The 57,671-nt window shown below is 44.5% G+C and carries 54 protein-coding genes and 1 pseudogene (1 of these 55 running past the window's edge); 34 read left to right on the plus strand and 21 right to left on the minus strand.

The annotated features are described in order from the left end of the window. The coding region (gene queG / locus VX941_12385; GenBank protein MEE2934203.1) for a tRNA epoxyqueuosine(34) reductase QueG at positions 1-545 on the plus strand (545 nt) is incomplete at its 5' end. A gap of 134 nt (positions 546-679) precedes the next feature. Here queG and VX941_12390 read toward each other — a convergent pair. The 4 genes from VX941_12390 to lpxD all read right to left on the minus strand — a co-directional run bounded on the left by VX941_12390 (position 680) and on the right by lpxD (position 4,515). Next, on the minus strand, positions 680-1,561 hold the full coding sequence (locus tag VX941_12390) for a hypothetical protein (protein ID MEE2934204.1): 882 nt from the start codon (positions 1,559-1,561) through the stop codon (positions 680-682). Between the two features lie 202 nt (positions 1,562-1,763). Beyond that, entirely contained in the window at positions 1,764-2,981 is a 1,218-nt protein-coding gene (locus VX941_12395) for a beta-ketoacyl-[acyl-carrier-protein] synthase family protein (protein ID MEE2934205.1), read from the minus strand. Between the two features lie 112 nt (positions 2,982-3,093). Beyond that, complete coding sequence (locus tag VX941_12400; protein MEE2934206.1) at positions 3,094-3,345, minus strand: acyl carrier protein; 252 nt, start codon at positions 3,343-3,345, stop codon at positions 3,094-3,096. A gap of 69 nt (positions 3,346-3,414) precedes the next feature. Next, entirely contained in the window at positions 3,415-4,515 is a 1,101-nt protein-coding gene (gene lpxD, locus VX941_12405; GenBank protein MEE2934207.1) for a UDP-3-O-(3-hydroxymyristoyl)glucosamine N-acyltransferase, read from the minus strand. Positions 4,516-4,606: 91 nt separating this feature from the next. On the opposite strand from lpxD, the gene VX941_12410 reads away from it, so the two are divergent. From VX941_12410 to VX941_12440, 7 genes are all read left to right on the plus strand, one after another. After that, the gene (locus tag VX941_12410; GenBank protein MEE2934208.1) at positions 4,607-5,614 is read left to right on the plus strand and encodes an NAD(P)H-quinone oxidoreductase; all 1,008 of its coding nucleotides are present in this window, start codon (positions 4,607-4,609) and stop codon (positions 5,612-5,614) included. A gap of 11 nt (positions 5,615-5,625) precedes the next feature. After that, positions 5,626-6,417, plus strand: coding sequence for an SDR family oxidoreductase (locus VX941_12415; protein MEE2934209.1), 792 nt, complete (start codon positions 5,626-5,628; stop codon positions 6,415-6,417). 83 nt (positions 6,418-6,500) lie between these two features. After that, positions 6,501-7,865, plus strand: a complete 1,365-nt coding sequence (locus VX941_12420; GenBank protein ID MEE2934210.1) for an MmgE/PrpD family protein — start codon at positions 6,501-6,503, stop codon at positions 7,863-7,865. 78 nt (positions 7,866-7,943) lie between these two features. After that, a complete protein-coding gene (locus tag VX941_12425) occupies positions 7,944-9,311 on the plus strand; it encodes an MmgE/PrpD family protein (protein ID MEE2934211.1) in 1,368 nt (455 codons plus the stop codon). 204 nt (positions 9,312-9,515) lie between these two features. Further along, positions 9,516-10,466: a TauD/TfdA family dioxygenase gene (locus tag VX941_12430; protein MEE2934212.1), complete on the plus strand. Its 951-nt coding sequence runs from the start codon at positions 9,516-9,518 to the stop codon at positions 10,464-10,466. Positions 10,467-10,627: 161 nt separating this feature from the next. Next, entirely contained in the window at positions 10,628-11,863 is a 1,236-nt protein-coding gene (locus VX941_12435; protein MEE2934213.1) for an MFS transporter, read from the plus strand. A gap of 205 nt (positions 11,864-12,068) precedes the next feature. Then, a complete protein-coding gene (locus tag VX941_12440; GenBank protein ID MEE2934214.1) occupies positions 12,069-12,449 on the plus strand; it encodes a hypothetical protein in 381 nt (126 codons plus the stop codon). A gap of 136 nt (positions 12,450-12,585) precedes the next feature. Here VX941_12440 and VX941_12445 read toward each other — a convergent pair. The 3 genes and pseudogenes from VX941_12445 to VX941_12455 all read right to left on the minus strand — a co-directional run bounded on the left by VX941_12445 (position 12,586) and on the right by VX941_12455 (position 14,294). Further along, positions 12,586-12,837: pseudogene (locus VX941_12445) on the minus strand (chloramphenicol acetyltransferase). Between the two features lie 11 nt (positions 12,838-12,848). Continuing rightward, entirely contained in the window at positions 12,849-13,976 is a 1,128-nt protein-coding gene (locus VX941_12450) for an iron-containing alcohol dehydrogenase (protein MEE2934215.1), read from the minus strand. Between the two features lie 96 nt (positions 13,977-14,072). Beyond that, positions 14,073-14,294 (minus strand): hypothetical protein, encoded by a 222-nt coding sequence (locus VX941_12455; protein MEE2934216.1) that lies wholly within the window; start codon positions 14,292-14,294, stop codon positions 14,073-14,075. A 402-nt stretch (positions 14,295-14,696) separates the two neighbouring features. On the opposite strand from VX941_12455, the gene VX941_12460 reads away from it, so the two are divergent. From VX941_12460 to VX941_12470, 3 genes are all read left to right on the plus strand, one after another. Further along, entirely contained in the window at positions 14,697-15,137 is a 441-nt protein-coding gene (locus tag VX941_12460) for an ArsI/CadI family heavy metal resistance metalloenzyme (GenBank protein ID MEE2934217.1), read from the plus strand. Further along, positions 15,134-15,544 (plus strand): arsenate reductase ArsC, encoded by a 411-nt coding sequence (locus VX941_12465; GenBank protein ID MEE2934218.1) that lies wholly within the window; start codon positions 15,134-15,136, stop codon positions 15,542-15,544. The genes VX941_12460 and VX941_12465 overlap by 4 nt, the downstream gene beginning before the upstream one ends. A 462-nt stretch (positions 15,545-16,006) precedes the next feature. Beyond that, positions 16,007-16,981 carry a D-2-hydroxyacid dehydrogenase family protein gene (locus tag VX941_12470; GenBank protein MEE2934219.1) on the plus strand — a complete coding sequence of 325 codons (975 nt, stop codon included), beginning with the start codon at positions 16,007-16,009 and terminating at the stop codon, positions 16,979-16,981. 14 nt (positions 16,982-16,995) lie between these two features. Here the strand turns inward: VX941_12470 and VX941_12475 are convergent, their stop codons facing one another. Next, positions 16,996-17,643 (minus strand): glutathione S-transferase family protein, encoded by a 648-nt coding sequence (locus VX941_12475; protein ID MEE2934220.1) that lies wholly within the window; start codon positions 17,641-17,643, stop codon positions 16,996-16,998. A 205-nt stretch (positions 17,644-17,848) separates the two neighbouring features. Between VX941_12475 and VX941_12480 the strand changes: the two genes are divergently transcribed. The 8 genes from VX941_12480 (at position 17,849) to VX941_12515 (ending at position 29,085) form a co-directional block, all read left to right on the plus strand. After that, on the plus strand, positions 17,849-18,655 hold the full coding sequence (locus VX941_12480) for an aspartate dehydrogenase (protein MEE2934221.1): 807 nt from the start codon (positions 17,849-17,851) through the stop codon (positions 18,653-18,655). Positions 18,656-18,758: 103 nt separating this feature from the next. Continuing rightward, positions 18,759-20,156: an MmgE/PrpD family protein gene (locus VX941_12485; GenBank protein ID MEE2934222.1), complete on the plus strand. Its 1,398-nt coding sequence runs from the start codon at positions 18,759-18,761 to the stop codon at positions 20,154-20,156. Between the two features lie 139 nt (positions 20,157-20,295). Continuing rightward, on the plus strand, positions 20,296-21,507 hold the full coding sequence (locus tag VX941_12490) for a CaiB/BaiF CoA-transferase family protein (protein ID MEE2934223.1): 1,212 nt from the start codon (positions 20,296-20,298) through the stop codon (positions 21,505-21,507). A gap of 149 nt (positions 21,508-21,656) precedes the next feature. Beyond that, complete coding sequence (locus VX941_12495) at positions 21,657-22,769, plus strand: mandelate racemase/muconate lactonizing enzyme family protein (protein MEE2934224.1); 1,113 nt, start codon at positions 21,657-21,659, stop codon at positions 22,767-22,769. Positions 22,770-23,208: 439 nt separating this feature from the next. Further along, positions 23,209-24,621 (plus strand): CoA transferase, encoded by a 1,413-nt coding sequence (locus VX941_12500; GenBank protein MEE2934225.1) that lies wholly within the window; start codon positions 23,209-23,211, stop codon positions 24,619-24,621. A gap of 244 nt (positions 24,622-24,865) precedes the next feature. Further along, a complete protein-coding gene (gene tcuA, locus VX941_12505; protein MEE2934226.1) occupies positions 24,866-26,350 on the plus strand; it encodes an FAD-dependent tricarballylate dehydrogenase TcuA in 1,485 nt (494 codons plus the stop codon). 20 nt (positions 26,351-26,370) lie between these two features. Next, positions 26,371-27,573 (plus strand): PrpF domain-containing protein, encoded by a 1,203-nt coding sequence (locus VX941_12510; GenBank protein ID MEE2934227.1) that lies wholly within the window; start codon positions 26,371-26,373, stop codon positions 27,571-27,573. Positions 27,574-27,591: 18 nt separating this feature from the next. Beyond that, entirely contained in the window at positions 27,592-29,085 is a 1,494-nt protein-coding gene (locus VX941_12515; protein MEE2934228.1) for a tetratricopeptide repeat protein, read from the plus strand. A 16-nt stretch (positions 29,086-29,101) separates the two neighbouring features. Here VX941_12515 and VX941_12520 read toward each other — a convergent pair whose 3' ends face one another. Next, positions 29,102-29,407, minus strand: coding sequence for a carboxymuconolactone decarboxylase family protein (locus VX941_12520; protein ID MEE2934229.1), 306 nt, complete (start codon positions 29,405-29,407; stop codon positions 29,102-29,104). 147 nt (positions 29,408-29,554) lie between these two features. Between VX941_12520 and VX941_12525 the strand changes: the two genes are divergently transcribed. After that, positions 29,555-30,355, plus strand: coding sequence for a tetratricopeptide repeat protein (locus VX941_12525; protein ID MEE2934230.1), 801 nt, complete (start codon positions 29,555-29,557; stop codon positions 30,353-30,355). Positions 30,356-30,373: 18 nt separating this feature from the next. Further along, complete coding sequence (locus tag VX941_12530; protein ID MEE2934231.1) at positions 30,374-30,976, plus strand: 2OG-Fe(II) oxygenase; 603 nt, start codon at positions 30,374-30,376, stop codon at positions 30,974-30,976. Positions 30,977-31,076: 100 nt separating this feature from the next. Here the strand turns inward: VX941_12530 and VX941_12535 are convergent, their stop codons facing one another. Further along, positions 31,077-33,419 carry a xanthine dehydrogenase family protein molybdopterin-binding subunit gene (locus tag VX941_12535; protein ID MEE2934232.1) on the minus strand — a complete coding sequence of 781 codons (2,343 nt, stop codon included), beginning with the start codon at positions 33,417-33,419 and terminating at the stop codon, positions 31,077-31,079. A gap of 144 nt (positions 33,420-33,563) precedes the next feature. Here VX941_12535 and VX941_12540 point away from each other — a divergent pair, with 144 nt between their 5' ends. The 3 genes from VX941_12540 to VX941_12550 are packed head-to-tail and all read left to right on the plus strand — an operon-like array spanning position 33,564 to position 36,776. Then, the gene (locus tag VX941_12540) at positions 33,564-34,913 is read left to right on the plus strand and encodes an MmgE/PrpD family protein (GenBank protein ID MEE2934233.1); all 1,350 of its coding nucleotides are present in this window, start codon (positions 33,564-33,566) and stop codon (positions 34,911-34,913) included. 13 nt (positions 34,914-34,926) lie between these two features. After that, entirely contained in the window at positions 34,927-35,904 is a 978-nt protein-coding gene (locus tag VX941_12545) for a cysteine synthase family protein (protein ID MEE2934234.1), read from the plus strand. After that, positions 35,901-36,776, plus strand: a complete 876-nt coding sequence (locus tag VX941_12550; GenBank protein MEE2934235.1) for a sulfotransferase — start codon at positions 35,901-35,903, stop codon at positions 36,774-36,776. Before VX941_12545 ends, VX941_12550 begins: the two co-directional genes overlap by 4 nt. A gap of 5 nt (positions 36,777-36,781) precedes the next feature. Here VX941_12550 and VX941_12555 read toward each other — a convergent pair whose 3' ends face one another. Further along, on the minus strand, positions 36,782-38,314 hold the full coding sequence (locus VX941_12555) for a DHA2 family efflux MFS transporter permease subunit (protein MEE2934236.1): 1,533 nt from the start codon (positions 38,312-38,314) through the stop codon (positions 36,782-36,784). Positions 38,315-38,897: 583 nt separating this feature from the next. Here VX941_12555 and VX941_12560 point away from each other — a divergent pair. After that, the gene (locus VX941_12560) at positions 38,898-40,082 is read left to right on the plus strand and encodes a type III PLP-dependent enzyme (GenBank protein ID MEE2934237.1); all 1,185 of its coding nucleotides are present in this window, start codon (positions 38,898-38,900) and stop codon (positions 40,080-40,082) included. 45 nt (positions 40,083-40,127) lie between these two features. Here VX941_12560 and VX941_12565 read toward each other — a convergent pair whose 3' ends face one another. From VX941_12565 to VX941_12590, 6 genes are all read right to left on the minus strand, one after another. Continuing rightward, on the minus strand, positions 40,128-40,259 hold the full coding sequence (locus VX941_12565; protein MEE2934238.1) for an SDR family oxidoreductase: 132 nt from the start codon (positions 40,257-40,259) through the stop codon (positions 40,128-40,130). Beyond that, positions 40,256-40,519, minus strand: coding sequence for an SDR family oxidoreductase (locus VX941_12570; GenBank protein ID MEE2934239.1), 264 nt, complete (start codon positions 40,517-40,519; stop codon positions 40,256-40,258). Before VX941_12570 ends, VX941_12565 begins: the two co-directional genes overlap by 4 nt. 18 nt (positions 40,520-40,537) lie before the next feature. Continuing rightward, complete coding sequence (locus tag VX941_12575; protein ID MEE2934240.1) at positions 40,538-40,729, minus strand: hypothetical protein; 192 nt, start codon at positions 40,727-40,729, stop codon at positions 40,538-40,540. 144 nt (positions 40,730-40,873) lie between these two features. Then, positions 40,874-41,293 (minus strand): PaaI family thioesterase, encoded by a 420-nt coding sequence (locus VX941_12580; GenBank protein MEE2934241.1) that lies wholly within the window; start codon positions 41,291-41,293, stop codon positions 40,874-40,876. Further along, positions 41,293-43,428, minus strand: a complete 2,136-nt coding sequence (locus VX941_12585) for an acetate--CoA ligase family protein (protein ID MEE2934242.1) — start codon at positions 43,426-43,428, stop codon at positions 41,293-41,295. Before VX941_12585 ends, VX941_12580 begins: the two co-directional genes overlap by 1 nt. 15 nt (positions 43,429-43,443) lie before the next feature. Further along, positions 43,444-44,637: a CaiB/BaiF CoA-transferase family protein gene (locus VX941_12590; GenBank protein MEE2934243.1), complete on the minus strand. Its 1,194-nt coding sequence runs from the start codon at positions 44,635-44,637 to the stop codon at positions 43,444-43,446. 243 nt (positions 44,638-44,880) lie between these two features. Here VX941_12590 and VX941_12595 point away from each other — a divergent pair, with 243 nt between their 5' ends. From VX941_12595 to VX941_12610, 4 genes are all read left to right on the plus strand, one after another. After that, positions 44,881-45,810 carry a hypothetical protein gene (locus VX941_12595; GenBank protein ID MEE2934244.1) on the plus strand — a complete coding sequence of 310 codons (930 nt, stop codon included), beginning with the start codon at positions 44,881-44,883 and terminating at the stop codon, positions 45,808-45,810. A gap of 146 nt (positions 45,811-45,956) precedes the next feature. Beyond that, positions 45,957-46,832 (plus strand): TauD/TfdA family dioxygenase, encoded by an 876-nt coding sequence (locus VX941_12600; GenBank protein ID MEE2934245.1) that lies wholly within the window; start codon positions 45,957-45,959, stop codon positions 46,830-46,832. Positions 46,833-46,909: 77 nt separating this feature from the next. Further along, complete coding sequence (locus VX941_12605) at positions 46,910-47,509, plus strand: hypothetical protein (protein ID MEE2934246.1); 600 nt, start codon at positions 46,910-46,912, stop codon at positions 47,507-47,509. Positions 47,510-47,549: 40 nt separating this feature from the next. Beyond that, positions 47,550-48,299 (plus strand): SDR family oxidoreductase, encoded by a 750-nt coding sequence (locus VX941_12610; GenBank protein MEE2934247.1) that lies wholly within the window; start codon positions 47,550-47,552, stop codon positions 48,297-48,299. A gap of 186 nt (positions 48,300-48,485) precedes the next feature. On the opposite strand, the gene VX941_12615 is transcribed toward VX941_12610, so the two are convergent. Beyond that, positions 48,486-50,087: a GMC family oxidoreductase N-terminal domain-containing protein gene (locus VX941_12615; GenBank protein ID MEE2934248.1), complete on the minus strand. Its 1,602-nt coding sequence runs from the start codon at positions 50,085-50,087 to the stop codon at positions 48,486-48,488. Positions 50,088-50,260: 173 nt separating this feature from the next. Here VX941_12615 and VX941_12620 point away from each other — a divergent pair, with 173 nt between their 5' ends. The 4 genes from VX941_12620 to VX941_12635 are packed head-to-tail and all read left to right on the plus strand — an operon-like array spanning position 50,261 to position 53,787. Further along, positions 50,261-50,689, plus strand: coding sequence for an FHA domain-containing protein (locus VX941_12620; protein ID MEE2934249.1), 429 nt, complete (start codon positions 50,261-50,263; stop codon positions 50,687-50,689). Beyond that, positions 50,689-51,459 carry a MotA/TolQ/ExbB proton channel family protein gene (locus VX941_12625; protein MEE2934250.1) on the plus strand — a complete coding sequence of 257 codons (771 nt, stop codon included), beginning with the start codon at positions 50,689-50,691 and terminating at the stop codon, positions 51,457-51,459. The genes VX941_12620 and VX941_12625 overlap by 1 nt, the downstream gene beginning before the upstream one ends. Before the next feature lie 26 nt (positions 51,460-51,485). Continuing rightward, a complete protein-coding gene (locus VX941_12630) occupies positions 51,486-52,439 on the plus strand; it encodes a hypothetical protein (protein MEE2934251.1) in 954 nt (317 codons plus the stop codon). A 34-nt stretch (positions 52,440-52,473) separates the two neighbouring features. After that, the gene (locus VX941_12635; GenBank protein ID MEE2934252.1) at positions 52,474-53,787 is read left to right on the plus strand and encodes an FHA domain-containing protein; all 1,314 of its coding nucleotides are present in this window, start codon (positions 52,474-52,476) and stop codon (positions 53,785-53,787) included. Between the two features lie 73 nt (positions 53,788-53,860). On the opposite strand, the gene VX941_12640 is transcribed toward VX941_12635, so the two are convergent. Both VX941_12640 and VX941_12645 read right to left on the minus strand, forming a co-directional pair. Then, the gene (locus VX941_12640) at positions 53,861-54,922 is read right to left on the minus strand and encodes an alcohol dehydrogenase catalytic domain-containing protein (protein ID MEE2934253.1); all 1,062 of its coding nucleotides are present in this window, start codon (positions 54,920-54,922) and stop codon (positions 53,861-53,863) included. Further along, positions 54,919-55,965, minus strand: coding sequence for an alcohol dehydrogenase catalytic domain-containing protein (locus VX941_12645; protein MEE2934254.1), 1,047 nt, complete (start codon positions 55,963-55,965; stop codon positions 54,919-54,921). The genes VX941_12640 and VX941_12645 overlap by 4 nt, the downstream gene beginning before the upstream one ends. A 112-nt stretch (positions 55,966-56,077) precedes the next feature. On the opposite strand from VX941_12645, the gene VX941_12650 reads away from it, so the two are divergent. Continuing rightward, positions 56,078-57,172, plus strand: coding sequence for a mandelate racemase/muconate lactonizing enzyme family protein (locus tag VX941_12650; GenBank protein MEE2934255.1), 1,095 nt, complete (start codon positions 56,078-56,080; stop codon positions 57,170-57,172). An 80-nt stretch (positions 57,173-57,252) separates the two neighbouring features. Here the strand turns inward: VX941_12650 and VX941_12655 are convergent, their stop codons facing one another. After that, a protein-coding gene (locus tag VX941_12655) for a hypothetical protein (GenBank protein ID MEE2934256.1) crosses the window boundary here: on the minus strand, positions 57,253-57,671 show its 3' portion. 403 nt of this gene lie beyond the right edge of the window; the window shows 419 of its 822 coding nt (coding positions 404-822); its start codon lies off the right edge, out of view — the gene reads right to left on this strand; its stop codon occupies positions 57,253-57,255.

Below are 57,671 nucleotides of genomic sequence, written 5' to 3' on the forward strand. Positions count from 1 at the left end.
TATACACAACCTTGAAAATTGAACCGGATCAAGCCGAGAAAAATCACTGCGGCAGTTGTAATGAATGCATAGATATTTGCCCAACACGCGCCATTACCGGGCCACACCAATTAGACGCCCGCCGCTGCATTTCTTATCTTACAATTGAGCATAAAGGCGCTATCCCAAAAGAATTTAGAAAGGCCATAGGCAATCGAATATACGGTTGTGACGATTGTCTGTCTGTTTGCCCTTGGAATAAATTTGCACGAAAGACTAAAGACCCCGCCTTTTTGCCCAGAGAAGAACTTGTGGGCCCAGAACTTGCTAAGCTGGCAAGCCTAAGTGATAACGACTTTAGGAAATTATTTTCCAAAACCTCAATTAAACGAATAGGAAGGGATAGATTCGTTCGTAATGTATTGATTGCAATAGGAAACAGCGGTGATCGAGAGTTGCTTAGCTCTGTGATCCCAAGATTAAGCGATGCATCATACATCGTTCGCGAGGCAGCAAAGTGGGCCTCTCTAGAGCTATCAGAAACAGACCGCACGAAACATGGATGATATAGCGGTTAAAAAACCGCTTAATCTCTGATTGATTGACAAGAAAAAATTGAACATAGACTTTTTTCGTAACAAAAACGTGTATTATATTGAAATCAGACTTGAATCACCACTGCTAAGAAAGATTCCATAGATTAGCGCAGCTCTTCACCCTCCAGCATGAATGCCCTATCCGAATATCCCGCTGCATAATTATTATTATGCTGGTTAGGATTACGATTAATCATTGGTCGGTTGTAGAGCGGATGGGTCATTGAACGTATTTCGTGTTCGAGAGTGTGTAATTTTTTCCCGTTTTTAAGATCTACAATATATTTAAACCGATATTGGTATTGGTTACTTTCTTCGCTTATTAAATCGACCTTCTTCAATGCTCCATAAGGCGCAGAAAAGTTTGCCAGATAAACTTGAATATGATGCCCATCGAAGGGAGGGATCTTAGCATTTGTTTCGCGAAAAATTATCCATTGATGATGCCCCGCATGTACGTGAGCCGCTAGACCTCCTACCCGACGAACAACGGCATTTGCACCCATTACTACATTATAAAAATTGGCTATGCCATCAACGGTGCCGGGTCGGCAATTTAATTCTACATATCTAATGCCGAGCGTTATGCGGCCAAAATTTTTATTTGGTGGAAAAAGGCTATATTTGTTTCCCCAAGGACAAGTCACATCAATTCGGTTTCGCCCAATTTTAAACTCATATTTGGTTCCTTCGAGCTCCTTTTCTACAGCTTTTAACCGTGACTGCAGAGCCTTTATATCCGGGATAACGATTCCTGTGCAGCCGGGTATTACCTGAGCTTTACCAGTTGGCAAATGAATTTGGGTTCTGCCAATGTTCATCCACATATTTTTAACACCCGGCATCATATATGGATCTCTCGTGAAACCCAGACCCTCCACGTAAAAAATTGTTGCTAAACGTTGATCTGGAACCCTTACATTCGTGTGTTCTAAACCAACAAAATTAGCGATGTCTTCTTCGCGGCGATCAAAAACTTTTCCCATTGTTCTCCTCCCCGGTGTTAATGCTGCTTTAATTTTTTTTCTTAATAAAACCCTATAAAATATTTATATTATTTTCATTTTTTATTTTACGGGCCCGTGCAGTATTAAAGACCGAACCACAAAAAACTAATGGCGTCGGCTCAGCAGCAATCCGCTTGCCATTTAAAACTCCATGCCAGATCAAACCGTGCGAATTTTGTGATTAGCCGTTAAACTTTTTAACTGCGAGAACAGCATTTAATCCACCGAATGCAAACGAATTAGATAGTGCTGCGTTGATTTTCATATCACGTGCTTCATTTGGAATATAATCAAGGTCGCAAGCCGGGTCGGGCTCCTCAAAATTTGCTGTAGGGGGAGCAACTCCATTGTTTATTGCCAAAGTCGTAACCGCAAGTTCCATTGCGCCGGCTGCCCCAAGCGCATGACCAAACATCGATTTACTGGCGGAAATCGAAACTTTGCGGGCATGACCATCTCCAAGAGCCAGTTTTATTGATTTTGTCTCAGTTACGTCATTTGCGGCTGTGCCGGTTCCGTGTGCATTTACATAGTCTATGTCAGTCGGATCAAGTCCACCGTCCTTCAACGCAAACTTCATAGCCTTCGACGCGCCTTCGAAACTGGGCATTGTGATATCCATAGCATCGGAGGTCATTCCGAAGCCAACGATTTCTGCATAAATATTAGCACCCCTAGCCTTAGCATGATCAAGGGTTTCAAGCGTCATTATCGACGCGCCTTCTCCCAACGTCATCCCGGTCCGGGTTTTCGAAAATGGCCTACACGTATCCCGCGTCATAACCCTAATCGCCTCCCAACCTCTCATGGTTCCAAGCGCAATACAAGCTTCCGTTCCCCCGGTTACAGCGCGTTCCACCAAGCCACTTCTGACCATGTGGAATGCCTGTCCAATTGCGTGATTTGCAGAAGAACATGCGCTCGCTATAGCGTATGCAGGCCCGGTAATCCCATTCTCCATAGTTATGTGACTGCACGCAGCGTTTAACATAAGACGAGGAATGGTAAACGGGTGAACACCGCGTCTACCCTCCTTGTATATGTGATAGTACGCTTGGTCTATTGTCTCTTGGCCACCAACACCACAGCCAATTATAGTGGCTGTATTATCTCCATCTTCACCTTCGAAAGTAAGCCCGGAGTCTGCAATTGCCTCACGCGCAGCCATAAGCCCTAGCTGAGAGAAACGGTCCAGAAGGCCAAGCTGTTTTTTTGGAAAATGCTCTTTTGGATCAAAATCCTTGATCTCAACACCGATCTTAATCTGCAAGTCATCAGTCGGAATTGTTTCGAGAGGACCTATCACGCAACGACCATTGCTGACTGTTTGCCAGAATTCCTGCGTGGATTTACCGGCGCCGGAAAAGACACCCAATCCGGTTATGACCACTCTATTCATACCAGCGATTCCTAAAATAGCAGCACTAACAACTAATCTGACGCTTATAGGATCATATCATTTATTTAACCAGAAGTTTTGGGCCGAGAAACGCCATCCAAGTATAACCAAATCAACTTTGCTCTTCGATTACTTTCTGTACTGCATCAACCACCTGGCCAACCGTTTCAAATTCCATCTCCGCATCATTAGCATTGTAGGGAATTTGAATTTCGAACTTTTCTTCAATCGCAAAAATTATTTCAACTATGTCCAAAGACTCAATTTCAAGATCATCAAGCCGAGCGTCGCGAACGAGCCTAGCCCTATCTACATCAGCCTTATCCGCAACAATATCGTAAATATCTTCTTCAACCTTCGCCATAGCGTACTCTTTTTCACCTAAAATAATTTCATCGATCGGCCTTGGCCCATGAATAACGCGAGCGACTAATTAGCCTTTTTCTGTCTGGGATTCAAGCGCCTTAAGTCTCGCTTTAAAACGCCGAATATCTTTGAACACACTTCCCAACCGACGAACATTAAGATATTGAGCTGCCATCTCATCTTTTGGAATAGCAGGATATCCGATTACAACCGTTTTATTTGGAATATCTGTTGCTACGCCAGAACCTCCCCCAACGACAACATCATCACCAATTTTTACATGGTCTTTCACGCCTACCTGTCCCGCAAGCACCACACGATCGCCTATAACCACGGAACCCGCAACCCCAACCTGACCACAAATCATACAATGATCACCAATAGTGACGTTATGGCCAATCTGCACTAGATTATCAATTTTGGTATTGTCGCCGATTTTGGTGTCGGTAATCGTACCACTGTCTATAGCGGCACATGCTCCGATCTCTGCGTCGGAGCCTATAGTTACCGATGCCAATGAGTTAATACGGGAAATTGAGACATTTTTCGCACATACCGTGCTATTCGAAATCACACCCTTGGTTTCCTCTACGCTGCCGGCCTCAGGTGTAACAAAGCTAAATCCATCCGATCCAATGCTCGCATTTTGTTGGATAATAACACGATCACCAATATTTACTCGTTCGCCGATCCTAACACCCGAATGAATAATAGCGCCGGAACCAATCTTTGCCCCTGCACCTATCGTAACATGCGACATTATTTGACACCCTTCACCGATAGAGGCTCCGGGACCCACGTAAACAAAAGGATCGATCGCAGGATTTACACCAATATTAGCCGACGGATCCACAATCGCGCTCGGGTGGATGCCACGAGTGATTTGTAATGGTTTCGAAAAAATCTCTGTTAAAAGCCCCAGCGCTACTCTACTTCGTCGCACTTTAATTAAGGCCTCTAGTATTCCATCAGGTACCTCAGCATCAACAGAAACTATAGCAGCTGCAGCATTAGAATGGGTCAGCAAATCCAACATATCTTCATCGGTAGCTATGGCTAAATCACCTCTACCTCTAGCTTCCATCGGATGAGTAATATCAGAAATTTCCAGAGAACCGTTACCGATAAGCTCTCCTTTTAAGGCGTCAGCAATATCAGAAACCTTCATATCTTTTACCTATGATTACCTATACCTTTTCAATTGCATTCGTTAATAGCACATCGCACCGAGGTAAAAAGTATGAACATTGGAAATAAAAATGAATATTCCAAATAAAATGCGATACGTAAGTGTTTCAAAACCTGGTGGTCCAGAAGTACTTGAGATAAGAGAGTGCCCTCTTCCAAGCTGCGGCAAAGAAGAGGTTTTAATAAAAATCGCTGGCGCCGGACTTAATGGGGCAGATTTAACACAACGCAAAGGCAAATATCCATTACCGCCGGGTACCGGGAATATTCTTGGTTTAGAAGCCTCTGGAACTGTTTTGGCTGTTGGACAAAACGTTACGACGCTTAAAGAGGGCGATGAAGTTTGCGCTTTAATTAAGGGTGGAGGCTACGCAGAATATGTCTGCGCCCCAGCACTTCAGTGCCTTAGTATTCCCTCAGGGGTTTCTCTTATGGATGCCGGCGCTTTGCCTGAAACCTTTTGCACAGTTTATACCAACCTAATTGATAGAGGTTCACTCAAAAAAGGAGAATGTGTTCTGATCCAGGGAGGCACGAGTGGCATAGGCTACACCGCGATCCAGATCGCAAAATTTGTAGGTGCAAAAGTTCTAGCAACAGCACGCACAACCGAAAAATGTGATGCGATACGTCGGTTTGGAGCAGACCGTGCAATAAATTATATTGAAGAAGATTTCGAGACCATCGCAACAGATTTCACCGACGGAAATGGTGTTGATGTTATATTGGACATTGTTGGTGGCCCATATATCCCAAAAGAATTAAACATACTTGCTAAAAACGGTCGGCTTGTGTTCGTAAATCTTCGTGCTGGCAGGGTGGTTGAGGCAGACTTTGGTCAGATACATGCCAAGCATTTAACAGTAACCGGCTCACGTTTGCGGCCTCGTTCGGTTGCCGAAAAAGCTGCCATCTGTGGATCTTTAAAAGAACAAATTTGGCCTGCATTTAGCACTGGAGATATTAAAGTTGAGGTCTTCAAGCGCTTTTCTTTCGAAAAAGCGGCGGCGGCTCATACGCTAATGGAGAGTTCGGCGCACATAGGAAAAATACTTCTTTATCCAGGCTTTGAAAACTGAGGGAGAGAGAGATGCATTTTGAGCTCGAAAAAAAGGTGGCATTTGTCACTGGGGGGGGGCGCGGAATTGGCAAAGCAATTTCATTAATTTTAGCTGAGCAAGGGGCGAACATAGCTTTATGCGGACGCACCTTAAGCACACTTGAAGAAACTGCTGACGAAATCAGGGCACTCGGCTCCGAAGCGTGGCCAATCATAGCCGATGTCTCTGAATTGGATAACATTAAGAACTTTGTATCGACAGCCATGAAAGCTACAGGCCGCATCGACATACTAGTAAATAATGCAGTGACCTCCCTTCAGGCTCCGTTCGAAGAGCAGACCGATGAACACTGGCGTAATCACATCGATGTGAAACTAATGGCGTATATCCGTTCTGCCCGTGAAGTCCTTCCTTATATGAAGGAACAACGTTGGGGAAGGATTGTTAACATAGGTGGAATGACAGCACGAATAGCTGCACCACTTCGTATGACTAATGGAATTACAAATGCTGGAGTTTCAAATTTTACAAAACAGTTTTCGGATTATGCTGGCAAATATAATGTGACTGTAAATTGTGTTCACCCCGGGCCAACTGTTACTGAACGGCTCCGCGCCGGACTTGAAAGGAGGGCAAAAGACGCAGGCTTGGAATTATCAGATATTGAGCGCGAGGAAATTAAAAGCATCCCCATGGGAAGATTGATACTACCGCAAGACATAGCCAAAGCGGTGCTTTTCTTTTGCTCTCCTCTTGCAGATATCATTACAGGCCAATGTATAGCAGTTGAGGGAGGATCAAGCCCGGCCATAAATTACTAGGACCCTGCACTTTCGCCCCCACCCTATTGACCTCTCAACTTTACTAGGGATCATATACACAAAGCTTAATGGGAGGAAAATTCATGGAAGGTTTCACAAAAAAAATTAGTGAAAAAATAGTCCAAACTACTTCTGCAGCTATGACTACCGAAGCAATACAAAAAGCGCGTCAACTTTTTCTCGACGGTATTGCAGTAGCCGTAGCCGGTTCAATCAAAGAAGCACCACCGGCGATTTTAGCCAATCATATCAGGAGCAAGGGGTCCCGCGAGCAAGCATCGGTTATTGGATTCGATTTTAAAACTCATGTAGTAGATGCAGCTTATATCAATGGCGCCTCAATGCATGTCCTTGACTATGAGCCGATGTGGTCACCGGCAAATCATGCAGTTTCGACAAATTTACCGGCTATTCTTTCGTTGATAGAAACCCATGAAGTTAACGGCCTTGAAGCTGCTACCGCGCTTGTGAAAGGCACTGAAACACAGGGGTGGCTTCGACAATGCTCAGGCGATTTTGATGCCAAAAAAGTTAAAAATCACCCGCCAGGTCTAGTTGGACCTATTTCTTCGTGCGTAGCAGCAGGGCATATCCTTCAATTTGACACAGAAACGCAGCGGCACGCTTTCGGAATTGCCGCATCACGGTGCGGTGCCTTAAATGCTAATGCAGGCACAATGGTTAAGATGACACATTGCGGCCTAGCAGTCTCTCTTGGCCTAGATGCAGCGTTACTTGCATCCAAAAAATTCACCGCAAATCCAGATATTTTTGAAGTAGATAATGGATACGTCCAACTCTATATGCCTAACTTTGACTATGAGAAAATGTTAAATTTTGGGGCGCCATTCCGTCTCGTGGACCCAGGTTACTCAATCAAGATGTTTCCAAGCCAATTTGGTACCCACTTTGCAATAACAGCAGCTCTAGATGCCAGGAAAAAAATAGATGATGTTTCAAAAATCAAACAAATAAAGTTAACAACTCCGGTCATGACATACGTCGACCGGCCAAAACCCCACCAAGGATTAGCAGGTAAATTTAGCTTTCAATACACTTGCTGTGCAGCACTCCTGGACGGTGTCGTTAATATGGCAACTTTTGAAGATAGCCGTCGTTTTGCCCCTGATATGGAAGCGATGCTTGAGAAAGTAAAAGTTGTTCAAGATCCCAACCGGCCAGCACGGTTTGAAGAAGAGGTAGTCGATCTTGAAGTTTTATTAGAAGACGGCACAACTGTTGTCTCGCGATGCGATGGGCCTAGAGGATCATGGCATGGTAAACCTCTCGAACCCGGAGAGCACGAGGCGAAAGCGCGAATGTGTTTAGGTTGCCGTCTCAACGATCGTGACACTGATCGCGTCGTAGATCTGGCTTACAATTTAGAGTGCCTTGAAAACACAGATCTTTGCGAAATGTTGTCAATTATCTCAAAGACTAAAAGCTGAGTTTACTCAGGCCGCAGGGCCTTAGCATACAAACGATCATTTCGAAACAATGACAGACAAGACATATTTACCAGTCCCATGAAGCATTTAACCAAAAAACTTTCCAAACTCATTACGTCAATATCATCCAAAGATATTACAGAGGCATCTATTATCAAAGCCAGACAATTACTACTTGATGGTATCTCAGTAGCAATAGCTGGGACAATCCAAGAAACAGCCCCTTCGATCCTTGCAGATCATATCAGAGAACAAGGAGCAAAACCTTTGTCGTCTGTGATTGGATTTGGTTTCAAAACAACTCCAGTAAATGCGGCGTATATAAATGGATCATCAATGCACGTCTTAGATTACGAGCCAATGTGGGCACCTGCTAACCACGCGCTTTCTACTAATTTACCGACAGTCCTAGCTTTAGTAGAAACCACCGATGTAAATGGCCTCGATGCTTTAACGGCATTAATTAAGGGGATTGAGATCCAAGGCTGGATCCGCGAAGCATCACGGCAATATGATCCCGGAAAACTCAAAATGCATCCGCCTGGGCTTACGGCACCGTTGTCATCGGCAGTTGCCGCTTCGCATATACTCGGGCTTGACGCGGAAACGCTTCAACACGCGATTGGGCTGGCAGTTTCTCGGGCCGGAACATCACTTGCCAATGTTGGAACCATGGCAAAAATGACACATTGCGGTTTATCTGGAGCTATGGGCTTAGATGCAGCACAGATGGCTCAACGTGGTTTTACCTCCAATCCTGAAGCGATAGAGGCTCAGCGCGGATACATCGATATGTTTTTCAAGGATGAGTTTCATGGCAGTGAACTTTTAAATTTTGGACCACCCTTCCGCATAGTAGAACCCGGCTATGCACTGAAGATGTTTCCTAGCCAGTACGCGACGCATTTTGTAATCAGTGCCGGCTTGGCGCTTCATCCAAAAGTCGTTGATTCAGACAAGATTGATAAGGTTAAGCTCACCAGTCCTGAAATGGGATACATAGATCGATCTCATCCAGAGAGCGGGTTAGCAGGTAAATTTAGCTTTCAATACACTTGCTGTGCAGCACTCCTGGACGGTGTCGTTAATATGGCAACTTTTGAAGATAGCCGCCGCTTCGCTCCTGATATGGAAAAAATGCTCGATAAAATCGAACTCTGTATGTCGCAAACTATTCCCGGAAAATTTCAGGATATGTATGTGGATTTAGAAGTAAGAATGAAGGACGGCACAAAGCATACGACACGGTGCCGTGGCCCTAAGGGAAGTTGGAATGGTGATCCTGTGAGCGTTGAGGAACATCTACAGAAAGTCAGAAGTTGTCTTGACACAAGGCTCAATCAAAGCGCACGCGAACGAATCATTGAATTAGGTAATAATTTTGAAATGCTCACTAACACTGAATTGCGTGAGCTCCTTTCAATTGCATCAAACAGCAGTCTCTAAAGTTTGACATTTTTGCTTTGGTTTCAAAACTCGCGTTAAATCTCTAGAGCCGCAGCACAATTCGGCGAAGCGCCAAATCTCTAAGGGTAAAAATAATCTAATTGTCCTATTAATCTCTCTCATAGACACTCCCTATGTTACAAAATTTTTTAGTATGATAATTATCTATTTGCTTTCAAAATCAACATAGAGGAACCCCTTATTATGGCCATAGAAAAGGCTGAAGTTGTTACATCCAATACACCTAACTCAATTGGAATAAAGCCACTAGCGATGACCATAGGTGCAGAGATCACTGGGATCGATATTTCGAGCCCACTGTCAGGCGAAGTAATAAAAGAAATACGTAATGCATTCTTAAAATGGAAAGTTCTGTTTTTCAGAGATCAAAAACTGAACCACGATCAGCACATAGCCTTTTCAAAGCAATTCGGTGAATGCACTCCGGCGCATGCTGTTTATGGGCACCAAGACGATCGCTGGCCCGAGATCTACACGGTCGACCGTGACCGCCGCGATAAACGTTATAAGGGAGCTGATTTGCTGTTTCCCTGGTCTGGCTGGCACGCAGACGTGACCCCCGCGATAAATCCACCTGCTATTTCAATATTGCGAGGAGATAAAATGCCACCTTATGGAGGAGACACTCAGTTTGCTGACATGGTAGCGGCATACGAAGCGCTTTCCAAAACCATGCAAGAATTTTTAGACGGCCTTCGAGGGATACATCGATATCGAGGAAATGCGGGAGTAAACACGTCTGAAGAATATAAGAAAACACTCCAGAAAAATCTTCTGATCAGCGAACATCCGTTAGTACGTGTCCATCCTGAAACGGGTGAAAAAGCAATTTACTGCGCTCCCTCGTTTATTGAAAGTATCGTAGATTTAACACCAACCGAAAGTGAAGCCTTATTGGTTATGCTTAAGACCCATGTGGCACGACCTGAATTTAATGTTCGTTTTAAATGGACTGATCATTCGCTCACAATGTGGGACAATCGCCAAGTGCTGCATATGGGACCGAAAGATATAATTAACTCGGAGTTCCCGAGAGAAATCCATCGTACTACTCTAATGGGCGATATACCGGTGGGGCCCGACGGTCGCACATCAACGTCAATAGAAGGAAATCCTATTGAACCTCAGAAATGAATTATTACGCTTTTAGCAATCAACAAGCTCGTTTACCTTTGTTCGGTCGCTACTTTCAAATGGTAAAGAAGCAGCGGGAATAACAAGGCCGAGGATTGAGAATTTAAGGAACTATACTTTGGTAAAATTTATATACCTAATAACCGTCCTATAGCCCCACTATGATAAGTCGCAGCCAGCTCATTGCCGTGTTCATTGCAAGGGTATTTTTATTCCTTCCCTTCATGGTCGTAGCGGGCTGTATACCTCTCCTAATTGAGGATTGGAAAATTGGTGCGGTCCGCGTAGGAACGATAGTGAGCGGCTTTTTCGTAGCCTACGCTATTTCTCTAACATTTTTTTCTTATTTAGGTGGGCTTATTGGGGCAAAAAAAGCGGCACAGATTTCAGCCATGTCAACCGCAATAATCAGCACTGCGTTCGGGGTTTTTTCTAGGGATTTTACCTCAACGTTAGCTCTCTACTCTTTAATCGGACTAAGCCAAGGTGGCGTGTATACTCCCTTAATAGCATTATTCCGAGACAATGTGCCCCCTCAAAATTTGGGAAGCGCGATTGGATGGCTAATCTCCTCCACATCCATAGGGTATGCTGCATCTATTAGCCTAACGGGAATTGCGATAGGGATCGATAGTTGGCGTTTAGCATTTTTAGTAACGGGTTCACTCACAACGATCGGCGCGGTAATTTTATTGATAAGCATCAATGGTCTAGATAATGTTATTCATGTTAAATCTAAAGATTATGGTATTTTTCGCGAAGCCCTTAAAAGTCGCACAACAAAAATACTTCTAGCTGGTTATTGCGCCCATAATTGGGAATTGATCGGCATGTGGAGTTGGGGGCCAGCCTTGATCGCTGCCAGCTTTTTACTTTCTGGAATTAATACCGCAGAAGCTGCCCAATGGAGTGCCCAATTTGTTATGGTGCTTCATTTAGGTGGGGCAATCGCAGCTTCAACCATGGGAACACTCTCTGATCGAATTGGTCGTCGCAAGATTTTAATATTCACAGCTGTAATCGGGGCGATTTTCTCTTTTACCATTGGATGGTCAGTAACATTACCGGCCACGATAGTTGCAGGCTTAATGATCATATACGCATTTTTTGCATTGGGTGACTCGCCGGTTCTTTCGACAGCTTTGGCCGAAGTGGCAGAACCTGCGTCCCTTGGTGACCTGCTCGCGTTGCGTTCCTTACTCGGATTCATTGTTGCAGCAATAGCGCCCATCGCCGTTGGGTGGGTGATAGACATATTAAGTGCCTCGAACTGCAGCCCCACTATCGTTTGGGGAGCTGCTTTTGCAACCTTAGGACTAGGTGGAATACTAGCAGTTTGTTTTGCGATGAAGCTGCCAAAAGAAAACCAGCAAATACAGCCAACCGCAAAAGGTTAGTTACACCCCTCAGCCGAGTAAAACTGATCGACTTAACGTTACTGCATTTCTTGGTGTAAAGTAGATCACAGATTCAGCATGTATAGTACAAACTCCTCTAGCAAAAAATGGAACTAATTTTTGTAGAGCGGATACTAATAACATGACTACTAGCGAAGCGATCCCTCACCTACACAAATACAGTCTGATTAGGCAGAATATTAAAATGAAAAAACGCGCCACAACACTCTGCCTGACGATTGCCGTGCTATTTGGATTTGTAAAGGCGAGTTGGGGCGCGGGGGAATTCCCATATTCTCTGAATGGTCTTTGTTTAGACAACCTTGAAGAAGGTTGTCTGCCACGTTACTTACCACTCAAAGGTCACAAGATATCATATTGCGAAGCATCGTGTGACCTTACAAACCCGATAAAAATAAGAGGCATGGATGGCGTGCTTTACGATCTTTCGTGTTCCACCGATGGTAGTGAACAACATCCTACTAATGTAATTTTACTAAAACAAAAACTAAAAAATGGTAAAGAAGGTTCAATGTCGTGGATTGACTCAGCAGGTACATTTAAGATAGTTCGCTGTCCAGAATGATTTCATAATACAGCCAAAGTCATCGAAAAATAATGTGGTTTTTGTCGAACTGGAATTCATTAGGCGAAATTTATTAGTGAAAACAAAATTAGACCTGGTGAGTTGGCAACTTGAAAAGCTTGCAACCTGATCGTTAAAGGAAATGGTGAAGACTAGCCAAATGTTTCGGATGATCAGTGGGCCCTATACGAACAAAACTAGCAATATTTGCAAATTTACCAACGTTTGCATTTGCAATATCGGTGTAGCGATCACAATAAGAATAATCGTCGATAATGCTATTTAACAAGCGAGTGCCTTTACCAATTTCAACATACCTTCCAAATTGAGTGTTGGTAATCTCACATTCGGGGTGAATATACGGCTCTGTCGCACTCAGTTTTGGCAAGCTACTCTCACTTAATTCGGACAAAATCGCTCAAGACTGCGACGGGCCAAGCTTTGGGCTATTCTACCGTTTACGTCTCGTAGGTTATTGGCGGCACGCGCCGGAGTAATCAGACTGTCGCCGAACTGGTCTGTCACGTCTGGCGATACGTAGCCTGCCAAATAGTGTCCAAGGTTTAGTTCATCAAACCACGATTCCAAAGCACCGGGGATATCCGAAATCGCGCATGACAAACCTGCTGCTATTGGTGCCAGGCGTTCCGGGTGAACCGCGGAGTTATAACGGGCGACTTCCGGCAATGTGAAACTACAGGCAAATCCATGCGGCATACCGAACTGCGCAGTAAAGGGATAAGAAATCGAATGCGCTAATGCCGTTTGGGTCGTGCCCATTGCGTATCCGGCGAATAACGCGGCCATCTGCAAGCGCCTGCGGGTCTCAACCCTTTGCGGATCGGATTGAACCAGATCCAAATTCTCACGCAATATTGAAATTGCCACGTTAGCAAAATGATCAGACAACGGTGTATTGTTTTGATTCCAAACGGCTTCCATAGCATGGGACAACGCGTCCAAACCGCTTGAAAGCGTCACATCATGTGGCATGGATGTGCACAACGCCGGGTCTATTACAGCGTCACTTGGATATAGGGCAGGATTATGGAGCGAAAACTTTTCGTTTTCATCACCCCAAATCGTTCCCCAGCGCGTGACCTCTGACCCAGTTCCCGATGTCGTGGGAACCGCAATAATCGGGATTGGCGCAAATGTATTTGACAACTCCAGGCCGTTTTTCAGATGCGCAAAAAGCGGAGTAATATCTTTTCCGAGTGCAGTCAGCGAGACAATCCCTTTGGTTGCATCGATAACGCTCCCGCCACCAAGAGCAACAGCAACATCTACACTCGGCATGCCGGCAGAAAATTTTTTAATATCGGAAATGCGCGGGTTAGCGGGAACAGAAGCGATAGTCGCAACCGGCTGTCCGGCCGCCGCGGTTAAGACTTCAATCGCCCCGCGTTTTGACCAACCCTCACTTGTGACCAATAGCCATTTACGATCCGCTAACAACCCGGCGACAGCGGTTTCAAAGGAGGAACCCGAATGAATACGGGTAGGACAGTGAAACGGGCGGCTCAAAACCCGTGCCCCTTATCAGCCGCGGCCCGATTTCGGCCCGCAGTTACGAAACTCGCGCACTCGTCCAGAGTTTGATCGGTGAGTTGGCCGGGAGCGTTAATCACCACCCGTTTCCATCTTGTGCGCTGTCAAGTTGATCGAGATGAAGACACACCATAAAAAATTCATCAATATTACTGGCAGAAATAGATAAAATCCAAGCCTCTTGAGGAGTGGGTTACTTGTATTGATGGCTTCTTCCAAAACATGCTCATTAAATGCCAGCCAAGACAGCTCTTTATCAATAAAGCCGTCCCTAACCCGTTTCCCACTATTCATTTTTAGCGTACATTCCGCCGACACTTTTAAAAATCCGCCCTAGTTTTCTGTGGTTCAAATACAAACTAACAGCAAATTCTTACTAAAATGTTAAATTTTTATTACAATGGTGCATTTTGTTCTGCCTCGCCTTCGATGCACGAGGTTTTTTTATTTGACTTCCGTCCCAGGCATGATCGCCATGTGTTCAGATATTGGAACAGTAACAATTCTGCAACAAATCCACGTTAGTAATTTAATCTTAATTGAGCTCTAAGACCTGCGAGATAATGTGGAAAATATGGATCGAATAAATTCTTTTTCAAACAGCATATGGCGGATAGAAAAATTCTTTTGCGACCGTGCTACGTTATTAGTCGTGTCACACTAAACGTTTTAAAAACCTAAAAAGTGAGGATGAAAATGGCAAGGATGCATATTCATATTTCGGTGGACGATTTGGAGAAATCTACCGATTTTTACTCCAAGTTATTCGGTAAAAAACCAACAAAACAAAAAGAGGACTATGCAAAATGGATGCTTAGTGACCCCCGAGTTAATTTTGCAATATCCGCGCGCGGCGCGAAGACCGGACTAGATCATCTTGGGATGCAAGCTGAAGAAGAAGATGAGATGGATGGGTTGCGCGAACGTCTGGAACGAGCGGGCATCTCTACCTTTAATGACGGTGAAACTACGTGCTGTTACGCTAAGTCGGATAAAACCTGGGTGCAGGATCCGGCCGGCATAGCATGGGAAGTGTATCGTAACATGAAGGATGTAGAATATTTTAATGACACAGCCATGGGCGAAAATACTTGTTCCGATACCGCAAGACGACCCGGAAATGAGTGCTGTGAATGAAACGTGTGCTAGTTCTTTGCACGGGCAATTCATGCCGTTCTATAATGGCGGAGGCACTAATAAACGCCCTCGCAGAGGGGCGTTATCAAGCGGTAAGTGCGGGGAGTAATCCGACCGGTGAGATACATGAAAAATCTTTTCAAACATTAAGACGCCACGGACTGAGCGTGGATGGATTTTACAGCAAATCTTGGGATGTGTTTGAGGGGCAGCATTTCGATTACGTAATTACAGTCTGTGACTCTGCAGCAGCAGAGACCTGTCCATTATTTACAGGAAACTATTCAAAACTTCACTGGAGCATTCCTGATCCCGCAAAAGCAACTGGGGATGATGAAGCGATTTGCACAGCATTTAACGATGCCTTTTATTTGATAAAACAACGGATCCAAGCCGAGTTACTATGAACTGTCGGTTATTTTTATGATCCCTTCATTTCATGTCATAAGAAGGTACGCTGGAAATGGGCGGATATTGACGGAACTTATCGGAGAAAACCTTTAATTCGTATGAAAGTCAGAAAATAAGACGTAATAACCAGAGCGAAAAGCCCTAATCTATGACAACTAAGGTTTAAAGCCTTCGAGTTAGGATTTATGTGGGCGCCTATCTTAAATTGGAAAAGTATTTTACTAACTTTTTTCTGTTTTGCGGGCTTCGTGACTGCGTCTTTGCTGGCAATCCCTAAAATGTTTTTATCAATGGGCACACCAGAAAACAAATCATACGCCCATGTTGACACAGTCTAAGCAAATCCCCACTCTATTGAGCTTGATGCTTTAATAACCATCTCCGAGGATATTGAGGCTCGCTGTTGGTATGCGGCCAACAAGAGTGTTGCTGAAAAACGGAATTGAAGGGTTTTTATAATGAAGATTACAATCCTTGACGATTATTTTGATACTATTCGAACCCTAGACTGCTTTTCAAAACTAGATGGCCACGAAGTAACAATCTGGAACGATCATGTCCAGGATACTCAAGCTTTGGCCGACCGTTTAAAGGAAACGGAAATACTAGTATTGATCCGTGAGCGAACGCACATCAGAAAAGAACTACTTGACCAACTGCCCAAACTGAAATTTATCAGCCAGAGAAGCGTGTATCCTCATATCGACGTAAATAGCTGTACTGATAATGGGGTTCTACTCTCCTCCGACCTTCACATGGATATGCCCTCGCACTCAACCGCAGAACTTACCTGGGGTTTGATATTATGCGCCATGCGAGATATTCCCAACCAAATGGCATCTCTAAGGGCTGGGAATTGGCAGACCGGGGTGGGCCATTCGCTTGGTTTCAAAACAATAGGTCTTTATGGATATGGCCGTATCTCAAGAGCGGTAGCCGAGTATGCAAAAGCATTTCGGATGAATGTGTTAATTTGGGCACGGCCAGAAAGTCGAAAGCAGGCCGAGGTCGATGGACTAGAGACCGCAAAAACAAAACAAGATTTTTTTATGCGCTCAGATATCCTGTCTTTGCACATGCGCCTCAAAGAGGCTACACGTGGAATAGTGACCGCGGAAGATCTTGCTCTGATGAAAACAAACGCGTTAATTGTCAATACAAGTCGCTCTGGACTTATCGAGGACGGCGCATTGGTCTCAGCATTGAAGGCAGGTCGTCCGGGAATGGCTGCACTTGATGTGTATGAAGAAGAACCAGCCCGGACACACCCTTTATTCGAAATGCCTAATGTTGTTTGTACACCCCATATCGGATATGTGACCAAAGATGAATACGAAATTCAATTCACCGATGTTTTCAATCAAATTGAAGCGTATTTGAGAGAGGACCCAATTAATGTCATCAACCCAGAAGTGCTGACCTTAAAAGCATAGCTGACAATTCCTCATTACGTTGTAGCCACCCCACCTCGCTGATCTGGAAAATATTTACCAAGCGTTGTGATCAATGATTGACGTGTTTCATAGCGCATTCTAATTCCTGACAGGTGGGGGTATTGACTGATATCAATCACCTCACGACCTACCAGCGCATCGGTGGCACAAATCATTGCTGCTTCTGCAAGACCAAATGTGGTTGGCTCTACGAACCAGCCTTGCGATGCCATCTCGTCTAGCGCCTTTAAACAACGACCCCAACGATCCAAGCTTCGATACAAATAGGGGTGTTCTGAAATAGGCGGGTCCTCTTCCATTCCTCTCACCACCATCATTGCGCCCATCATTTCATAGATGAGTGTAAGAATATTTGCTTCACGCCAGTAGTGCGGGCCCTGCATAACACGCACAGACTCATGGGCATTAGAGTCTTCTAGTGTTTCAATGTAAGACCAAATCTGACGAGAGTCCCAAAGCGTCACTTCTTCATGTACTAAAACAGGCACCCTGCCCCCCGGATTCAGGGAGAATAATTCATCCGGTGTATCGCGCCACGCCATAGGGCATAGCTCTACCTCGTGACCAAATTCTATTCCTGCAACTCTGGCTATTCGTGTTGGCGGAGATGTCGAAGTGCCAAAAATCTTTAATTTTGCCATGAATCCTCCAAAAAATTTACTCTATACTCTCTAAGGTAAGTTACACAATGTTTCAGAGATCAAAGACCGTCCTCTTAATTTAATGAGAGGACCAAAAGGATATAAATATGCTGAAAATTCACATTCGCCCCTATTCAAGTATAGTCGCCGTCATACTCGGCGACGAATTTAATTATCTGACCCTGGTGCAGAAAGATACCGCTGAATGTCACGGCCTCTAAAAATAGGTCAAATTGGTTTCGGTGGGATTGGATCAACAGTTGCTGAGATGTTATCAGAAGATGATGACATAGAGTATGTTGCTGTTGCCACCCGCCGACCTCATGACGGAGCAATAAAAAAATGCCTGCCCGAAACTAAAGTTGTTGAGAGTCCAGAAGCACTAATAGCAACACAGCCGGATTTAGTTATTGAGTGTGGCAGCCACTCGGCTTTACATAGCTATGGCCCACCAATTTTGAAGGCCGGTATTGACCTGTTAGCCATATCTGTTGGAGTTCTCGCTGATCAAAATGAACGTCTTTTACTTATGGCCGCCGCAGAAGAAGGTGAATCATCAATCGAGATACCCGCTGGTGCTGTTGGCGGTATAGATGTTGTCAGCGCCGCCCGTCATTCCGGAATAAAACAAATAACATACGTAACAAGAAAGGCACCTTCATTGTGGGCTAAAACTCCAGCAGTAGAAATGTTGGACCTTTCAAAGGTGTCTGAACCTGTGATGTTTTTTAAAGGAACTGCAGGTGAAGGAGCTAAAATTTTTGAAGAAAAATTAAATGTTGCTGCCACAATCGCAATGGCTGGGATAGGCTTTGAACGAACAACCGTAGAGCTTTGGGCGGACCCTAAATACCCACAAAGTACCCATTTCATAGAAATGGAAGCAGAAAGCGGTACAATGAATATCGAACTCACCAACACCGTCACTCCGGCAAATGAAAAATCCTCATTACTTACCGCTGCCGCAATTGCACAGGCAGTAAAGCGTAGGAATGCACGAATTAAGATTTAGTTTTGTAGCGAGCAAGAACATACGAAAGAATTGATATCTCTTACAAAAGATGAAACCTGTCTTTATAACTAAAGTTGGGCCAACTATTTTGAAAGGTGTTAACATGAGTGCGAAAGTTCGATCATCCGGGGAAACAATGCAATTAGCCGAATTTTTCTCCAAACTCACATACAATGATATCCCGGAGAGTTCTCGCCGCGCAATCCGCCATTTTGTTCTCGATACTGTGGCCTGTGCACTCCACGGGAGGAAGACCGAGTGGGCCGGCATAGTTGAGAAATGGGCCCGAGATAACGGATCAGGAAATAAGCAAGCAACTGTATGGGGCGATAATGGCCCGTCATTGCGAGCATCCGATGCTGCCCTTTTGAATGGGACGGCGGCACACGCTTTCGAACTCGACGATTATCACCCCGTCAAGCACCACCCGGGAGCTGTTGTCATTCCTGCGGCTTTAGCCGTTGGTGAAAAACTAGGATCTTCTGGAGAAGAGATAGTGACTGCTATTGCTGCCGGCTATGAACTAATGATCCGAACCTCTTACGCGATGGACCCCGCCCCAACAATGTTACGTGGATGGCATATAACCGGCATTACTGGTGCTTTTGGATCCGCTGCCGCCGCAGCAAAATTATTAAACCTAAATGTAGAAGAAACTGCTTGGGCATACGGAATAGCCGGAACTCAATCCAGTGGTCTATTTGCATGGTTATATGATGGCGCAATGACCAAAAGGTTTCATGCAGGCGATGCGGCACGAGCGGGTATTGTTGCATCTGAATTGGCAGGCTTTGGCTATACTGGAAGCAAAGCAATATTCGAATTTGAAAACGGAGGGTTTCTTAAGGCGCATTCAGACCATGCGGTACCCGCTAAATTAGTAGAAGACCTCGGCACAACTTGGATGCTTGAGGGTACTTCCTTTAAACCTTATTCCTGCTGCGGCTCAACACATGCCTACGTAGACGCGGCAAAAATATTGCGGACTCGTTATGGAAATTTAGTAGAATCCAATGATGGACGTAAAGTCCGAATGGGATTACCGCATCTTCTAACCGTTCAATGTGGATTTGATTACGAACCGGGGACAATCCTAAATGGGCAAATGTCAATGCGATACTGTGTTACGGCAGGATTTAGATATGGCAATGCACTTCCAAATGAATTTACACCGGAAAAACTTTCTGATGCCAAAAATGTAGCTTTTGCCCAGGCTATAGAAATAGAGCATGACCCGGAATTGGATAATATATATCCTGCCAATTTCTGCGGATGGGTTGAAGTAGAAACTGGCGTCGGCACAAATCAGTATGATCGTGAATATCTGCTCAATGCCTCTGGATCATGTCATAACCCCGACAAGGAAAAAGCGATGGCTGCAAAATTCCATTCTTTGCTGGAAGATATTGTGCCAGAGGAACAACGAGCAAAAGTCGAAAAGTGTGTGCTTAACATCGAAAGTTCTGCTGCAAATGAGCTCATTAAGGAATTTCATTTGTAAAAGTATATGACTGAGAAGACGGAATAGAGGTTCTTATATCTGTTGCCAATATTTTTCATAGTTTAAGCTTTCTGGGCGCACTTTGAACTTGTATTAATTCCAAATTCTTTAATTGTCACCAACCTGAAGCAAACACATAATGATAATGGCCAGAAAAACAAAAGAGATCGACCCTCAATCGCTACCTTTAAATGGTATACGCGTTATCGAATTTTGCCATGTTGTTATGGGACCTAGTTGCGGATTAGTGTTGTCAGAACTCGGCGCTGATGTCATTAAAATCGAGCCTTTGCCATCCGGAGACAGAACCCGGCAGCTTAAGGGACATATCGCTGGCTCATTCGTTTATTTCAATCGTTCCAAACGTTCGGTGGGGCTGGACCTCAAGACGGATGGAGGAAAAGCAATAGCGCATAAGTTGCTCAAGACAGCAGATGTAATGATTGAAAATTTTGGTCCTGGCACAGCCGAAAAACTAAATGTCGGATGGGAAGAGGTCTCAAAAGTCAATCCTAGATTGATTTTTTGTGCTCTCAAGGGATACCTTCCCGGCCCTTATGAAAAATGGGCTGCACTAGATGAACTCGTGCAATTCTCGACCGGCCTCGCATACATGACCGGACCACCGGGCAACCCGTTACGAGCTGGCTCCTCTGTAATTGATATAATGGGCGGCACTTTTGGCGCCGTAGGTATCCTTGCAGCTCTGCACAAACGTAATCAGACAGGCAAAGGCGAGAAGATTGTCTCTTCGCTGTATGAAAGCTCGGCCTATCTTGTTGGGCAACACATGGCAGGAGAGGTGCAGATGAAAAGAAAAGCCGAGCCAATGCCTGTGCGGCCCCGCAGCTGGGGTATCTATGACGTTTTCAAAACTAAAAATGGAGAAGAAATCTTTATCGGTGTCACTTCAGACAAACAATGGAAGTCATTCTGCCAGTTATATGAACGCCCAGATTTGTTGGAAACTAAAGAGTTCGACACAAATGAGAAGCGTCGAGAAAATCACGATGAACTTTATATGATTTTGCAGGAAATTTTTATCAAATTTGAATACGATGAATTAATGACCATGCTTGTTAATAATTCCATTCCCGCTGCACCGGTTGCAACACCAAGTGATTTATTCAATGACCCACAAATGAATGTGAGAGGCCGAATGTCAGCAACAGAATTTGCAGACGGCACTGTCGCCAAGTTGCCCCGCCTGCCGATAGCAATTGGCAGAGGGGTAGCGCAAATGTCGGGACAGGTACCAGAATTTGCTGAGGATACTGATGATGTGCTTGATGAACTAGGAGTGTCTAAAGAGGACATAAAGTCCCTCAAAAAGAACGGCCATATCGCTTGATAGTGTGGGGAGGGATGCAAGCGACCTCATCAGGAATAGGCTTTAATAAATTTAACGATTATAGAATTATGATTAAAATATGAGACTCAACTGTTACTGATAAGTTACATTATCGAGCTCATAGATAAATTTTGCTGGGGATGCACCACATGGGTACAACAATTAAAAAAATAGAAGTTTTTGGTATAGGAATGCCGCTTGTGGGGACCTTCACTAGCGGCGGACAATCGAAAAGTATTACCAAGTGCCTTGTTATACGCGTCACAGATAGCGATGGGACGATAGGAGTAAACAGTATTGATCCCTCCACGAGGGCTGAATCTCCGAACACGGCTGCTGAACTTGCGGTTGCCATTCGCGACAAACTAACCCCTGCCCTCATCGGTGAAGATCCCACTAATGTAAATCGAATTTATGATATTTGCTCTAAAATAGCTCCACAGCAGCCAGGTGCAGCTGCTGGTGTAGAATTAGCTTGTATTGAACTCGCCTGCCAACGGCATGGTATAGCATTTCATGAATATGTGGGTGGAGCAGTCATGGACACCGTTTTGTTCAACGCATGGGTTGGTGAGTTACCACCTGATGAGGCAGCTAACGAAGCCCTAAAATGGAAAAATGATGGCTTTAAGTCTATGAAAATAAAAGTCGGAAATGATGCAAATGTGGATGGTGCCCGAGTGATGGCTGTACGCGATGCGGTTGGGTCTGACATAAAACTTCGTATGGATGCCAATCAGCAGTGTAGCGTAGACCAGGCATTAGCACTTTGTGATGCAGTGAAAAATTGTGATATGCAGCTGTTCGAGCAACCGGTGGCAAAAGATGATTTAGACGGTTTAAGAAAAGTGAGGCGGGAAGGTGGCATCCCAATTATGGCCGATGAGGCAATAAGCGACCATGCTAGCTTAATACGAGCGATAAAAGCCGATTGTGCCGACTATATAAAATTCGGGATCAAACAGGCAGGCGGGATGTTACCTGCAGCTAAAATGATGGCTACCGCCGAAGCTGCTGGGTTACCAATCGTGCTTGGCCATGGCTTTGGCCTTGATCTGAGTACAACAGCAGAAATCATGCTTGGTGCATCATCCCACAATGTTTTACCGGGCTTGGAGTGCGTAGGCCCTCTGAAAGTAACGGACACAGTTTGCACAACTAAGCTCGATATCAGTAAGGGATATATAAGTCTTCCAACGGGGCCAGGGCTTGGACTTAAACTCGATGAAAATAAACTTGAAAAATATGGATTTGACGTTTAGAGCCCAGCGTCAAGAAAATTGGCGCCAGCAGAATTCGCACCATAACTTGATTCTTGAATAATCGTTTCATTCTACGTATCGGTAGTACTGTCTGTTGGGCAAAACAAAGGCATCAAGCTGGCAATAACAAGCGGTGGAAGTCTATCGTGAAGATACAATTTTGAGCGACCTCCTGCCCTCGCAAGAGTTCCGTCAGTTATACCCTTGTTTTATTCCTAAAATCTTTCATCAATCTTCCACATCATTACCCATAAATTGAGAACTCTATACCGGTCAAACTCTTCTACAGAATTCGAGTGTGTGCTGATTTCTTCGTGAAAAGGATTGCTTAAGACGCTTTTCATACAAAACTACTAGCCCTAATCAAAGGAAGATTCCGTGTCCCCACTAGACATCAATAGAGAAACGAGCTCATATGGAAAGATAGGGAGATACACAAATGACTCAATCGTTCGATGAAGTAATGGCTATTCGCAAGCTGCCAAACCCGGAAGACGGTGAGGTAACAATCACGGGTGAGGACCCTGTATTTACATCACGGTTTAAGCTTGGCGAGGCAACCGCTAGTATTCTATCGGGGGTCGGCGTTGCCGTCACCGACATACATGAACTTAAAACTGGGCGACGGCAAAAAATAAACATTGATGTTAAGCATGCGGCTGCAACATGCAGAAGTTCGCTGTACTTACGTCAGCCAAATATTAATGGAGAGTTTGAGCCTATTTCAGCCTCCCCATCTATGGCTCACATGCGTTCGATTACGCAACCTTGGCAATGCAAAGACGGACGCTGGTACCTACCACACTTCAATCTTCCACATCTGCATGACCGAGTGATAAGCGTGCTTCAATGTGAGTCAAATGCAAACGCAGTTGCGAAAGCTGTCTCCAGATGGGACTCGCACGAGCTCGAGGAAGCTGTTGCTACAGCGCGTGCATGCGGGTCTATCGTACGATCTAATAGCGAATGGTTACGGCATCCCCACGGCGCCATGTTGTCTTTAAAGCCGTTAGTAGAAATTGAAAAAATTGGAGAAACGGACCCCATTCCATTTCCTAAAGGAAAGCGCCCTCTCGATGGCATCAGAGTTCTAGACTTGACCCGTATCCTAGCTGGCCCGATAGCAGCTCGCACACTTGCGGAAAATGGTGCCAATGTTTTAATGGTGACTGCTGAACATTTGCCTCAAGTACCTGAGCATGTAATGGATACAAGCCATGGCAAACGGAGCTGTTTTTTAAATCTTAATAAAGAAAAAGAATTGGAGACCCTTAAGAAGTTATCAATGCAGGCAGATGTTTTTAGTCAGGGCTACCGACCCGGGATAATGGAAAAACACGGGTTAAGTCCTGAACAATTAGCATCCGAGCGCCCAGGAATAATTTATCTTTCTATTAGTTGTTATGGTCACGGAGGTCCCTTTTCAGATAGAGGCGGCTGGGAGCAAATAGCGCAATCCGCGACAGGAATATGTTTGGATAACGGAGTAAATGTTGGTGATGGCCGACCAAAGCTTCTGCCCGCATCAGCATGTGATTACACGACCGGGTATAATGGGGCCTATGGAGTATTACTAGCGCTAGCGCGCCGAGCACGCGAGGGCGGTTCCTATCATGTAAGAGTTTCCCTTTGTCGTTCGGGGATGTTCATATACCAGCAAGGCCACGTGGAACCTACTAAACCCGACATGGATCTTTCCACACAGGAGCTTGATGAAATTATGCTCGAAAGTGATTGTGCCTTCGGAAAAATAAAACACCTAGGACCTGTGCTTACAATGTCTGAAACACGTCCATTTTGGGATAAACCATCCCCTAAATTGGGATCGAATCGTGCCGATTGGCTCAATTGATACACATGCAATGATGAAATCCGTGCAATAGCATGAAACCACCTTTGGGGGTCGAACCAGTTATCGGTTAGCTAACTCGAGGCACAATTTGTGTGCGTAGGGCCGGTCGGGTAGCCCTCGGTTGATATGCTTGAACACAACCTCCAGAAAAGCACAAATGGGGGTATACCGTTGAAAAACCGCTAAAAATAAAGTACAGAGCAATTAAATATTTTCACATAAAGTTTGATAGGAGGAAATTCTCATGCCGGATTATGACGTAATCGTAGTGGGCGCTGGAAATGCAGCTTTTGCCGCAGCGTTGTCGGCTAAGGAAAATGGCGCAGAGAAGGTAGTGGTCCTAGAAAAGGCGCACAAGGAAATGCGCGGCGGTAACACACATTGGTCGGGTTCAATATTTCGAATTGCTTTCGATGAACCCCGCGACTTAGAACCATTTCTTCCTGGAGTCGAAGACGAATATTTGAACTTTTACGAAGGCATTACCCCATATACGAAGGAACGGTTTTGGAATGACCTTGACCGCGTCACTCAAGGGCGCACCGACAGAGAACTTGCAGCAGTAATGATTGATAATTCTTATGACACCGTTAAGTGGGCAGTCGAAACGGCAAAAATACCGTGTGAACCGGCAACCTCAGTATGCGGGATAATGGTTAATGGGCAGTGGACATTTCCGGGCGGCGTCGTTATTCGAGCAGTCCATGAAGGTGTAGGGCTTTCGAGCTGCTGGTTCAAAGCAGCAGAAGAGGCAGGTATCGAAATTCGATATGGTTCTGGTGCAACGGAATTAATTCAAAACGATGCAGGTAAAGTCCATGGAGTAATCACGAAAGAAAGCGGCGGGTCAAAGACAATTACGGCCAATGCCGTTGTCCTAGCTTGTGGCGGCTTTGAGGCTAATGCACAGTGGAGGGCACAATATTTGGGGGCTCCCTGGGATCATGCCAAAGTACGAGGAACATCCTTTAACCAAGGAGATGGATTGCGCATGGCCTTAGCAATAGGAGCTATGCCCTGGGGACAATGGTCAGGTCGGCACTCAACACCAATTGATGCTGATTGGAGTGATTTTGCCGATCGCAAATTGACAGACAAATCTAATCGACTTTCCTATCTATTTGGTATCATGATAAATCGTAAGGGACTTCGCTTTGTAGATGAAGGCGAAGATACCAATATGTATACCTATGCCAAATTCGGTGCAGCAATTCTCGACGAACCAGGATCAAAAGCGTATCAAATTTTTGATCAAAAAACAGTTCAACATTTAGAGCCACGATACGAAACAGCGAAGCCATTGATAGCAGATAATTTTGAAGAACTGGTTGAGATGATGGACATCGATGATAAAGTTCAAGCACTAAAAACCATCAATGAGTATAATAATTGTGCACAATCTGCAGATAGGTTTGATCCAACACAAAAGGATGGCTTAGCCACTGAAGGGCTCGCGCTACCAAAAAGCAATTGGGCAACCAAGATTGATGAGCCGCCGTACCACGCTTACCCGGCAACCGGCGGTATTACCTTTACCTTTGGAGGATTAAAGGTAAACCCCGAGGCCCAAGTTATAGGCACAGACTGGCGTCCTATCCCAGGTCTTTACACAGCTGGCGAAATGGTTGGTGGCTTATTTCATTATAATTATCCTGGTGGTTCAGGTTTGGTTTCTGGCCAGGTTTTTGGACGCATTGCAGGTAGGAATGCTGCTCAGGAAAAGGCATAGACATAAGAACGGAGTTTATAATGAAGCAACTTTCAATCCCCGCAGCGTTTATTCGTGGTGGTACTTCAAATGCTATAGTATTTAAAGACTTTGACCTTCCTGAAAGAGCTTATTGGGACGAATTTTTTCTGGCGGCCATGGGCACTCCGGACCCTAATGGCCGCCAACTAAATGGCATGGGCGGCGGCATATCCTCTCTTTCAAAGGTTTGTGTGGTCGGAATATCGGACCATCCAGATGCCGATATTGATTATACCTTTGCGCAAATCGGCGTCCGTGATGCAACGGTGGGCTACAATGCTAACTGCGGCAACATGTCGGCCGCGATGGGCCCTTTCGCGGTTGATGAAGGATTGGTCTCACCGCAGCTAGTGGATGGGCAGGCGATGGTTCGTGTTTTAAACACCAATACCAACAAGATCCTACATGCTTATTTCGATCTTGATGAGGGCCTCTCTGCTGTCGATGGGGATTATGAACTTAAGGGCGTTGCAGGCACGGGATCTCCTGTTCGGATGGCATTTCAAACACCCGGAGGAGCGAGTACGGGCAAATTACTCCCTACCGGCAACACAAAGGATACGCTTAACATACCTGGCTTGGGCAAAATCGAGGTGTCAATCGTTGATGCTGCAAATACCGTTGTGACAGTGCATGCAGAGAGTGTTGGTATGAAAGGAACTGAGTTGCCCGATGAGATCGATGCTAATGCAGAATTAATGGAAAAGCTTGAGTTAATTAGATCTCATGCGGGTGCAATGATTGGTTTTGGAGCAACCTCGGAGGAGGTCAGCCGAAACTCGCCTGTGACGCCCTTCATTGGTTTCGTAAGCCCTCCGCAAGATGCAGTACTCATGTCAGGTGAAGCATTACCAGCGGAAACCGGTCATTTAACAGCTCGAATTTTGTCTTCAGGTAATTGCCATCGTGCTCTTCCACTTACGTGCACCATGTGCACAGCCACCGCAAGTCGCATAACGGGCACCATTCAGCACGAAGTATCGCGTAAAACAAAGACCGACGAAGATGACATTATTGTCATGCATGGTTCTGGATTTATAGATATAAATGCTAGCGTGCATCAAAAAAGTAATGGTGAGTGGTTCGTAGAGCAAACCTCTGCCTACAGAACCCAACGCCGACTTTTTGATGGCAAGGTTTATGTGTCAGCCTCAAGCGTCCCTTCATATGCTAAAGTTAAAATTGCCAACGCTGCTGAGTAACTAATATTGGAGTACGCCATGCCGCATGGCGACGAAGCAGAAGTCACCATAGAAGAAGCCATTGATGTTGGCTTAAAAACCCATGAACAAGGAGACTTAGCTGCCGCAGAATCTATCTATTCTCAAATCCTTGAAGTAGACCCTAAAAATTCCAAGGTGTACCACCTCATGGGCGTTCTGCAGATACAGACGGGCAAGATATTAGATTCTCTTTCTTCTTTTGATCATGCAATTGATTATGAACCTGGAATGGCGGAAGCCTATTGTAATAAGGGCCTTGCTCTTCAGAAACTCGGACGCAGCGCTGAAGCCGTAGAATATTTTCAAGGGGCAATTAACCATAATCCAGAAATTGCTGACTTTTATGTAGGCCTTGGTAGCGCACTTGATGACGAACAGAGATTTGATGAGGCAGTAAAGGTATTTAACAAGGCCCTTACCCTCGATCCACAACATGCGGATTGTTACAATAATTTGGGATTGGTGCTTCACAAACTTGTTGAATTCGATAAAGCTATATTGAATTTCAATAAGGCCCTTGCGATATCCCCTGAGTTTGGTGAAGCACATACAAACCTCGGGAATTCCTTAATGGTGTTAGGCCGTGCAGAAGAAGCTTTATCAGCGTTTCAAACAGCAACTAAATATTTGCCAGAAACTGCGCGTACGCAGTTCAATATTGGTAATGCACTACAAAAGCTTGGTCGACTTGAGGAGGCTATGAAAGCTTTCGAACATGCTAATCAACGTAAATCTAATTATAGAGTTCTTCATTGCCTCTACTCGCTTAATAAAAAGCATGCCTTCACCACGAAAATTAATCATGTACTAAAAGAAGATCCAAATGATCGGGCCGTGGCTGCGGTTAGCGCATTTGCATCTAACCAGTGGCAAATTGAGGATCCCTACCCTTTCTGCAAAAATCCAATTGACTTGATACACGTATCAAATGTCATGGATACAAAATATGGACGAGAAACTATTCAGGCATTAAAGGATTATTTTACCGAAGGGCACTATCGTGAGCTTCCCGATCAGGGACATATCTCAAACGGCAAAACATCACTAGGCAACCTTTTCGATAAATCTCACCCGTCACTTAGCGGTTTATATGCCCTTATTAAAAAGCATGTCTGTGCATTCCAATCGAAACATTCAGAGTTAGATGCAGGCATCATTACACATTGGCCGGAAAATTGGCGTCTTGAAGCTTGGTACCTAAAGATAAGCAGTGGCGGAAAAGTTGAGCCCCACATTCATGATCCAGGTTGGCTTTCTGGCACCCTATATCTCAATATACCGGATAGAATTACGGGCAACGAAGGCGCCATAGCATTCGGCCTGAACGGAGACCAAATGCCAATATTGAATAGCGACTATCCACGAAAAATCTGTCGAGTACGAACAGGTGACCTAGTGCTGTTTCCGGCGTCTTTGTTCCATAGCGTTCTACCATTCAATAGCAAAGAAGAACGCCTTTGCGTTGCCTATGACGTAATTCCAACTCTTTAAAAAATTATTTTCTAATTTAGTCTTCATCTCCAAAAATTTCACTAGCCACGCGACCGGCATTAACTGCGCATGGCCATCCAGCATAGAATGCAACGTGAGTAATTAAGCCGCGAAGTTCATCATGTGTAACGCCATTTTCAAGTGCTCGCTCCATATGGCCTCTCATTTCCGGTGTTCTATATAACGCGGCAAGCATTGTTACAGTTATCAAGCTGCGGTCACGTTTGCTGAGTTCCGGTTGCTCCCAAACATCGCCGAAGAGAACATCATCGCGCAAGCGGCCGAGCTGCGGAACTAATTCGTAAGGGGTTTTCTTAGCCATTGGTATCTCCTAATTAGTGAAAATTGAACTTGCTCAAAAAGATCTATATGAAAATCTTCATTGAGGGATTACGATGATCGCATATAAAATTCTCATGTTCGAGCATGATTTATTTTATCTAACTAGGTTAAGTATCTAAGGTGCTGAATGTCACGTCGAAAACGAAACCAAAACAAAAATCCCGATGCTTCTAATATAAATCAAGCACTGATGGTGAAAGCAGTAGATCTACACGGCACCGGAGATCTAGACGGGGCAGAGGAGATATACCTCGAAATACTCAACAAGGACCCCGGGAATCCAATCGCATTACATTATCACGGTGTCCTGCAGTTTCAGCGAGGGAAACATGGAGAGGCTAAAGCGCTAATCTCAAAGGCACTTGAAATCGCTCCTGATTATGCAGACGCACACTATAACCTCGGCAAAGTACACCATGAAAGCGACGAAATTGATACAGCAATCTCTTACTATGAAACGGCCATATCGTACGATTCCGAAAGCCCTGAGACTTACAATCGATTAGGGTTAGCACAAGAGCAAAAAGGATTGTTGTCGGCAGCTGAGAAAAGTTACGAAACTGCGCTGGAGCAGCAACCAGAATTTTTAGATGCACTTAACAATTTAGGTAATGTGTTGCGTTCACTGGAGCGTCCGGAAGATGCAATAAAACAATTCCTACGAGCAATAGAGATAAACTCAAATTTTATGGAAGCACACCATAATCTTGGAAATGCGTATCAGGATCTATCCTTGTTTGAAAAAGCAACCGATAGTTACCTGATGGCTCTTTCAATTAACCCTGATTTTACAGAAAGTCAGAAAAATCTTGGAACCTGCCTTTTAGGATGCGGTCAATATCGAGAGGGGCTAAATTACTTGCGAAAGTCATGTGGAGTTATTGAGTTCACATTAGGTGAATATCCTCAGTATCAGTTAGCACGATAGAAATAGCACAAACCACTTATGAAACAGCTCCCAATTAAAGCAACGCAAACGCCAAATTTTATAGGCGCCTGGCAACTCGATGACTTGGAACTATGTGACGAGATAATGGCTTTATTTGAGGCAAACAAAGCACTTCAGCAAGAGGGTGGGACAGGCCTCGGCAGTGTGGATAAAAAGATCAAAAATTCAACCGATCTTATTATTGAGCCGAAGGATTTGGAGCGAGCCGACTACGCCCCGCTGACAAACTTTATGGAAAAGCTGCATAGCTGTTATGTTGCCTACACAAATAAATGGGACATAATTCCAACTTTTATGCCCAGAATTCACATAGGAAGGTTCAATATTCAACGCTATACCTCAGGGGGACATTTTAATAAATTACACTCCGAGCGGATGAGCTTTAGTACTATGCATAGGCTTCTTGTTTGGATGACTTATCTCAATGATGTTACCGATGGTGGCGAGACTGAATTTCCATATTACGACTTAAAGATAAAACCTGAGAAGGGTAAAACACTAATTTGGCCGGCGGAGTGGACACATGCACATCGTGGATGCCCTGTTGGATCAGGTGCTAAATATATAGTCACCGGTTGGATGCATTTTCCCGGCGATTAGCACACGAACCATTTCTGCACGAAAAATCGCACGGTAGTGATTAAAGTACGTTTGTGTTTCCACAAAAAATGCATCCCTCCTGACGGTGAATTCTATGGAGTTAGGCTATAATTTTCTCATTATCTAATATTTTTTGCTGCTGAAGGATACGCCACGTATCCTCTGATGAAACTGGCATGTCTACATGGGTAATATTTAAGGCGTTGGAGATTGCACCAATGATAGCCGGTGGAGCACCGCAAGCGCCGCCTTCTCCAATCCCTTTAACACCAAGATCGTTACTCGGGTTAGGCACCACATTAAAGCCGACCGAAATATCGGGAAAATCGTCTGCCCTTGGCATTCCATAATCCATATAGGATGCGGTAACAAGTTGACCAGTAGTATCATATGCAGTCCGTTCAGTAAGTGCTTGGCCAAGCCCCATAGCCACACCACCATGCACCTGCCCTGCAACTATGAGGGGATTAATAATAACCCCACAATCATCAACAGCAGTGTATGAAACTACCTTAATAACACCGGTATCTGAATCAATCTCAACTTCACAAATATGACAACCATTAGGGAAATTACACTCGGTATCTCGTTCGTAAGAAATATCTTCGTCAAGCCCTAACTCCTCCCCTTGCGGTATTTGGGCTGGGTCATAAGCTGCTCTAGCCACTTCACTAATTGACAAACGTAAATCTGTACCGGCTACAGAAAAAATACCATTTTTAAATTCGACGTCTTCGATAGCCGCTTCGATTTTATGAGCTGCGATTTTTTTTGCTTTTTGAACTACAAGATCTGCCGCTCGTGATACTGCAACACCTCCCATCTGCGAAGAACGAGAGCCACCAGTACCATTGCCCTCAGGAATTACAGAGGTATCTCCCTGATTGAATGAAATGCTATCAAAATCTATCCCTAATTTTTCTGAAAGAATTTGACTAAAGGCTGTCTCGTGACCCTGACCGTGACTATAAGTGCCAACATAAAGTTCTGCATTCCCGTCCGGATCAAGCGCCACCCTCGCCCATTCGCTGGGTTTGCCACCAGATGCTTCAACATAGTACCCTATTCCGATACCTCGATGTTTACCGCGTATTGCAGAAGCGGACCGCCTCTCTTCAAAACCATACCAGTCAGCAGCCTCCAATGCCTTATCCATGGTCTCTTCGAATCGTCCAGAATCGATGACCATGCCCATTTGATTTGTATACGGCAATTGATCGGGCTTAATGAAATTAAGCCTTCTAATTTCTTCTCGACCAATATCAAAAGCTTCGGCCCCAGCATCAAGTAACCTTTCCATCTGATAACACAACTCAGGCCTGCCTGCGCCGCGGTATGCATCGGTTGGATGCATATTGGAAAAGCAAGCCTTTACAGAATGCTGCATCGCCGGCACATCATATACTGTCCCCGCAACACGAGCACCAGCAACAGTAGAAATACGTGGTCCATTATCAGACAGATAGGCACCAACATTTGCAATTGTTTCGGCTTTCATACCTAGAATTTTTGCCTCTTCATCGAAAGCCATCTCTAGGATAGATACTTGATCGCGGCCGTGTGTATCTGCCAGAAACGTCTCGGTTCTATCCGCTCTCCATTTCACAGGCCGGTTTAACTTTTCTGCTGCCCACAAACATAGGATACTCTCAAGGTACATTTTTGATCTCACGCCAAATCCGCCACCTGTATCAGTGGAAATCACCCGAATCCTCTCTGGATCTATCCTGTAGAACGTTTTTGCGAGTGCATCCCTTATCTTATGGACGCCCTGTGTTGGTGACCGTAGGATCTTCGTATCGGTATCTGCGTCATACTCGCCGATGGCCACGCGAGGTTCCATCGGTGAGCCAACGACCCGATTATTAACGACCTCAATTCTAACAGTTTTGTATGCCTTGTTGAAAGCCTCAGTAACTTTTCCACTTTCGTGACTGATCCAATGTGCGCAGAAGTTCTCAGGTCGCTCAGGCCAAATTGGCACCACGTCGGGAGCGCCTGAGGCAGAAGTTGATGTTATGGCAGGAAGTTCTTCATACTCTATTACGACAGCCTCTGCTGCATCGATCGCCTGAGACCGGCTCTCTGCTATAACAAAAGCAATAGGTTCCCCAGCGAAGCGCACCCTATCCTTCGCAAGAACATACCGTGGCGGCGTGTACATTTCTTGCCCTGTGGCGCACTTTATTGAGACCTGACACGGAATCGTCGGGATGGAATCGGCCTCCGCATCATCGTAAGTAAGAACGGCAAGAACACCGGGCATGGATTTAGCGGAAGCTATATCTTTTATTGTAAAGTCCGCGTGAGCCAATGGTGATCTTAAAATCGCACCATGAGCCTGGCCATCGAGGTTTATGTCATCGGTATATTGGCCTTTTCCAGTAATAAATCGAACATCCTCCTTGCGCATTACTGGTTGTCCGATACCGTATTTTTCCATCAACAAACTCCTCTGACAATTTCTTTAGTACAAGGGTATACAGTATTAATTATGTAAATAAAATCATGCTGGCCTATCAATTCAACCGGCCTGATAAAAATACCCGAAGTGCCATTTCCTCAAATTTTATATGGAAAGAATAAAATGATTTCTGAAATATTTTCAGCTTATGCAGTAAATGAAAGAAATAGCGCAATTCAACCGGAGGTGCTTCATGCAGCAAAACGGTGCTTTATTGATTGGTTTTCTACAACAACTGCAGGCGGAGTGAAGATGCCTGCGATTGGCTTCCAAACAGCTTTTGCGGAAGATATGGATAGAGGAATGGCTCGTATTGTCCCAACGGGGCGCAAGGCCACAATGCGCACAGCAACTTTAATAAATGCTGCGGCATCTCACACCGTCGAATTCGATGATGTATTTGGCCCAGCAGCATATCATCCCGGCACGCCGACAACCTCAACTGCCTTTTCAGTGGCAGATCATTTGGGGGCTGATGGGCTGACATTTATGCGGTCTATCATTATTGGATATGAGATTAGTACCCGAATAGCAGAGGCAATGGGACGGCCTCACTATGAATATTGGCATACCACAGCAACAAATGGATCGTTTGGATCGTTATTTAGTGCGGGGACGTTATTAGAACTCAATGAAGAACAATTTGTGAATGGATTAGGCAGTGCTGGCACGATGGCGGCGGGCTTACAACAAGCATTCAGGGAGGATTGCCACGGCAAACCGATACACGGCGCCCATGCGGCTGTAGTCGGATTGATGGCAGCGCAGCTAGCTAAAAATGGTGTTACAGGAGCAAAAAATATACTTGACGGACCTGTGGGCTTTGGAAGGGCTATGAGCAGCGAGGTAGATTGGGCAAAATCTACAGAAGGTCTTGGAACGACCTATAACATAACAAAAATCACCGTCAAAAATCATGGATGTTGTGGACACACATTTCCTGCAATTGACGCCGCGCTCACAATAAAAAAGAAATATAATATTTCACACAGAGATATAATGTCCGTGAAAATTGGGATGGCAAAATCTACAGTTGCCATTTGTGGGGGTAAATCTCATCAAACTTTTTTTGAGGGTCAATTTAGCTTAGGATTCGTAGTAGCAACAGCATTTGTCAAAGGACGAGTGCGATTAAACGCGTTTGAACCTGAAGCTCTTACCGATCCATTAATTTCAAATCTCGCCAAAAAATGTGAGGTATATATTGACGATCAGGTTGATGAGGCGTTTCCATTGAAAAGAATGGCCCATTTGACCGTTAAACTGCGTGGTACCGAGACCATAGACTTCATGCAAGAAACAAGAAAAGGCGCCCCAGATGATCCTATGAGCGATGAAGAACTCGAGGATAAGTATTTTGAACTTGTCTCACCGGAAGTAGACTTGGATGTTGCTCAGAAATTATTAGATGATATCTGGCGCATCGAAAAATGCGATAATATTCAGGACTTATGCATTGCACCCAACCGCTAAAACGGATTTTGACATGCTTATAGCTAATGACCTTACCGAGCTTATAGGAAAAACTCCTCTACTGAGATTGGAAAGACTCTTCCCAAACTGCTCAGCTAATATCCTCGCCAAACTTGAGGCCATGAATCCCACATCGATTAAGGATCGGCCAGCGCTTTTTATGATTAAAAATGCAATTGACGCTGGTGATATAAAACCGGGAACTGAAGTAGTGGAAGCAACAAGCGGGAATACCGGCATAGGCATCGCTTGTCTTTCAGCAATACTCGGGTTTAAAGCGCGTTTTTATATGATTGATACGAGCTCTATCGAACGCCAGAAGTTATTAGCAGCATATGGTGCGACTGTGGTCCTCACACCTGCCGCAAAGCTTACGACGGGTGCACGCGAACTAGCGCTAGCTTATTGTGCAAATAATCCCGATACGACATTTTTTGCTAATCAACACGGGAACCCTAATAATTCAGCGGCTCATTTCGAAACCACTGGCCCCGAACTTTGGGAACAAACAGGTGGTGAAATTGGTGCTGTAGTAATAGGAATGGGCACCAGCGGAACTATTGAAGGTATCTCAAAATATCTCAAAGCGAAGGACCCCTCAATTCGCATAGTTGGAGTTGAACCGGCAGCAAGCCCAGTCAACGCCGGTGGCGCTCCAGGGCCCCACAGAATAAGTGGTATAGGCCCCGGTTTCGTTGCTGAAAACTTCGAACGTGCTCGCCATCGGGTAGATGAAATTTTACTTGTCGAAGACGAAGTTGCATTTGAATGGGCTAGAAAGACCACAAAGGCAGAGGGATTTATAATTGGACCTACTTCAGGCGCGACTATTTGGGGCGCCGGTGAATTAGCCAAGAGACCGGAGTTTGCAGGGAAAAATATAATCTGTTTTTTCTGTGATACGGGTGAACGTTATTTGTCGATGGATGATTTGTTCGACCCTGGGACGGTATTATATGAGGGTTATGAAAACGGGATTGATGATCAATGAATAAATACCAGCGCCTTCAAAAGTTATTCGATAAAAAAATCTTTTTTATTGTGGGAGCTTCAAAGTCGGGGACTACGTGGTTGCAACGTTTACTTGACGGACACCCAGCCATACGCTCCGCCGGCGAAGGGCACTTTATGAACCATCTCGCTCCAAATCTTACCAAAACTCTACTAGCTTATAACAAACAATCGGAAATACGAAAGGAGCGTGCCTCCTCACTTGGATTAAATGGAGACTTCCCTGTTTTCGACGCAGATGGTCTTACGCTGCTCCTACGAACCGCTATTTTAACAATATTTGACCAATGGGTTAACGATATTGATGCCATAGAAGCCATCGGTGAAAAAACCCCGGAGCACGCTATTGCTCTGAATGAGTTAGCTAAATTATTCCCGGAAAGTCGCTTTATTCATGTTTTGCGCGATGGACGCGATGTTTGCCTATCGGGCTGGCACTTTTCACAGAAGTGGAGTCCTGAAGCTCTTAAAGATACTACTTTAGCAGAATTTGTTTCAGATTATGCGGGTGCGTGGCGTAGCCGCGTCACTCAGGCCCGTGAATTTGGAGACGCCCATCCGGGTCGTTTATTGGAGATACGATATGAGGCGTTACACGCCAATCCTGAGACCGAGATCAAACGTCTTTTGGAGTTTATTCAGGTTGCTAGCGCGCCTGATATCATTGACTCATGTCTTGAGGCGGGCTCCTTTGAGGCCTTATCGGGAGGACGAATTCGTGGCGATGAAGACCAAAATTCATTCTTCCGCAAAGGAATTGTTGGGGATCATAAAGAATACTTTGATAACGACGCTTTTGCCGCGTTCGAGAAAGCAGCAGGCCCGTTACTAAGAGAACTTGACTACGATTGAGCTGACTATTCGTTTACTTTTTTGATCCTTACCAAAAGCAATAGAGGAAGCATAAGAACAGTAACTAGGGTCATTATCTGAAAATCGATGATGTAGCCCATAAATTCTGCTTGCTTTTCGATTAATTTATCAAGTGCCATTACTCCCGGCAAACTCTCCATGTCCCATTTTTCTGGCAAAACAAGGTGCTGAAACCGTTCGTTATATTCGCTCACATTTTGTGCCAGATTGGACCGTGCGCGCTGCGTGCTACTAACTAATATGGCAATTAGTACCGATATACCTATACCGGATGCGATGCGTTGTGCTGTAGATAATATAGAGGTTCCATCAGGTCGCATTGACGACTCAAGTGTCATAAAGGTTAGCGATAAGATAGGCGTCTTGACAAACCCAAGTCCAAAACCTTGTAAAAAAACTGCAAAAATAATGTGCATAGCCGTTGCGTTTGGTGCCAATGCTGCCAACGACCATGTTGAGAATGCTATACCCAGCATACCCAAAATGATTAAATACTTGGGACTGTAGCGAAGCACTAAGAACCCGGCAATAAATGAAGCAAGCATAGAGCCTATGCCACGATAAGCTATAATAAATCCAGCTTCGTAGACGGGCATGCCAAGTTGATCCTGAAGAATTGGGGGCAACAGACCGATATACCCATAGATCATAAATTGGGTAAAGACGACCAGTATCATTCCAATTAGGAATTCCCTATTTTTGAAAACCCTGAGATTTAAATAAGGTTGCCTACAAGTGAGCGCATGGAAGAGAAATACATAAGAAAAACATGCCGCGATAAATATGTAGATGACGATAAGATTGGAATTGAACCAGTCCATTTTACCACCCTGCGAGAGCAGTAATTGCGTTGCACAAAGTGCAATACTGAGTGTAACGAATCCAAAAAAGTCGAAAGCTTTGGCACCCTGTGGTTTATCTTTGGGAAGTAAACGCCATATTAAAAACGAACCCAAAAGACCGAGGGGAACATTCATAAGATAGATAAACCGCCAATCGAAAAGTTCGGTAAGAAGCCCCCCTACAATGGGACCAATTACTATAGAGCTATTCCGTCCCATCTGGAGCCAGCCAAAAGCGATGCCATGTAACTTTCGAGGAAAAGCAGCAAGAATTATCTGGATTGTAAGAGGATTAAAGCCGGCGCCGCAGGCACCTTGGAAAAACCTAAAAACTACCACCTCAATCAAGCTATCAGATTGCGCAACGAGAATTGAGAAGCAAACAAACCCAAAAGCGACTGAAATAAAGAGGTTTTTACAACCAATTTTCCGACTAAGCCACGCATAGAATGGGGTGAACATTGCAGATGCTACAAGGTAGGAAATCAAAACCCATGAAATTTCAACAAGAGTGACTGAAAAAGATCCCATCATACGCGGTATCGCAACACCGGTAGCAAAGGTATCCATACCTTGCATAGCGCCAGCCGGGAGTACTGCTAAAGCGACCAAGATGCGTTGCCGAGGGGGCAAGCCTTCTTCTTCGGACTGTTTTTCAGGAGACGGTGCGCTCATAGATCTAATAAATAAAATTTAATCCTATAGTTTTTCTTAAGCGCGCGGTGCGGGCGATATTACCAAACCGAAATTGTAGCATCTGTCACAATCATTATTCCTAAAGCCAATGGCAACGGTAATAATTACTTATAATTATCATGATATTCATCTGCATAATACCGTTTGCGATTCGAGGATACCATTTATCTCGTTATCTCAAAAACCAACATATTTCTCGTGAAACGCATGTCCGAAAAACATCGTGGTTTTCCGATAAGTTATCTTTTGGAAAATTTTAAGAAAATCTTTGTCACTCTGCTGTCTATTTCCCATGGCCAAAGGTGACAAAATTATTGATTGTAGCTAGGCTCTTTACTCGCGAACTATAACACTTCGCATTTATCTATTTACAGCTCCTCGGTTCTAAAAATCATCTCAAAGGGCTTGATTCTTGAATTTTGCATCTCTTTTATGACCAATTTCTAAATTTGCGCACAAAAAAGCAATCCTTTACAAAATCATAATAGAGGACTAAACCGGCGCACATCGGCTATGTTTGTTTAGCTCCATTCAACGAAACTATTAAAGAGTGCTCCATGTGATGGACCGCTATATTTCTGCTGAGTCACTGGTATTCACTCTCAATCCGCAAAGGCCAGTAAGCTGCATTCGACCTAAAGCTGCACATAATGCAGCCGAATATTTCTTAAAAAATTTTCCGGGGAATACTCTCTATGCTGTTAAAACCAATCCACACCCTTACATACTTAAGACATTGTATAAATCTGGAATACGTCAGTTCGATGTTGCGTCATTATCCGAGGCCGCGCTGGTTAGAGAGATCCTTCCCAAGGCTGAAATAAATTTCCTCCACCCAGTTAAAAATAGAGCTGCTATTGAAAGCGCGTATTATGAATATGATGTCCGATCTTTTGCCTTTGATAGCGTAACAGAATTAGAAAAAATTTCTGCGTCCACAAATCACTCTAAGGATCTGACTTTACTGATGCGTCTATCAGTTTCCAACCGCTATGCGGCGCACTCGCTTACTAGAAAATTTGGTGTAACTACTGCCACTGCGGTCACTTTATTAAAAGATGCAGCTAAAAGATGCGAAAGACTTGGTCTCTGTTTCCATGTTGGATCCCAATGCCTAGACCCCACGGCATATAAACTTGCACTGCAACAAATAAAAAAAATCACGTGTACAGCAAATATACCAATTGACATAATTGATGTTGGCGGCGGATTTCCATCTTTATATCCCGGACAAGACCCTGCACCATTAGTGGACTATTTTTCTGAGATCAAAACTGCTCTAACCGAGCTCTCTATTCCTAATAATTTTGAAGTATGGTGCGAGCCCGGGCGAGCGTTAGTGGCCGAATCAGGGTCAGTAATTGTGCATGTAGACGCACGCAAGAATAATTTTTTGTACATAAATGATGGTACTTATGGAGGACTCTTCGATGCAGGCTTGCTTGGTTTTCGTTACCCGGTTAAGTGCCTAGGGAAAAACGGTTCCACAGATCTAAAGCCATTTATATTTTATGGACCAACGTGTGATAGCCTTGATGTAATGCCAGGGCCTTTTATGCTACCTGCCAATATCACCGAAGGTGATTATATTGAGATCGGCCTAACGGGAGCGTACAGCTCAGCTCTGAGGACACCTTTTAATGGTTTCGACAAGTTACAAGAGGTAATTCTTGAGGATGCGCCGATGACGAGCATGTATAGCTCAGCGGTAAATACCACCGCAGCACTAAATGCCGGCGAATTATAGGATATTTGATTGAAAGCAATGTATTTAAAATTGAACGCGCGTTGTTTACCCGCCATCAACTATAATGTTGGTGCCAGTGTTAAAACTTGCCGCTAGACTAACCAAAAAAGCTACTGCACTAGCAACTTCATCTAGCGTACAAGCGACCAGCTGGAGCAGCTTTAATGGCCGCTTCATACATTTTCAGCATATTTTTTCCGCAAATCCCAAACATCACCCGGAAAATAAACAGGACGTGGCGACACTGTGTTCGCACAAATACCCTTCCGTGCCAGATTGGTGCTTAAACCGGAGATATAGTTAATTAACGCCGCTTTGGCACCACTATATGTTCGGACACGACCTGCCGTATTTATGCTTGCCGTGCTTGAGATAGCACAGTTAGCGCCTGCATCAGATCCCTCAAGGTATACCTGTGTCGCTTCAACAGCACGCACAGTGCCAAGAATGTGACCTTAGAAGCTAGTCCGCCACGCCTCTTCATCCGCGCCGACGCTCAATGCACTTGCGTTAGCGATCAAAATATCCAACCCACGTAATTCTTCTGCGCTTTCAACTATCCAATTTCTGAAGAAAATGCTTTGCGTACCATATACCGCCCCAGAAATAATTCTAGTACCACGTTTACTCAATATTTCGTGTTTCAAGTACTTCTTCGCCGTTTCGCGCACAGAAGGCTATATCGCAACCTCCATCTGTTAAAAGTTCGACTATTGCTCAACCTATTCCGCGCGCTCCACCAGTAACAATGGCAAGGTTCCCTTTAAGGCCTAAATCCATTTCTGAATCCTTTATCCCTTAGGCGGTATCATCCCACCCGGGTCGGTTGCATGGACACGGCGTGTCATAAAAGTGCCAAGACCAGTAGCACAGATATCTCCCTCATCGGTCCGAACATCACACCTTACTACAGCAGTTCGAGAGCCCAATTTTAGGACGTCAGCTACGGCTTCAAGGCGATCACCAGTAGCACCCGATAGATAATTAACCTTTAGCTCCAATGTTGCCATTGGGCGAAGACGGGTATCGTAATTACCTCCCGCTGCTGCCGTAGCCATTGCAACGTCAATCAGCGACGCCACAATGCCACCCTGACACATGTTACGGAGATTCTGCATTTCTGGCCGAACGTTCATGTGCACAACCGCATGCCCATCCTCCATAACAGTATACTCAACACCAAGCCATTTGCGAAAACCATCATCTGGCATCAGCCTGCTCCTCCTTTTAAAACTGCCATAGCATCCAGTGCAATAACACCTCGATTTTTTGGCATCACCATTAACGGATTTATATCCAACTCCTTCAGGGAACCCGCGAGCCCCGCAGCCATTTGAGATATACTCACCATTGTTGCAACAAGAGCATCCACATCACATGGTTCGCTACCCCTGAACCCAGCCAAAAGCTTAGCACCGATTACCTCATTGATCATCTCGTGCGCTTCATGCGGCAAAATGGGACAATGCCGTAATGCCACATCATTATAAACTTCCACCATAACTCCACCTAAACCAAACAGGAGTATTGGCCCCATTAACGGATCATCGAAGACGCCAAGAATAGTCTCAACCCCTTCAGTCACCATTTCTTGAACCGCAACTCCCTTTAGTGGCAGCTCGGAGTCATAAGCATTCACAGCCTGAATAATCTCGTCATAAGCGGCAGCACCCGTTTTACCATCGAGGATTCCGATTTTTATTATGCCTGCCTCTGTTTTATGAGCAATATCTGGACAAACACCTTTCATGACAACGGGACCGTCAAAATTTTCAACAGCAGCAGCCGCTTCTTGTGATGAGTTTACAATTACTTCGGTCGTTACCCTGACATTCCAGGCAGAGATTAATTGTTTCGCCTCAGTTTCGCTGAGTTGCGCTCGGCCTAAGCTTTCAAGGCCCTTAAAAACTTGTTTTTGGTCTTCGCTATTCATTTGAGTTTTAGCAAACCCATTTTTATTTCGACCCTCTAACCAACAATAATAATCTTTCAAATGCCGAAGGGCCCTAGCAAGAGAATCAGACGTATAGAAAATAGGAATACCAGCGGCTTTTAATTCATTAAGACCTTCTTTCTGATCTCTACGACCGGTCCACATGTACGCCACATTATGGGTTCCCGTATCGCGGACGGAGATTAATTTATCAACGTGAGCACCTTTACCTGCACTTGCTACCACCAAAGTCCCAGAGCTTGGCTCCTTTACCAAATAATCAATAATCTCAGAAAAAGCCTCGCGATGAGCAAAACCCGTTATGTCAGCGGGGTTTGATGCCCAACCAAAACCTGAAAGGATTTTATTGATGCCAGTTCGGGCATTATCGCTTAGGTCGGGTAAATGGAGTCCTTCAGTCCCTATCATATCGGCGAGCAGTGAACTGATACCGCCAGAATGAGATACCGCCACAATACCATCCGCACGAGGTTTCTTTCCACCAGCCATAATTTGTGCAATCTCAAGACAATCATCATAGCCACTGGCCCTAATTACTCCATACTGTTTAAAAGCTGCATCTATCACTTCATCAGCACCGGTAAGAGCGGCAGTATGTGAATTTGCAGATCGCGCTCCGTAGTCGGACCGCCCGATTTTAATAATCACCATTGGCTTTGCATATTCAGCAGCAAGCTTGGCAACTTCAAGAAATTTTGCTGGGTTTTTAATTCCCTCTATAAATCCAGCAATAACTTGTGTGCTATCGTCATCTAACAAAAATCGAGCGAAGTCAGCAAAGTCTAAATCGGCTTCATTGCCAGTTGAAATGGCATAGGATAGTCCCACTCCACATTCATCCGCACGCACCAAAATCGGGCCAAATAGTGTCGCGCCAGATTGGCATATTAAGCCTATCGGCCCTGCCTCACCCATCATTGGCCGAGAAGACGCGTTGAGCCAACGTTTGTCTTTTATGCTTGCTAGACCAAGACAGTTTGGGCCGGTAATTCTAACGCCTGTACGTTCACTGAAACCTGTAAGTTCTTTCTGTAGATTTTCCCGTTCCTCATTTCCTCGTTCAGCAAACCCTGCCGATATTACAATTACTGACTTAATCCCTTTTTCATGACATTGTTCGAGGGTTGGAAGGACGAAATTCCACGGCACCAAAATTGCCGCCGCATCTGGAACTTCCGGCAAATCTAAAACACTTTTGTACGCCTTTAGGCCCTGAATCTCATTTCTGTTCGGATTGACAGGATAGACTGTTAATGCACCTTCACTAGATAGGGCCTTAGCCATAAATCGGCCGCCGTAGGATTTATTCTCGGACGCGCCAATAATCGCAACCGATTTCGGATTTAGCATGCTGTCAATTGCTGAGAGCGTTTCTTTATTCCAGTAATCCATAGTGGGCATTCCTGACTAAATTACATTTCGTTTTTTTAAATCAGTTATAACCACATTATCGTATCCCAATTCTCTAAGAATCTGTTCTGTATGCTCGCCGAGTTCGGGCGTGGGCAGTCGTACGGTATCACCAACATTTGTTCGACTCATCTCCAATGGTGTTCGAACAACCGGAAACTCACCAGAAGCATTAGCCATTGGCCATGCCATCTTAAGGTGCTTTACTTGTGGATCGTTAAAAACCTCCCCCATATCGTAGATGGGACCACAGGGCACACCAACATCTTGCATCATTTCAACCCAATACTCAGAAGACTGTGTCGCAGTAACCTTTGAGATTTCTGCATTGAGTTCCGCACGGTTACTCGAACGCCCCTCATAAGTGTCGAAGCGAGTGTCTTGGTACAACTTAGATAAACCAACTGCATCACAAAACCTTCGAAAAAGGACTTCGCCGGCCGCCGCAATATTTATGTGACCGTCAGCTGTGGGAAATACTCCAGTAGGAACCCCTGTGGGATGGTCATTACCAGCCTGCTTTGGAACCTCGCCATCTTTGAGAAATCTAGCAGCTTGAAAGTCCATCATAGCAATAATGGCCTGTAAAAGTGACGTCTGAACCCACTGCCCTTTCCCCGAGGCCTCGCGCTCAAACAATGCAGCCGCAAGCCCAAATCCCAAAAACATTCCAGATGTTAAGTCACAAATGGGAATGCCTACACGAACGGGACCTTGCCCCGGCAAACCAGTGACAGACATTAAACCACCCATACCCTGTAATATCTGGTCGACACCAGGACGGTTGTCATAAGGACCATCCTGCCCAAAACCAGAAAGGCTGCCATAGATAATACGCGGATTAATATCTGCACAGCTCTTATAATCCACACCAAGCCGATTTTTTGTTTGTGACCGGAAATTTTCCACGATCACATCTGAACGTTTAACAAGATCGAAAAAAATCTTTTTACCTTCTGCAGATTTAAGATTAATCGTCAGACTTTTTTTATTGCGATGAAGATTTTGCAAATCAAACCCATTGCGGGCCCCCAAAATGCTTCCTTTATCTGTGCTCGTGGCTGCTGGCTGCTCAATTTTAATTGTATCTGCACCCCAATCGGATAACAGACGCACAGCCGTTGGCCCGGCACGCGCGTGTGTAAGATCCAATACTTTAACCCCACTGAATGGTAATTTTTGATCCGGCACGAATGATCCTCCAATTAGAAACTCGACTCGTATACGTATCCTCTAAATTCTATCCCATAGCAAGATAGCGCAAGGTCAGTCGATAATATTGCCACCATAAATTAAGAATTTTTTCTTGCTTTGTGACTGTATCGATGATGACTTTGCAGATCATCGAATAACGGCTATTTTTATATTGAAATTTTTTCCAACAAAAAGTTGCTAGAGCTATATGAATGTCACAAACGCGATACGGGTAATTTTATGAATGTAACTCATCCATCAGACGCAGCAATTCAACAAAAATTAAAGTTTGCATGGCACACCTTCCAAATGTTGTGCTCAGTTGTCGTTATTACTACCACTTGCAGCGTTTCGAGCGCCGTTGGTTTTAATCTTGAAAATTCTTCCAATCTTCCATGGGCCACGGCATCCAAGTCTAACCATGTATTCCCCTCTGAGACGCAATCTTTTAAATTAGCGCAATCCACTTCATCAGAAAATGTTTTGAGAGCGCTTGATTTGTTTCTTGGCCTAATACAACGAAAGAGTAATCTGAATCCTCTGCCCAGTAGCAGGTGCAGCAATACGCTTAACACAGAGGGATTGTTGCAACGTTCATGGATTAATGAAGCCAAGCAATTTTTACGCGGTAGGCAAAATTTATTTTACTATTTTAACAAATCGACGAATAGATTTGTTTTCAGACATGAAGGCCAAAATTACGCACTTAATCCTCGACGCATAACCGAAGCGGATGCTAGAGATGCACAAAAACTCCTATATAGATTAGATCAGCTAATTAGTTTAGATTTTCGACGAACATATTATAAAAGTAACGCCGATTTATTGGTGTACCTAATTTGCGTGCCAGATGCGCATTATGGAGAAGTTATCGACGACTCTAGCGGTACTAAGCAGATTATGTTTTTAAACGAATGCGCAGAGGGAGCCGGCAAACATAATCGGATGGACTACAAATTTCTTCACGAAATGGGCCATGTGTTGGGTTTGGAACATCCATTTGATGGTGATGACGGAGATTGTCTTTTCACAACTGCAAAGTTTTCTTCGGATAGCGCCCATTTAGGACAGACCCTGATGGCCTACAGAGAGCCTCCTTTCGGAACGATTCCGGGCTTTTATACTTCATTAGACATTAGAGCTTTAATCGAAGCTTGGGGGCCTGAATAGGTTGTCAGCATTATAAGACGCATAACCCAAACTGAATTTCGCATAAATTTTTTTACCGTTTAAACAAAATGGCTTCAGTTATTCTCAAACCTTCTTCCTTGAATGCGGTTCTAAGTTTAAAATGCTCGTACAAGGAAGGGTAAGTCATGGCAATTAAAATTGAGCCTACCGGAAAAGCGTTGGGAGCTATGGTAAGCGGCATTGATCTGTCGGAAGATATATCTTTGGAAGACCAAGAGGTAATATTTTCTGGGTGGATCGAGCATATGGTCCTAGTTTTCCGAAACCAAACATTACAGTTTGACGATCTGCTTAGATTGCGGCACGTTTTTGGGCCCGCAGGGAAAACAGCGAACCAGCTTCTGGGCCTGGGTCGCAAAACGTATTACAGCGATGAAGTACCGGACGATATTACGATTATCTCAAATATTACCGATGCTAACGGACATCCAAAGGGGTCATTGGGAAACGGTGAAGCTTTTTGGCATACTGATAGCTCCTTCACTGAGGAACCCATTTCTGCGAGCTTACTCCACGCAGTAGAGGTGAGCGATCAAGGCGGACAAACGTCTTTTCTCAATATGTATATGGCCTACGAAACACTGCCGGAGGAACTGCGCAAGGTTGTGGACGGCTCATATTCAAACCATTCGAAAAGCCACAGTTCGGATGGCACTCCACGCCAGGCCTATGGGGAAATAACAGATGTTTCCAAAGCTCCGGGCGTTAGGCATCCATTGGTCCGCCTACACCCGGTTACTAGAAAGAAATGCCTGTTTCTCGGTAGACGCTTAAACTCTTTCATATTTGATTATACTGTAAAAGAAAGCGAGGAATTGTTGGACAAAATCTGGTCACACTCATGTGACCCAAAGTTTATTTGGGAGCACGAATGGGCAGTCGGCGATTTGCTTGTATGGGACAATCGGTGCACAATGCACCATCGAAAACCATTCCCCGCACACGAAAGACGCCTTATGCATAAATCAATAACTGCCGGCGAATCTGTCATACCAGGCTAGACGGATCGTTTTGTATAAGCGTTCAAAAAATATTCATAACAACATAGAAAATTTTTGCACATGGACCGGGGATACACATGAGTGACGCTATTTGGATGTTGCTATACGACGTAATGCCAGAAAACGAAACAAAATATCTTTCATGGTTCCACAAAACGCATATCCCGGAAAAACTTGCCCGACCAGGCTATAAGTGGGCAGGTCATTACAAAAACGGAACGCGTTATGCTGCATTTTTTGGCGGCACCAATAGTAGAGTTTTTTTCGATCCTAATCCCACTCAATTAAAACTTCAGCAAGACGATTTAACACGCCAAATGATCGCATTACGAAATAAACCATTGAGCTTAATTTTTTGTCACGAATGGAGTTGCGAAGGTACCGCGATCACAAAACGGCCAGGTCACGCATGTGAAATTTTAATCGGAAACGCAGAACAAGATGAAATGTATAACACTTGGCTAACCCAAAACTTCCTACCCGCCTTTAGCATTGCAAATGGCGCAGTGCGAGCAAGAAAACTACTCTGCACATCCGGCCCAGTAAGGCATGGCCTTGTGACTCAATTCGACACATTGCAATCTCTAAAAGCCTTTGACATCACCTGTCCTTGCCCCCTTTCTAGCACACTTTATTCCTCTCTCACTGCCAAACGCCTCTGGCCTGAGTCAAGCTAAGGTTGTAAGCTGGGAGTATTTTTTGGTTGAGAGGTTAGTGATGGAAAACGAAAGACGGACCGCTTTAATTACAGGTTCTGGACAAATGATAGGACGGGGAATTGCACTTCGGTTAGCCGAAGCGGGTTTTAATATCATTTTGAACGGGTCCAAGAATAAAGGTGCTTGTGAGGCGGTGGCAAAGGAATTGGCTGCATTTGGTGTCGATACACTTATTGCTATGGGTAATGTGGGCATAAAAGAGGATACGAGCCAAATAATAAAGGCAGGCATAGATAAGTTTGGCTCTATAGATGTTCTCGTAAACAATGCTGCAATACGGCCTCATACCGCGTTTCTAGACGTCACCGATGCCGAGTGGGATGAAGTCCATAATATAAATCTTAAGGGGCCACTCTGGATGATTAAAGCCTGCTTACCTGGCATGATGGAAAGAAAATGGGGCCGCATAATTAATTTCACTGGCATGATGGCTCAGCAGGGTTATCAGGGTGCGGCTGCAGTTGCATCATCTAAGCATGCAAATTGGGGGTTGATAAAATCGTTGTCCGACGAATTTGGCAAATACGGCATAACAGCAAATATAATATCGCCAGGGACTTTTCCTGGAGATGATTTCGATGTCGAAACGGATGAACGTCGTAAAAAGTTACGAGATGAAAATCCGTTACGCCGCCTTGGGCGAACAACTGAAATAGGTGGTCTAATAGCCTACCTATGCTCCGAAGATGGAGCGTTTATGAATGGCCAGATGCTGCAAATAAATGGCGGGGTCGTAGTTCAGTTTTAAGAGAAAATTTTTAATTGGTGACTATAGCCACATCAGCGACAAGGGCGGCCTTAACACTCCTGAGTGTTCGAAAACAGGGGAAGTTTCTTTTTAAGGGCATGCGGTTTATTCATACTTTGCCAAGAAGGTGGCCGCGCCGTGATGTGAACAAAGTTTAACTTCCGACACCGTTATGAGAGTAGTTTGCTACTTTTTAGCATCCGCCAAAATCATAGCCGCCCCTTTTTCACCAATCATAATAGCGGGAGCGTTTGTATTACCCGATGTGACGCTTGGCATTATAGATGCGTCTACCACTCTTAAACCCTCAACGCCCCGCACTTTTAAGCACGGATCCACAACCGACATCGTATCGTTACCCATCTTGCAAGTGCCCACCGGATGATAAATTGTGACACCCCTCGCCTTGGCAAACTCGACGCAATCTTCAACTGTTTGTACAGGTTTACCAGGTATATCCTCACCAAGGGAGTGTTGGCGGAGCGCATCTTGTTCAAAAATTTTCTGCCCTTGTTTGATGCCCGATAACATCACTTGGATATCGTCATCAACACCGAGATAATTTGGGCGTATAACGGCTTTCTTGAATGGGTCGGGAGATCCCGCCATAACGGTACCTCTGCTTTGTGGACGAACGGGACATATAGAAAGTGTCATTCCGGGCGATTTATCTAACTTTCCTACAATTTTTATTGAAGAACTGGCAGGAGCGAATAGCAACTGCAGATCAGGACTAGCTAACCCTTCACGACTATCGCAAAAAACCATCGCGCTAGTAACACCAAATGTTAATGCACCATCCCCGCGAATTATGTATTTTAATACCTCTGGAAGCACACGAATAGAATCTGCGATTTGATTTAAGGTCAAAGCTTCCTTTACTTTATGCACTAGGCGTACAACAAAATGATCGCTGAGGTTCTCGCCAACCCCGGCACAGTCATGCAGCACTTCAATACCAAGGCTACGCAGGTGCCGTGCTGGTCCAATACCGGAAAGCTGAAGAATGTGAGGGGAGTTGATCGATCCACCACAACAAATTACCTCTTTATTTGCCCGTATCTCCATATCTTTATTGCCAACTTGGTATGAGACACCCACACATTTCTTCTCATCAAAGATTAATTTTTTCACATAAGCTTCTGTAATAATTTGTAAATTTTTTCTGTTCTTGGCTGCCTTTAAAAAACTTTGTGATGTGGAAGCTCTGAAGCGGTTATCGCGAGTATTTTGGGAATATGTCACTCCCGCTTGCCGCCTTCCATTGTAGTCTTCGTTGAAAATATGTCCCGCTTGTTGCGATGCTTCTACAAATTTATGTGTTAGTGGAAGTATATTTTTGTAGGGTTCAACTGCAAGCAAACCGCCTTTAGAACGAAATTCATTTTCTCCATTCCCCCTAAAATCCTCAGATTTTTTGAAAAATGGTAGAACATCCTCAAAACTCCAGCCGGTGCAGCCCGCCTGAGCCCAAGTGTCGTAATCATTTGAGTTGCCTCTGACATACAACATTCCATTTATCGAACTTGATCCACCCAAAACCTTACCGCGAGGCCAATAGACTTTCCGACCTCCCGTCATTTCCTCTGGCTCTGTTTCATAATTCCAGTTTAATACCGGATGATGTTGCAAGGAACGTAGCCCGGCTGGAATATGAATCATCGGATGGTTGTCTTTTGGTCCTGCTTCTAACAGTGCAACAGTGGCTTTGGTTTCTGTCAAGCGGCTGGCAACAACGCAGCCAGCAGACCCTGCTCCGACGATAACATAGTCAGCAACTCTGATCATAGCCCCCCCCAATGAAGTCATTTTCTCCACATAATACATAAAGTAGAGGTAAAAGCGCTAGATGACCAATAAAAGCATCATTAAAAGCGCCATGTAGTTGTGAGTAGTGATTATGCTATTAGAAAATGATGCTATAAATACGTATCAACAACTTTATCTTTGGATTACCGGATATGTCCCCATACCTTACCTTTACTATTGGCTCCGCAATGAACTGCGATGTTCATTTAAATCATTCTAGTGTTTCTGACATTCATGCTGAGCTTGTTGTGTCATCTAGTGGAAAACTATTCTTGACAGATAGAGCGAGCGAGGCGGGCAGTTTCAAAAAAGAAAAGCAAAAGTGGGTCAACTTCAAGCAAACTTACGTAGGTAAAAATACCGAAATTCGGTTTGGTAAATACAAAACCAAAGGTCAATCAGTGTTAGCCATGATTGCGCCCAATGGGATATGTGCTAAATTCGAGGAATACGAAAATTCTATTCTTACTTCTTTATCGCCTAGCAACAAAAATCACTACGACCCAAAAAATAACCTTCCCACCGGTCAAGTGAGGCGCTCTATTCATACCGGAGAAATTATTTCAGCGAAGGAGAAATAATGCGAAAGCTAGATCTTGAGAGAGATAGCGAAACCCGTATCATCGGGGCATTAATAGGCGTTTTTTTCTCGATTGCATTGCTATTGGTATTTCATTTTTTGCTCGAAGGGATTGCAGAACGTCTGCTAATTGACCGAAATTTCGCGACCTACCCTTTTACGGTTCAAAATGTCATGTGGGTTGTTTTTGCAATAGGCTTTTCGGAGCTTTGGGTGCGGCATACTGTCAGCAATCGAGAAATGAGTGTCCTGCGACGGCAGTTCCTACCAGAGGACCGGGAAACAGTGCTTAGATCAGAAGATTTAGGCCACTACTATCAGCTCTCCATCCGCGATGAGGCTACCCAAGACTGCTTCCTTACACGTCTCATTGCAAGAGTGATACTTCAGTTTCAATCAAGTCGCTCGGTTGACCAATCGAATGCATTATTAAATTCTAGCATTGAGCTATACCACCACGAGGTCGATCTCCGTTATAATATGTTGAGGTATATAGTATGGCTCATTCCAACATTGGGCTTTTTAGGTACTGTTATTGGCATTGCCATCGCGCTAGAGGGAATTGCTAATATGCGGCCAGATGATGCAACGCTATTACGAGTTTTAACGACCAAACTTGGTACCGCTTTTTTTACCACATTACTTGCATTAGCAATGTCAGGAATACTCGTATTCCTGATGCATATTGTACAAGGCCGTGAGGAACGGGCTTTAAACCTCTCTGGTCAATATTGTCTCGATAACCTTATAAATCGTCTATACGAACGGTAATCCATAATTGGCAACAGGAAATTCTGATGAAACGCCGAAGCCGCGAAGTCGTCATTTTCAGTATGTCCGCACTAGACTTGTTTGCATCTGCCCTTGGAGCATTCATTTTGGTGACAATTGTCTTGCTTCCATATTATCTAAAGCATGACGATGTTGTGCGAGACAACAACAAAATGCGCGAAAAAATTGTCGAATTAGAACAAACCGTCTCGACATCAGTAAGCAAGACAAAACTCGAAGAGGCACAAAAACAAATTGACCAACTTCAAGAAAAAATACAAACGAGTGATAATCTAAGTGAAAGGCTGCGTGCTGCAGAAGACCGAGCAAGGAAAGCGGAGAAAAAAATTGCAGCTGCCCAATCCTCAGCGAACAAAGTAAAGGCTGATCTAAATGAAGCTCGAAAGGAAGCCAAACGTCGAGTAAAGTTTGCACTTCTTGGTCTAGCTACCAACGCCCAAAGTTTCGTAGTTGTCATGGATATGTCTGGCAGTATGAAAAAATTTAGAAATATCACACTTCAAACAATGCAGAAGATACTCGAGCCCATGAGCGAAAAGGAAAAGCTTGGAATCATTGGTTTTCATGCGCCGGGCACTAAAGCATTTTATACCATTCAGTTGCCGCGTTGGCCGAACCAAGGGACAGCGCCAATGTTAAACCAAAATAAGGGAATTGCTATGAATTTTGTCCGTAATATGATGGGGCGAGTTGATGGCGGTACTCCAACAATGGATGGATTAATGGCAGCACTGCAATATAATGTTGATGCGATTATTCTAATGACCGATGGACAACCAACGGTGCCAAATCGTAATTGGCGACAGGTCATTCAAAATATTACCCGACGTAATGGTGGGCGAAAAGAAATTCACACCGTAGCCATAGGTAATTTTTATGAGCGCCCCACTTTTGTCACCTTTTTAAGCCAATTAGCTATGGCTAATAGAGGTAAATTTACCGGAGTTGCCCTGCCATGACGTTTCTTTCACTATTACGCCAAGAGAGAGCACCATGAGTGATCATTTTTTTTTCGAAATCAAAACCAGTGCTCTTGAAAATAATGGTGTTGTTATTGGCTCTGATAAGGAGCTTTGCGATTATGTTGCAAATGCCCCCAAAATTTCGCGTCGTCATGCACGTCTAACAGTGAGTGGAGCTGAGTTTTTAATCGAAGATTTGAATAGTGAATCTGCCATAGTTGTTAATGGACGACAACTTAAACCCTTTTGCCCAACGCAAATTGCCCCTCAGACAGTTGTAAAGATTGGTGAAACAGAAATAGAATTAAAAATTATTCCCGACAAAGATTCGCTTGACTTGTCTTTGACAGCAGCTGGGGCACCACTACGACATTCGCAGAAGTCGAGGTTGGGTGTTCTGGCAATGGTGATCCTTTTTGGAGTGCTTTCGATCGGGGTCGTTGCCGGAACGGGGTTTGGTTATCAGTACTATCAAGCATGGAAGACTGAGGAAGGAATTTGGCTGAGAGCACTTAATTCAAACCAAATCAGTGATTTTACATCATATATCAGCGCTTATCCGGAAGGTCGGTATCGAGAGGATGCCATTCGAGCAATAGAGCGGGTTCAACTTGAGAAGAAGAAAGCAGAACTTGCAGCAGATAATGCAACATTCGAATTGTCTAAAGAGGTCAACACTATATTTGCATTTAAAACCTACATTCGCTTGTATCCAAAGGGCACTCATATAGAGCCGGCAAAGTCTGCACTCGCACGTTTGCAAATCGAAAAAACAAGCGAAGAAAAAGCGGCCGCTGAGAGAGCTGCGTGGGCTATAGCAAGCAAAGCTAATACCCGTGCCTCTTATGAAAAGTACCTAAAAGACTTTCCCGGAGGCCCTAATTCCGATAATGCCAAGACAGCCATTAAGTCAATCACAGAAGCAGAGGCCGAACGTAAAAGTCGTTTAGCAAAAGCCGAAGCAAAACGACAAAAAATGCTACAAATTAAAAGCGCCTTCGAAAACGCCCGCAAAGAAGATACTGTTGCTGCCTATCGGATGTTTTTGAGGCAATATCCCGGCAGTGGCAAAGAGGCAGATTGCCGTAATTTTATAGGGTTCTTATATGCAAACGGGAAAAGCGTTGCCAAAGACGCCGCCGAAGGAATTAGATGGTTTCAAGAAGCCGCTGAATTAGGACATACCGAGGCCATGATGAACCTTGCATATCATTATCGCTATGGTCTTGGTGTTCAAAAAAATACGAGCACTGCAGCACAGTGGTATAAAAAGGCTGACGCAGCAAAACACCCCTACGCTAAGCTACACCTCAATGATTTAAAAAAAGAAATGGGAACTCCATAAGCGCTCCATTACAATTAAGTAGGATTATGAGCACGAATTTTATAGGCTAGCCGTATCAGAGACGCTGGCTTGTTCATGATTCTGCGCTAATTACAACTTTCAATGCCTCTTTGGCCATCATCATTCTCAGTGCTTTTTCTGCATGCTCGATCGGCATTTTTGCACTTAATAACAAATCGACAGGAAATCTTGATTGAGCTAATAGGTCCAGCGCCCTACGCACAGTGTCTGGCCGGTGGTGATAAACACCTTTCACAGTAATTTCACTATAATGCAAGAGATGAGCGTCCAAAGACACCTTTGTTTCAGGCTTGCAACCGCCAAATAAATTAACTATTCCTCCTGGCCTCACTGTAGACACGGCGTCCTCCCAAACGGCAGGCTGACCTGTTGCATCAATAGCTATCCAGGTTCCTTCCTTATTTTGGCACAGTGATTTTAGCACTCCAGCTTGACCACCGTCGCGCTTTATCTGAATAACTTTCTTAGCGCCCATTGCCTTCCCAACATCAAGCCGAGACCGATTAGGGTCAGCTAGAATTACACTAAAGCCTAAATCAGCTAATACCCCGACAAAGAGAAGTCCGATAGGGCCACCCCCATATACTGCAATCTCAGTTCCTACCTCATAATTTTCTAAGTTACATGCATCGATACCATGAAGTACGCATGCAAGAGGTTCGGTTAGCGCAGCTCGAGAGAAATTTAGTTCATTAGGAATTTTATGGGTGCTTCGTGCCACGAAGCGCTCAGGAATAAGCAAATACTCTGCATAGGCTCCGTTGAGATACTGAAGATCACGACATAAATTTTCACGATGCATATTGCAGTAATCGCAGTTAAGGCAGGGTGAAGAATTTGCAACTACTACGGCATCCCCTTCCAAAAATTTTTGTACGCCTTTCCCAACAGCTTGAACTCGTCCTGACACCTCATGCCCAAATAATGTAGGGGCATGAAGCATTCGCGCGTGTCCCCCTTGGCGAAATACCTTTACATCGGTCCCGCAAGTGGTTGCTGCTTCAACAGAAATCAATAATTCCCCCGTACTTGGCGGAACAACTGGAACCTCCCTTATTTCGATTTGTTCCGGCCCTATGAGCATTGCAGCAGTCATATTTTTCGGTAAAGTCATAGAAAGCCTAATGATGCCTTTGATGGTGTAAACAAAACTTTTAACGCTCTACGATTGCGCACAAGGGACACTCCCTTTTCAAAATCATCTAATGGCATTGTATGCGTAACTAATAAAGATGGGTCAAGTCGACCACACTTGATTAAGTTAAAAATTTCAGATTGCTCAGCAAGAGCACCAGAATATGTACCGACAATGCGGCGCTCGAACTTAAAAACGTTATTAAGATCAATTTTTGCGTGTTCCCCATTTGATGCATGAGCAAAAAGCACCACCGTCCCGCCATGGCGTGTTAATTCTATAGATGAACCCATCACCAACGAACCGCCGACTGTATCGAAAACAGCATCGGCATTAATGTTCTGAGCAAAAATATTAGCCTTTTCCGGACTTAAAACCTCATGCGCACCCATTTTTTTAGCAAAAACCCGCCTTTCAGATACAGGGTCAATAATTATTACTCTGGTCTCTGGCATCTCAGCTCTTAATACCAACAAGTGTAATAATCCCATGGGCCCAGCACCCTGAACCACAACAAGATCGCCGCTGCTAATCCCTGAACGGCGTATACTTCTTAAAACGCAGGCAGCGGGTTCTAAGAAGACTGCGGCCCTGTCCGATATCTCATCACTAAGAATATAGGCAGCAGATGTAACTGCAGGCTCGCCTATCACCATCGTGTCAGCAAACCCGCCTGGAGCAATAAGATTTTCACGAAACACTTCACACATTGTCTCATTACCCTTTTTGCAAAAGGAGCAATTACCGCAAGACACGTGATGAGGAACAACAATACGGTCACCGACAGCAAAATGCTGAACACCTTTGCCTAACGACAGGACATCACCAACAACTTCATGTCCGAGAACAGAACCAGGCTGCTCATTTCCAGCTGAAAGCTTATAAAGATCCGTTCCGCACAAACCAACAACTCGCAGCCGCAATAGTAATTCTCCAAAGTCAGGCGACTGTTCTGGTCTCGGTTCGAGACGCGTTGCTGAACCTCCGGCACAAGCAACTACGTTATTAGAAGAAATTATCATAAATAGAGCACTAACTGTTTACACAAGGTATCAACTTTGCTTCCAGCACGATTGCAAGGATTACACTTTAGCATCACACTGCGTATATGTAAGGAAATTAGGGAACACAAGAATGAAAATTGTAAACTATGAAGTAACCGTTCTAAATGTGCCTGAAGATGACCCGCTGGCTAACATGCCCGAAGAGCGAGGACGCACTAGGCCCGTTGTTGCATTAAAACTTAGGACTGATGATGGAATAGAAGGCATAGGCATAACTTTCTATGGCGGCAGATTGACCGCAACTCTCAAAAAAGCGGTTGAAGAGCTTGCTGAAATGACAATTGGTGAAGACCCGGCAATGATTGAACACATTGCAAAAAAATTTCGCTCGTCAACAGGCGACCCCTTCGGATCATCGGGTATTTTCACCCTCGCGCACTCGGCTATTGATATAGCTCTTTGGGATATAAAGGGCAAATCGGTCAACATGCCATTATGGAAGTTGTTGGGTGGGTATCGTAAACAAGTTCCAACATACGCATCAGGATCTCTCCGACGCGGTCTTACCGACGATCAAGCGCAGGAGGCCGCTGCAACACTCATTTCAAAGGGCTTTAGAGCAATGAAAACTCAGATGGCACTTCCGGGGGTGCCCTCTCCAAAAGATGAAATCCGTCGAATTCAGGTAATTCGCGATGTAATCGGCCCGGAAATAAAATTAATGTGCGACATCAATCAACTATGGCGACCGGAACAAGCAATCGATATTGGCAGCCAAGCTGAGGAAGTGGGCCTCTTCTGGCTTGAAGACGTAACACGCGCGGATGATTATGATGGGTTAGCGCGAGTCACAGCGGCACTGAAGACGCCTATTGCTGGCGGCGAATATCTTTACGGTACTGTACCTTTTCACCTCATGATCCAAAAACATTCTGTTGACATAGTCATGGTTGATATTATCCGTGTTGGCGGCGTAAGTCAGTGGATGAAAGTTGCCGCAATGGCTGATGTAGCTAATTTGCCTATTGTTAGCCATGTAATGCCAGAAATATTAGGGCATGTAGTTGCAGCATGCCCCAATGGGCTTACGGTCGAATATATGCCGTGGATGTTGGATCTCTATGAAGAAACGCCCAAAATTAAGGATGGATATTTACAATTAACTGAAGAACCAGGTTTAGGGTTGCAGTTTGACGAAAAAGCATTGGCAATATTCGCTGCTTAACGGCTACTTTCTTGTGAGGATCACTTTTTAACATGCAATGCAGCATCTTACCGGAGATTGATCCGCAAATATTGGGCGATTTATCGAGCAGATTTGATCCAATCAGAGATCCTATTGACTGTTTCCTTTTCAATATCCAAAAAGCCATGATGTGATTTTGATTTGCATGCATGCTCTTCCCATCCTGCTTCGCCGCCCTCCATCGTGACAAATTCTTTCCGTGGAGAATTTTTGAGTTTTTTGAAGAAATATTTTGCGTCCCCATGTAGCGTGACATAGCAATTATCGTCTCGATGATGAATTACCAATGACGGTATATTGATGTCTTCGACTTTTAAATCGGTGACCTTCGGTTGACCGCGGTTCCCGGTACCCACAACACTGGCTGCAAAAATTAGCCCTGTAGGTTTTGAAGGTCCCTCTAACTTTAATCCGGCATTCGCAACCGAAATCGACCCGCGGCTATGACCGATCAACCACACGTCAACCTGATATTTTA

This window comes from Pseudomonadota bacterium (genome assembly GCA_036339585.1).
GTDB lineage: Bacteria > Pseudomonadota > Alphaproteobacteria > UBA8366 > UBA8366 > UBA8366.

What these genes read in the sequence shown, in the direction of transcription:
- lpxD (MEE2934207.1), bottom strand. Translation starts at nt 4,515, where the DNA reads ATGAAGGTTTCTGATATTGCTGACGCCTTAAAAGGAGAGCTTATCGGT.
- VX941_12410 (MEE2934208.1), top strand. Translation starts at nt 4,607, where the DNA reads ATGAATATTCCAAATAAAATGCGATACGTAAGTGTTTCAAAACCTGGT.
- VX941_12440 (MEE2934214.1), top strand. Translation starts at nt 12,069, where the DNA reads ATGAAAAAACGCGCCACAACACTCTGCCTGACGATTGCCGTGCTATTT.
- VX941_12530 (MEE2934231.1), top strand. Translation starts at nt 30,374, where the DNA reads ATGAAACAGCTCCCAATTAAAGCAACGCAAACGCCAAATTTTATAGGC.
- VX941_12415 (MEE2934209.1), top strand. Translation starts at nt 5,626, where the DNA reads ATGCATTTTGAGCTCGAAAAAAAGGTGGCATTTGTCACTGGGGGGGGG.
- VX941_12485 (MEE2934222.1), top strand. Translation starts at nt 18,759, where the DNA reads ATGAGTGCGAAAGTTCGATCATCCGGGGAAACAATGCAATTAGCCGAA.
- VX941_12490 (MEE2934223.1), top strand. Translation starts at nt 20,296, where the DNA reads ATGATAATGGCCAGAAAAACAAAAGAGATCGACCCTCAATCGCTACCT.
- VX941_12560 (MEE2934237.1), top strand. Translation starts at nt 38,898, where the DNA reads ATGGACCGCTATATTTCTGCTGAGTCACTGGTATTCACTCTCAATCCG.
- VX941_12470 (MEE2934219.1), top strand. Translation starts at nt 16,007, where the DNA reads ATGAAGATTACAATCCTTGACGATTATTTTGATACTATTCGAACCCTA.
- VX941_12465 (MEE2934218.1), top strand. Translation starts at nt 15,134, where the DNA reads ATGAAACGTGTGCTAGTTCTTTGCACGGGCAATTCATGCCGTTCTATA.
- VX941_12605 (MEE2934246.1), top strand. Translation starts at nt 46,910, where the DNA reads ATGAGTGACGCTATTTGGATGTTGCTATACGACGTAATGCCAGAAAAC.
- VX941_12480 (MEE2934221.1), top strand. Translation starts at nt 17,849, where the DNA reads ATGTCACGGCCTCTAAAAATAGGTCAAATTGGTTTCGGTGGGATTGGA.
- VX941_12500 (MEE2934225.1), top strand. Translation starts at nt 23,209, where the DNA reads ATGACTCAATCGTTCGATGAAGTAATGGCTATTCGCAAGCTGCCAAAC.
- VX941_12595 (MEE2934244.1), top strand. Translation starts at nt 44,881, where the DNA reads ATGAATGTAACTCATCCATCAGACGCAGCAATTCAACAAAAATTAAAG.
- VX941_12435 (MEE2934213.1), top strand. Translation starts at nt 10,628, where the DNA reads ATGATAAGTCGCAGCCAGCTCATTGCCGTGTTCATTGCAAGGGTATTT.
- VX941_12620 (MEE2934249.1), top strand. Translation starts at nt 50,261, where the DNA reads ATGTCCCCATACCTTACCTTTACTATTGGCTCCGCAATGAACTGCGAT.
- VX941_12420 (MEE2934210.1), top strand. Translation starts at nt 6,501, where the DNA reads ATGGAAGGTTTCACAAAAAAAATTAGTGAAAAAATAGTCCAAACTACT.
- VX941_12615 (MEE2934248.1), bottom strand. Translation starts at nt 50,087, where the DNA reads ATGATCAGAGTTGCTGACTATGTTATCGTCGGAGCAGGGTCTGCTGGC.
- VX941_12525 (MEE2934230.1), top strand. Translation starts at nt 29,555, where the DNA reads ATGTCACGTCGAAAACGAAACCAAAACAAAAATCCCGATGCTTCTAAT.
- VX941_12585 (MEE2934242.1), bottom strand. Translation starts at nt 43,428, where the DNA reads ATGGATTACTGGAATAAAGAAACGCTCTCAGCAATTGACAGCATGCTA.
- VX941_12495 (MEE2934224.1), top strand. Translation starts at nt 21,657, where the DNA reads ATGGGTACAACAATTAAAAAAATAGAAGTTTTTGGTATAGGAATGCCG.
- VX941_12390 (MEE2934204.1), bottom strand. Translation starts at nt 1,561, where the DNA reads ATGGGAAAAGTTTTTGATCGCCGCGAAGAAGACATCGCTAATTTTGTT.
- VX941_12540 (MEE2934233.1), top strand. Translation starts at nt 33,564, where the DNA reads ATGATTTCTGAAATATTTTCAGCTTATGCAGTAAATGAAAGAAATAGC.
- VX941_12600 (MEE2934245.1), top strand. Translation starts at nt 45,957, where the DNA reads ATGGCAATTAAAATTGAGCCTACCGGAAAAGCGTTGGGAGCTATGGTA.
- VX941_12645 (MEE2934254.1), bottom strand. Translation starts at nt 55,965, where the DNA reads ATGATAATTTCTTCTAATAACGTAGTTGCTTGTGCCGGAGGTTCAGCA.
- VX941_12550 (MEE2934235.1), top strand. Translation starts at nt 35,901, where the DNA reads ATGAATAAATACCAGCGCCTTCAAAAGTTATTCGATAAAAAAATCTTT.
- VX941_12580 (MEE2934241.1), bottom strand. Translation starts at nt 41,293, where the DNA reads ATGCCAGATGATGGTTTTCGCAAATGGCTTGGTGTTGAGTATACTGTT.
- VX941_12640 (MEE2934253.1), bottom strand. Translation starts at nt 54,922, where the DNA reads ATGACTTTACCGAAAAATATGACTGCTGCAATGCTCATAGGGCCGGAA.
- VX941_12430 (MEE2934212.1), top strand. Translation starts at nt 9,516, where the DNA reads ATGGCCATAGAAAAGGCTGAAGTTGTTACATCCAATACACCTAACTCA.
- VX941_12475 (MEE2934220.1), bottom strand. Translation starts at nt 17,643, where the DNA reads ATGGCAAAATTAAAGATTTTTGGCACTTCGACATCTCCGCCAACACGA.
- VX941_12510 (MEE2934227.1), top strand. Translation starts at nt 26,371, where the DNA reads ATGAAGCAACTTTCAATCCCCGCAGCGTTTATTCGTGGTGGTACTTCA.
- VX941_12565 (MEE2934238.1), bottom strand. Translation starts at nt 40,259, where the DNA reads ATGAAGCGGCCATTAAAGCTGCTCCAGCTGGTCGCTTGTACGCTAGAT.
- VX941_12395 (MEE2934205.1), bottom strand. Translation starts at nt 2,981, where the DNA reads ATGAATAGAGTGGTCATAACCGGATTGGGTGTCTTTTCCGGCGCCGGT.
- tcuA (MEE2934226.1), top strand. Translation starts at nt 24,866, where the DNA reads ATGCCGGATTATGACGTAATCGTAGTGGGCGCTGGAAATGCAGCTTTT.
- VX941_12425 (MEE2934211.1), top strand. Translation starts at nt 7,944, where the DNA reads ATGAAGCATTTAACCAAAAAACTTTCCAAACTCATTACGTCAATATCA.
- VX941_12455 (MEE2934216.1), bottom strand. Translation starts at nt 14,294, where the DNA reads ATGAATAGTGGGAAACGGGTTAGGGACGGCTTTATTGATAAAGAGCTG.
- VX941_12630 (MEE2934251.1), top strand. Translation starts at nt 51,486, where the DNA reads ATGAAACGCCGAAGCCGCGAAGTCGTCATTTTCAGTATGTCCGCACTA.
- VX941_12555 (MEE2934236.1), bottom strand. Translation starts at nt 38,314, where the DNA reads ATGAGCGCACCGTCTCCTGAAAAACAGTCCGAAGAAGAAGGCTTGCCC.
- VX941_12545 (MEE2934234.1), top strand. Translation starts at nt 34,927, where the DNA reads ATGCTTATAGCTAATGACCTTACCGAGCTTATAGGAAAAACTCCTCTA.
- VX941_12650 (MEE2934255.1), top strand. Translation starts at nt 56,078, where the DNA reads ATGAAAATTGTAAACTATGAAGTAACCGTTCTAAATGTGCCTGAAGAT.
- VX941_12610 (MEE2934247.1), top strand. Translation starts at nt 47,550, where the DNA reads ATGGAAAACGAAAGACGGACCGCTTTAATTACAGGTTCTGGACAAATG.
- VX941_12625 (MEE2934250.1), top strand. Translation starts at nt 50,689, where the DNA reads ATGCGAAAGCTAGATCTTGAGAGAGATAGCGAAACCCGTATCATCGGG.
- VX941_12515 (MEE2934228.1), top strand. Translation starts at nt 27,592, where the DNA reads ATGCCGCATGGCGACGAAGCAGAAGTCACCATAGAAGAAGCCATTGAT.
- VX941_12520 (MEE2934229.1), bottom strand. Translation starts at nt 29,407, where the DNA reads ATGGCTAAGAAAACCCCTTACGAATTAGTTCCGCAGCTCGGCCGCTTG.
- VX941_12400 (MEE2934206.1), bottom strand. Translation starts at nt 3,345, where the DNA reads ATGGCGAAGGTTGAAGAAGATATTTACGATATTGTTGCGGATAAGGCT.
- VX941_12635 (MEE2934252.1), top strand. Translation starts at nt 52,474, where the DNA reads ATGAGTGATCATTTTTTTTTCGAAATCAAAACCAGTGCTCTTGAAAAT.
- VX941_12535 (MEE2934232.1), bottom strand. Translation starts at nt 33,419, where the DNA reads ATGGAAAAATACGGTATCGGACAACCAGTAATGCGCAAGGAGGATGTT.
- VX941_12460 (MEE2934217.1), top strand. Translation starts at nt 14,697, where the DNA reads ATGGCAAGGATGCATATTCATATTTCGGTGGACGATTTGGAGAAATCT.